The organism is Leisingera sp. NJS201, from assembly GCF_004535885.1.
Taxonomy (GTDB): Bacteria; Pseudomonadota; Alphaproteobacteria; order Rhodobacterales; family Rhodobacteraceae; genus Leisingera.
Window position 1 is genome coordinate 2850477 of record NZ_CP038234.1, and the last position, 57671, is coordinate 2908147.

The window sequence follows — 57671 nt, forward strand, 5'->3', positions numbered from 1 at the left end:
GGGGGCTGATCCTGGCCACGATCCTGCTGGGCTGGTTCGGCCGCGACCTGGCCAAGGCGCTGGATGCGCGCTGGCTGGTCAAATGGCCCTCAGGATGGGTGATCCCGTTCAAAACCCATATCTCCGCAGGCATGACCTGGCTGGTCGAAGACGCGGCCATCGGCCCGGTGTCCTTCACCGATGCCACCCGCGCCCTCGCCTGGCTGATCGAACAACCCTATGAGCTGATGCTGAACCTGCTTGCGCATGGCTTTCTATTGGGTTCCGGCCCGGATCAGCAGGTCCTGCTGCCTGCCATCAGCTGGATTGCCGTCACCGCCGCAGCGGTCGCGCTGGGGCATTACTGCCGCAACTGGGGCTGGCGGCGCTGGTCGGGGCCTGTTTTGCCTACCTTGCCGTATTCGGGCAGTGGGACAGTGCCATGGTGACGCTGGCCTCGGTGGTCATCGCGGTTCCGATCGGTGCGGCCGGCGGGCTGCTGGCAGGCATTTGGGCTTACCGCCATCCGCTGGGCGAACGCATCCTCTCCCCTGTGCTGGATCTGATGCAGACCATTCCGATCTTCGCCTATCTGGTGCCGATCCTGTTCATGTTCGGCTTTGGCCCGGTTTCGGCGCTGGTTGCCACCATCATCTATGCCACCCCGCCGATGATCCGCATCACCATTATGGCGCTGAAGGCGGTGGACCCGGAGATCCTCGACTTCGGCCGCATGGCGGGCACCACCCAGCGCCAACTGATGTGGCGGGTGCTGGTGCCCTCGGCCAGCCAAAGCCTGATGGTGGGCGTCAATCAGGTCATCATGCTGTCGCTGAACATGGTGATCATCGCCTCGATGATCGGCGCGGGCGGGCTTGGTTTTGACGTGCTGGCCGCGCTGCGCCGGCTCGACATCGGCGCCGGGTTCGAGGCAGGCATTGCCATCGTGGTGCTGGCTATCGCCGTGGACCGGCTGAGCCAGGCACTGGCAGAGCGCATGGGCCAGGTTCACCACACGCCGCCCGGATCCTTTGCCACCCGGCACAAACGCACGGTGCTGGTGCTGTCCCTGCTGGCCGTCACCTGGGTTCTTGGCCGCTTCTCGCCGTTGCTGCTGGACTATCCGGCCGGCCAGAGCATCACCACCGGCGACTTCTGGAACGATGCCGTCAAATACCTGAATGTGAATTACTTCGACGCGTTTGAGGCCGTGAAGGTTTTCTTCCTCCACTGGTTCATGCTGCCGATCAAGAAAACCCTGCTGGGCCTTCCCTGGCCCTGGGCCATCGCCATGCTGACGCTGCTCGGCTGGCGTGCGGGCGGCGTCGGGCTGGCACTGCTGTGCGGCGGGCTGTCGCTGCTGATCGTGGTCAGCGGCCTGTGGGCCAAGGCGATGGTCACAGTCTATCTCTGCGGTGCCTCGGTTATCCTGGCAACACTGATCGGTGTGCCGCTGGGAGTGCTGGCAGCGCTCAACCGGCGCGCAGGAATCGCCATCAACCTGCTGATCGACACGCTGCAGACACTGCCCAGCTTTGTCTACCTGATCCCGGTGGTGATGCTGTTCCGGGTCGGCGACTTTACCGCGCTGATTGCCATTGTGCTGTATGCGCTGGCACCGGCAGTCCGCTATGCGGCTCATGGCGTGCGCAGCGTCAGCGGCGAGCTGATCGAGGCAGGGCAGGTCTCGGGCTGCACCAAATGGCAGCTTCTGCGCCTGGTGCGCCTGCCTTTGGCGCTGCCGGAGATCCTGCTGGGCATCAACCAGACCATTATGCTGGCGCTGTCGATGCTGGTGATCACCGCGCTGGTGGGCACCCGCGACCTGGGCCAGGAGGTGTATATTGCGCTGACCAAGGCCGACACCGGCCGCGGCCTGGTGGCAGGTCTTGCCATCGCCTTTATCGCCATCATCGCCGACCGGCTGGTCAATGCCGGTGCCCGCGGCGCCCGCATCCGCTTTGGACTGGAGAGCTGAGCATGAGCCAATCCGATCTGCTGAACCGCATCCGTGCCCTGCCGATCTGGCAGGGCGGGATAGACATCAAGCCGCTCGACGGCGGTATCACCAATGTGAATTGCCTGGTCCAGGACAGTGCTGGCAAATACGTGGTGCGCGCGGGTGATGACATTCCCCTGCACCAGGTGATGCGCTTTAATGAGCTGGCGGCCAGCCGTGCAGCCCATGCCGCCGGCCTGTCGCCTGCGGTTGTTCACACCCAAGACGGCCTGACAGTGCTGGAGTTCATCGAAAGCCGCACCCTGACCGAAGCGGACGTGCGCGACCCCGCGATGCTGCCGCGGGTGCTGGAGCTGGTGAAATCCTGCCACCGCGATGTGCCCCGGTACCTGCGAGGTCCGGCATTGGTGTTCTGGGTTTTCCATGTGATCCGCGACTATGCGGCGACCTTGCAGGAGCAGAACAGCCCGCATGCACCGCTGACCAATGAGCTGGCCGGCATCGGCAACAGTCTGGAACAGGCCGCCGGCCCCTTTGACATTGTCTTTGGCCATAACGACCTGCTGTGCGGCAATTTCCTGGATGACGGAGAGCGGCTCTGGCTGATCGACTACGACTATGCCGGCTTCAACTCGCCGTTGTTCGATCTGGGCGGGCTGGCCTCCAACAACGGATTGACGCAGCAGCAGGAGCAATGGCTGCTCGAAACCTATTTCGAAGCACCGGTGAAGGATGAGCTGCTGCACCGCTATGGCGCGATGAAATGCGCCTCGCTGTTGCGCGAAGCCATGTGGAGCATGGTCTCGGAAATCACTTCCGACATCGACTTTGACTATGCGGCCTACACCGCCGGGAACCTCACGCGCCTGCGCGCCGCACTTGACGACTTTCAAAACACCTGAGGACTGACATGACCGAACTCCCCTCAACTGCCAAGGCAGTCATCATCGGCGGCGGCATCATCGGCTGCTCGACAGCCTATCACCTGGCCAAACTGGGCTGGACGGATACCGTTCTGCTGGAGCGGAAAAAGCTGACCTCGGGCACCACCTTCCACGCCGCCGGGCTGGTCGGGCAGCTTCGATCAAACGCCAATATCACCCAGCTGCTGGGCTATTCGGTCGATTTGTATAACAAGATCGAGCAGGAAACCGGCCTGGGCACCGGCTGGAAGATGAACGGCGGGTTGCGGCTGGCCTGCAACGAAGAACGCTGGACCGAAGTCAAACGCCAGGCCACCACCGCGCATTCCTTTGGTCTGGAGATGGAGCTGCTGACCCCCAAGGAGGCGCTGGATCTGTGGCCTCTGATGGATATCTCCGACGTGATCGGTGCCGCCTTTATGCCTACCGACGGCCAGGCCAACCCGTCCGACATCACCCAGGCGCTGGCCAAGGGCGCGCGGATGGCCGGGGCGAAGATATTTGAGGACACCAAGGTCACCGATATCGAGATCAAGGACGGAAAGATCTGTGCCGTGATCACCGAACATGGCCGGATTGAGTGTGAAAAGGTGATCTGCTGCGCGGGCCAGTGGACCCGCAACTTTGCCAAACGGTTTGGTGTCAACGTGCCGCTGGTGCCGATGGAGCACCAGTACATGGTGACAGAGCCGTTCGAGGGCGTGCCGTCCAACCTGCCCACCCTGCGCGATCCCGACCGGCTGACCTATTACAAGGAAGAGGTCGGCGGGCTGGTGATGGGCGGCTATGAGCCGAACCCGATCCCCTGGGCCCAGGACGGCATCCCCCAGGGCTTCCACTACACGCTGCTGGACAGCAATTTCGACCATTTTGAACAGCTGATGGAACAGGCGCTTGGCCGGGTCCCGGCGCTGGAGCATGCCGGCATCAAGACGCTGACCAACGGGCCGGAAAGCTTCACCCCCGACGGCAACTTCATCATCGGCGAGGCGCCGGAGCTGCAGAACTTCTTCGTCGGTGCGGGCTTCAACGCCTTCGGCATTGCGGCCGGCGGCGGCGCCGGCATGGCGCTGGCGGAATGGGTTAAGAACGGCGAGCCGCCCTTCGACCTCTGGTCCGCCGACATCCGCCGCTTCGGACGGCCGCATTTCGACACCGACTGGGTCCGCACCCGCACGGTTGAGGCTTATGGCAAGCATTACACCATGGCCTGGCCGCATGAGGAGCACGACAGCGGCCGCCCCTGCCGCAAGTCGCCGCTTTACGATACCCTCAAGGATCAGGGCGCCTGTTTCGGCGAGAAACTCGGCTGGGAACGCCCGAACTGGTTCGCCGATGCCGCCAGGGGCGAGACGCCCAAGGACGTCTACAGCTTCGGCCGCCAGAACTGGTTCGACGCAGTGGGGCGCGAGCACAAGGCCGCGCGCGAGGCAGCCGTGCTGTACGACCAGACATCCTTTGCCAAATTCGCGCTGAAAGGTCCGGATGCGCTGGCCGCGATGAACTGGATCTGCGCCAATGACGTCAACAAGCCGGTGGGATCGCTGATCTACACCCAGATGCTGAATGACAAAGGCGGCATCGAATGCGATCTGACCGTGGGCCGCGTGGCGCCGGACGAGTTCTACATCGTCACCGGCACCGGCTTTGCCACCCATGATTTCGACTGGATCCGCCGTAACATCCCCGATGGCCTGAACTGCCAGCTGTTCGACATCACCTCCTCCAATGCGGTGCTGTCGCTGATGGGGCCGAAGGCGCGCGATATCCTGTCCACCGTCACCCGCGACGATGTTTCGAACGAGGGCTTCAAGTTCGGCACTATCCGAACCATCGGCATTGCGGGCTGCCCGGTTCAGGCGCTGCGCGTCACTTACGTGGGCGAACTGGGCTGGGAGCTGCACCTGCCAGTGGAATACGCCCAGACCGTCTATACCGCGCTGATGCGGGCCGGGCATCCGCACGGGCTTATCAACGCAGGCTACCGCGCCATTGAATCCTTGCGCCTGGAAAAAGGCTACCGCGCATGGGGGGCCGACATCGGGCCGGACCACACCCCGTTCGAAGCCGGGCTTGGCTGGGCGGTAAAGCTGAAGCAGGACATGCCATTCAAGGGCCGCGCCGCCGCCCAAGCGCAGAAAGCCAAGGGTGTGAAAAAGATGCTCGCCTGCTTCACCACCGCTCCCGGTGTGGTGCTCCTTGGCCGCGAAACCATCTACCGGAATGGCCAGCGCGTTGGCTGGCTCAGCTCGGGCGGCTATGGCTACACGGTGGGGCAATCCATTGGTTACGGCTACATCCGCAATCCCGAAGGAGTGGATGCAGGCTATGTGCTGAAGGGGAATTACGAGCTGGAAGCCGCCACCATCCGGGTCCCCTGCAAGGTGCAGCTCAGCCCGCTCTACGACCCGTCGATGAGCCGGGTGAAGGCCTGAGGCAGCACGCCTGGGCGGAGCGAAACCACTGGGTTACTGCCCCGCCCGCCCGCGCTGGTTTTGGCGGGACGCCCCAGGGCACTGGCACATCCCCGGCTGGCAAGATCAGACCGCGTGCCAGAGCTGGAACAACAGCCCCGCGGAAAAGGCTCCGCTGAGCGATAGGCCAAGGTACAGCGCAAAAACCTGCGGACGGGCCAGCGCCCATACCGCCATCGCTGCGGGGATCGAGGTCACGCCGCCAGCCACCAGAAAGGCAAGGCCTGCCCCCGGCGCCATGCCCTGCTCAATCAGCCCGCCGACCAGCGGCAGCGCCGCATAGCCGTTCAGATAAGCCGGGACACCAACCAGCGTTGCTGTAATGATCGGCAGCAGCCCTTCGCCGCCCAGGGCGGAGGTCACTGTTTCCGCCGGGATCCAGGCCAGCATCAGACTTTCCAGAATAAAGGCCAGCAGCAGCCATTTGGCCAGGAACAACGTCGTGGTCCATGCAGTTGCGGTAAATTTTGCCCGGCGCTCTGGCTCGGTCCAGAATGTCCAGACCACCGGCTTGGGCGCGCGCAGTTTTGCTCCGCCGCAGCCGCCGTTTCCGACACCGTCACGCAACGCATCCTTCAAGGCGCCGCTCTGGTTCAGCAAATGGACAACCAGGCCGCCAAAAAGGCCAAGCCCCACTGCGGCTGCGGTTTTGGCCATCGCGAATTCAACACCCAAAACTCCGGCGGTCAGAAAGAACATCGAGGGATCCATGATCGGCGACGCCAGCCAGAACGCCATGACGGCGGACAGCGGCACCCCCATCGACAACAGCGCGGCGATGAGCGGGATCACCCCGCAAGAGCAGAACGGTGACAACCCGCCCGCCAGTGCGCCGAGCGCAATCATCAGAAGCGGTTTGCCGGTAAAAGCCTTGGCCACCAGATTGTCTGCACCGGTGGCGCCTGCCCAGGCCGCGATGGCAATGGAAAACAACAGATAGGGTGCCGTATGCGCCAGCGCCGCCCCGGCAAAAACAGCACTGCCGGCGGATTGCGCCGGATCAAAAATGGCCAGCAGCAGCAGAATTGCGGCAGAGGCGAACCAGACCCGCTGCTCTAGGAAGAACCGCCAGAGGGATACACCTGGCCTTGGAGGAACGTTTGTTGCGTTTGTCATTTCTAAATCACCGGATTTATAGTTATTTAAAGCCGAAAAAGAAAGCATATCACTTCATGCGCTCTCCTTCCTGGAGGCCAGGGCCACACCTGTGCAGCATTCGGATGTCAGGAAATTCACCACGCCAAGCATGACGGGGTAATCTACCCGGTTGAAAACCTCACGCCCGCGCTTATCCTGCACGACCAGCCTGGCATCCACCAATGCCGACAGATGATGCGCCAGAGTGGAGGGCGCCAAACCCAGATGTTCGGCAATTTCGCCAACCCGCAGCCCACCCTCGCCTGCTTTGACCAGCAGGCGGAAGATGGCCAGACGGGCATCGTGGCCAAGGGCAGCAAGGGCGCGGGCGTTGTGGCTTGATATTGTCATGATGCCAAAATAACTACAAAACCGGTTATGTCAAGATGCGAGCCGATCGAAGCACCAAGTGTGAACAGCCCCCCTGCCCGCCGCTACCGGCCGCTATCCAACAGCATCAGGCCATGTGCAAAGCCACGGCCTGACGGCTGGTTTACGCGGCCTAGCTGTTGGGCCGCACCCGCGCGGCGGTTTTGTTGGCAAAGGCCTCCAGCCGTTCGCGCGCTGCGGGCTGCGTGTTCACAACGCCGGCCACGACAGCCTCGGCATAGGCCGCATCCATGCCCGACATGTTGTTCAGATGGCTGATCGCCGAACAGATGGCATAGTTGGTCAGCGGCAGGTTTTGCGCGACCTTATCGGCAAGCTCGACCGCCTTGTCGAAGCTGGACCCTTCGGTGATGTATTGCGCCAGTCCCAGATCGACCGCTTCCTGCCCCTGATACACCCGGCCCGTCAGGATCATGTCGATCATCCGGTATTTGCCGATCATGTCGGACACCCGGATGGTGGCGCCGCCGCCGGTAAAAATACCGCGCTGGCCTTCAGGAAGCGCAAAATAAGTGGTCTGATCCATCACCCGGACATGGGCCGCGCTGGCCAGTTCAAGCCCGCCGCCGACAACCGCCCCCTGAAGGGCGGCAATGATCGGCACCCCGCCGTATTCCATCTTGTTGAAGGCCTCGTGCCAGCGCAGGCAGACATGCATGAAGTCATCCGGGCTGCGGTCTTCCTTCCAGTGTTCCACCAGATCCAGACCGGCGCAAAAATGGTCGCCCGCGCCTGCCAGCACCACTGCCTTTACGCCGTTGCGATGCGCACCGCTGAAAAAGCAAATGAGTTCCTCAATTGTGGCAGCATCCAGCGCATTTCGCTTGGACGGCCGGTTGAGCGAGACAATAAAGACACCATTGTCCCGCTGCTCAATGGCGAGCTTTTCATAGGTTTGCGAACTGGCTGCTTGCGACATTGTTCTGACCTTTTCGTTACTGTCCGGCCCCTGTCCAGGCCGGGAATTTCCATTGTTCAGATTTCGAAACCGGCATCGAACAGGCTATTGCTGCCGTCGATGATCCGGGCGCTTTCGGTTCCGCATTCCACAAGAATATGCTGTGCATAAAACACTGCGGTGGCAATTTTCTGCGTCATGTAGGCTGTGTCTTCGCCCTGTTCCAGCTTGGATTCAGCAGCCAGGACCGACCTGCCCAGCTGCCAGCCCGAGGCAAGATTGCCTGCCAGCATCAGAAAAGGAACACCGCCGGCGTAAGCCGCATTGGGGTCGTTGGGCGCGGTCTCCAGAAGCCAGGCAAGGCTGGCCTCAAACGCGCCTCGCGCCTGCCCCAGCCGGTCTGCAACCAGCTGCGCCTTGGCGCTGCCCTTGCACAAGTCTGCCTCGACCGACTGGATCATGCCGGCAAAGCGGCGAGCGGTCTTGCCGCCGTCCCGCAGCACTTTGCGGCCCAGCAGATCATTGGCCTGGATCGCCGTCGTGCCCTCGTAGATCGGCAGAATCCTGGCATCCCGGTAAAATTGCGCAACCCCGGTTTCTTCGATGAACCCCATGCCGCCATGAACCTGCAGACCCATTGAGGTGACTTCCACGGACCGTTCCGTGCAGCACCCCTTGACCAGCGGCACCAGAAATTCGGCCATCTCCGACGCCTCGCCGGCCCGTTCGGCCTCGGCGTGCTGCGCCAGGTCCAGCCATCCTGCAGTGGCCATCGCCAAAGCCCGCCCGCCTTCGGTCAAGGCCCGCATCCGCAGCAGCAACCGCCGCACATCCGGGTGCTGAAGGATCGGCACAGCCTCCTTGGAGCTGCCGTCAACCGGGCGGCTCTGCACCCGCTCCTGCGCATAGCGCAAGGCGTGCTGATACGCGCGTTCGGATACGGCAACCCCCTGCACGCCCACAGAAAACCGGGCGGCCCGCATCATCACGAACATATATTCAAGGCCCCGGTTCTCCTCTCCCACCAGGAAACCGGTGGCGCCTTCAAATTGCAGAACCGCGGTCGGGCTCGCCCTGACGCCCAATTTATGCTCAATACTGACACATTGGACGGTATTGCGCCGGCCAAGCGATCCGTCTTCTTGGACCAGGAATTTCGGCACAATGAACAGGCTCAGCCCCTTCGGGCCGGCCGGGGCATCAGGGGTTCTCGCCAAAACAAGATGAACGATGTTTTCGGTCAGGCTGTGCGCGCCATAGGTGATGAAGATCTTTGTTCCGCTGATTGAATACGCACCATCCGCACCGGGTTCCGCCTTGCACCGCACGCGCCCCAGATCACTGCCCGCCTGGGGTTCTGTCAGGTTCATGGTGCCGGACCATCGGCCGGAAATCATCGGCTCGAGGTATCGCTTTTTCTGCGCGCCGGAGCCGGTAAGCAACAGCGCCTCAACCGCCCCGTCGGTCAAAAGCGGGCAAAGCCCGAAACTCATATCCGCTGCGTTCAATATCTCCGTCGCGGCGGCCCCTGCGGCCCGCGGCAGCCCCATCCCGCCAAACTCCTCCGGGTGCGGCAGGCTTTGCCAGCCCATTCCGGCGTATTGCGCATATGCCTGCGGGTATGGCTCGGGCATCACGACATTTTCACCGTCGAACCGCGCTCCGGTGTCGTCCCCGGTGCCCGAAAGCGGAGCAATTACGTCCGAGCAAAAACGCCCGAACCCTTCCAGCGCTGCCTGGATATCCCCGGTTTCGATCCCGGAATAAGCCGCCAGAGATGCAACCCCGGGCCAGTCAGACAAATGCTCGATATTGAACATGATATCGCGAACCGGCGCCTGATAGGTCATTTTGCTGCTCCGAATTTGGGTTCCTTCACGCCAACTACGTGTTGTTTGACAACGGCTCCACGTCCATATGGGACAAAATCCTATCCAAAAGTGACATCTGGCACTGGCAAACAATGAAATGACCGGTTCGGACGCCATCAGGGGGCCTTGTTGCAAAAATCGGGCGAGGGATTCACTGCGTGAAACCAGCATGCTAGCTGTGAGCCATGAGCAGTTGGGCCGCTAGGAAGTACAAGACCACGAACCGGCCGGCTTACAATGAGGCACTAAGGCGGCGCGGTTCGCTGACGGTGTGGTTTGATCCCGACATGGTGTGGAGGCCTGCGCCGACGGGACGGCAGCCGAGCTTCAGCGATGCCGCAATCCAGACCTGCCTGACGATGAAGGTGCTGTTCGCGATGCCGTTGCGACAGACGGCTGGGTTCGCCGAAAGCCTCCTGCGGCTGGTCGGGCTGGACTGGCCGGTCCCGGACTTCAGCCCCTTGTGCCGTCGCCGACGGAAGCTGAACGTGGCTATCCCCTACCGTGGAGGGAAAGGCCCGCTGAACCTGTTGATCCCCTCTCGTGACATCACTGCGTGATGCACTGCCGGGCAGCGGACAGCACCGGGATCAAGGCCGAGGGCGAAGGTGAGTGGAATGCCCGAAAGCCCCCTCTCGCACATGCCATGCATGTGCTGCCGGGCAGCGGGTGGCTCCAAGCGGCGCATCTGGCGCAAGATACACATCCCTTGCCGTCAGGGTCATGCACAGCATGATCCCGAGAGGGGAATTGATGAGGAAACGCTGGAAGTTCGGGCGGTTGATGTCACCAGTAGCAATATCGGCGACGCCCCCATACTACCGGAACTGCTGGACCAGACCGGAGCGGATCAGGACATCGCGCCGGTCACAGCCGGCGGGGCCTGCGGCACAAGAAATTGCCACGAGGCAATCGCTGCCCGAAATGCTGCCGCTGTCATACCGCCACGCAAGAACGCAAAGCCTTGGAAACCAACGGGTCCCGGCGCCGTCGCCCGCAACGAAGCGCTGCGAGCCTCGAAGTACTTGGGCCGTGCCGTCTGGCGACGGTGAAGCGGCTGCCACCGCCGGAGCCGTGTCGAGATATGAGGAGGATCAGAAAAGGATCCGGGGGATCCTTTTCCCGGCGATTGGATGAATTGCATCAAACTCCTTGGCCAATCCTTGATGGCACGAGACTTCGAACGCCAAGTCGCCGAGCTGCAGGTCCGTATCGCCGTGCTGAACGGCTGCACTGCGCTTGGCATACCTGTTACGCGGCCCGTGGGGTAAGTCCGTCCGGGGAAAGAGAAACTACGGTCAAACCCCGATTTGTGCAACAAGGCCCGTCGAGGTCCGCAACACCGGCAGGTCGTGTTCATCGTGGCATGGCAGGACGCGATCATTGAGCAGATCAGCGGCAGTGATCGGGTTTTCCTGGTGGAAGACCAGCGGGCCTCTGACGGGGATGTTTCCGCCAGAAGAAGGCGGCGCGGCGCTATTGCCGTTGGGTTCCTGCGTTCCTGTGTGCGCCCGGCTCCTTCTTGCTGTTGCGGCTGGCATCCGCTAGACCGCCGGGCAAGTGAAACCGCTACCCGTGAGGAGGCCGAACATGGCCAAAGTGAAGAAACAGCCCCGCCCCAAGGCACAAACGCCCAAGGGGTTCCGCGACTATTTCGGTGCGGAGGTGACCCAGCGCAGCGAGATGCTGCGGGCCATTGCGGGTGTGTATCATCATTACGGGTTCGAGGCGCTGGAGTCCGCGGCGGTGGAAACCGTTGTGGCGCTGGGCAAGTTCCTGCCCGATGTGGACCGCCCCAATGAGGGTGTGTTTGCCTGGCAGGAGACCGAGGACGATGGAAACGGTGACTGGATGGCGCTGCGCTATGACCTGACGGCGCCCTTGGCGCGGGTCTATGCCCAGCACCGCAATGATCTGCCGACGCCGTACCGCCGCTATGCGATGGGACCGGTCTGGCGCAATGAAAAGCCGGGACCGGGCCGCTTCCGCCAGTTTTATCAGTGTGACGCGGACACCGTTGGCACCGCCTCGATGGCCGCTGACGCCGAGATCTGCGCGATGCTGTCGGACACGCTGGAGACCGTCGGCATTCCGCGCGGCGACTATCTGGTGCGGGTGAACAACCGCAAGGTTCTGAACGGCGTGCTGGAAGTGATGGGGATCGGTGACGACCCTGCTGTACGTGACAACGTTCTTCGCACTATCGACAAGTTCGACAAGGTGGGTGAGGCCGGCGTGCGTGAGCTGCTGACCAAGGGGCGGCTGGATGCGTCGGGTGCTTTCATCGACGGGGTTGGCCTGTCTGATGATCAGGCCGCGCCGGTACTGGCGTTTCTGACCTCAAAGGCGGCGGAGGCGGCGGGCACCATTGCCAATCTGCGTGCTGCGGTGGGCGACAGTGCGGTGGGTCAGGAGGGCATTGCCGAACTGGAGCAGATCGGCGAGCTGCTGGCCGCGGGCGGCTATGGCAAGGACCGGATCGAGATCGACCCGTCGGTTGTACGCGGGCTTGGCTATTACACCGGGCCGGTGTTTGAGGCGGAGCTGACCTTTGATATCCTTGACGAGAAGGGCCGCAAGCGGCAGTTCGGATCGGTTGCGGGCGGCGGGCGCTATGACGGGCTGGTCAAGCGCTTTACGGGCCAGGAAGTGCCTGCAGTGGGTGTGTCAATTGGCGTTGACCGCCTGCTGGCGGCGCTGCATGCCAAGGGGCGGCTTTCGGCGGAGGCTGCCGGCCCCGTTGTGGTCACCGTAATGGACCGTGACCGGATGGCGGATTACCAGGCGATGGTGGCAGAGCTGCGCAATGCGGGCATCCGGGCGGAGGTTTACCTGGGCAATCCCAAGAATTTCGGCAACCAGTTGAAATATGCGGATAAGCGGAATTCGCCCGTGGCCGTGATCGAAGGCGGCGATGAAAAAGCCAATGGCGTGGTGCAGATCAAGGACCTGATCCTCGGTGCCAGGATCGCTGAGAGTGCGACCCTGGAAGAGTGGAAGGAACGTCCGAGCCAGTTTGAAGTGCCGCGCACGGAACTGGCCGCCAAGGTGCGGGAAATTCTGGACGGGCAGGTCTGATCATGGCGGCTCAATCGCAAATTCAGGCCCGCGCTGCGATGCTGCGGGTCCGCTTTGAGGCCGCAGGCGCGCAGGTGGTGGACACGCCGCTGCTGCAGCCGGCCGGCACGTTGCTGGATCTTTACGGCGAGGACATCCGGGCGCGCGCCTATGTGACCTCAGATGCGCTGCACGGCGAGCAGATGCTGCGCCCGGACTTCACTGTGCCGGTGGTGGAGGCGCATATGCGCCACGGGGCGGAGCCTGCGCGTTACACCTATTCAGGCGAGGTGTTCCGGCGGCAGGAGATCGACCCTGACCGGCCCAACGAATACCTGCAAGTCGGCTATGAGGTGTTTGAGCGCAACGATGCGGCGGCAGCGGATGCGGAGGTGTTTGCGCTGTTTGCGCTGCAGGTGCGCGGGCTGCCTTTGCGGGCGGCAACCGGCGATATCGGCATTCTGATGGCCGCCGTGCAAGGGCTGAAAACCAGTGAGAAGCGCAAGGCGGCGCTGATGCGCCATATCTGGCGGCCGCGCCGGTTCCGGGCGTTGCTGGACCGTTTCGCGGGCCGGGCATCGGTTCCGGAGAACCGCAAGAAGCTGCTGGAGACCGAGGGCGATCTGACCGGGTCGGCGGTGGAGCTTGGCAAACGCCGCGCGGCAGAGGTGCAGGCGCGGGTTGAAGCGCTGCGCGAAGATGCCAAGGCACCGCCGATTGCCGAGAATGAGCTGCTGGCGCTGGAAGCGCTGATGGCGGTGCGCGAAACGGTGCCCTACGCGGTAGAGCAGATGCGCGACATCGCCGTGGACCTGCCGCAGATCAATCTGGCGCTGGACCGCCTGGATGAACGTACCGCGGCGATGAAAGCGCGCGGAGTGGATGTGGAGACCCTCGATTTCGAGGCCTCTTACGGGCGCACCTCGATGGAGTATTACGACGGGTTTGTGTTCGGCTTTTACGCCGAGGCACGGCCTGATTTGCCGCCGATCGCCAGCGGCGGGCGCTATGATGCGCTGACCCGGCGGCTGGGCGGGGGCGAGGAAATCCCGGCGGTCGGCGGTGTGCTGCGCCCGGACCTGATGCTGCAGCTTGAGGAGGTGCGCGCATGAGTTTGAAGCTGGGGGTGCCGTCCAAGGGGCGGCTGATGGAGAAGACATTCGACTGGTTCGCCAAGCGCGGCGTGACGTTGGCGCGCACCGGGTCCGACCGGGAATATGCCGGCGCGGTCGAGGGTGTTGCGAACATGGAACTGGTGCTGCTGTCGGCGGGGGAAATCCCGCGCGAGCTGGCGGCGGGGCGGATCCACCTGGGCGTCACCGGCACCGATCTGGTGCAGGAGAAGCTGCCGCGGTTCGAGCAGCAGCTAGAGAGCCTGGCTGAACTGGGTTTTGGCCATGCCGACCTGATCCTGGCGGTGCCGCAGTTCTGGATTGATGTGGACACGCTGGATGACCTGGATGCGGTGGCGTCTGCCTTTCGCTCCGCGCATGGGCACCGGTTGCGGATTGCCACCAAATACCACCGGCTGGTGCGGGAATTCCTGACCGATGCCGGGGTGGCGGATTACCAGCTGGTGGACAGCCAGGGCGCGACTGAGGGCACGGTGAAGAACGAGACCGCCGAGATGGTGGCCGACATTACCTCGACCGGCGAAACGCTGCGGGCCAACCATCTGAAGCTGCTGGCGGACGGGCTGGTGCTGAAGTCCCAGGCGACGCTGTGGCGCAGCCGGGTGGCGAAATACGGGCTGGATGAGAAGGCGGCTCTGAATACGCTGCTGGACCTGCTGGAAGGCCGAAAGCAGGCGGGACCGCCCGCGCGCTAGCGCGGGCTGCGCCCGCCGCCATTCGGGCATCTTTGATGCCTGCAATGGCGGCGGGAGATCCTCTTTTTTGAACCCAAAGCGGTCCCTGAGCCAGTGTTCTCCCGCCCGGCGCAGCGGCATCCAGGATGCCGCCGTTCCGGTTGGGCCGGGCGCCGGGCTGACGCCCGGCGCTGGCGAGGCACGCCGCGGGGGGTGCGGAAAGCCTCAGATCACTCCGATTTCCGCCAGCGCCTGCGAGAGTTCCAGCGGCAGCGGTTCTTCTTGGCTTTTGCCGGCAGGCAGGTCGGCGGGTGAGTCTTCAGTCTTCAGATAGCGCCAGCCCTGGAACGGGCGTTTCGGTGCAGTGTGGGTGCGGTGCAATTCCGGTTCAAGAATGATGGCGCAGCGGCGGATGCCGTCTTCGCCGGTCACCTCATCCATGCGCAGCACGCGCTGGCGGCATTGGATCAGCCCCTTGATCACCCAATAGATCGAGCCGCCATTGAGGATCTCCGCCTCGCGCTTGGGCCACATGCGGGTGACGTGGCGTGGCAGGCCCTCCGGCAGTTCCCGGCGGCGCATCTCCTGCCAGGCCATCAGGCTTTCAACGCTTTCGGTGCCAACCGAAAGCTTCACAAGGTTCACGCGTTTATCCACAGGTTCCCCACAGAGTCGTCCAGAGCGGCACCTTTATATAGTAGTTCGGAGTTTGGCGCCAGCAAGGTCTTGTGGTACACTCGGTAATAAATTCTCAACGATGTACGTTTTCAGCGTTGAGAATTCCGCCTTGCCTGTAGTATCGAAGCCGCCATTCAAGCTGCATTCGTGCTGCCACACGACTCAAAGGATTCGCCATATGAGCCGCTTCGCCGCCCCATCGCCGAGCAAATCTGGGATATGAAATACCGTTTCAAGCAGGCCGATGGCACGCCGATCGACGTCACCGTCGAGGACAGCTGGCGGCGCATTGCGCGCGATTTGGCGCGGGCGGAACAGGCGCCGGATGCCTGGGAGGAGAAGTTCTTTGCCGCGCTGGAAGACTTCAAATACCTGCCCGCGGGCCGGATTACCGCAGGCGCCGGCACCGCGCGTCAGGTAACCCTGTTCAATTGCTTTGTGATGGGCACCGTGCCCGACAGCATGTCGGGGATTTTCGACATGCTGAAAGAAGCAGCACTGACCATGCAGCAGGGCGGCGGCATCGGTTATGACTTCTCGACCATCCGGCCGCGCGGTGCGGATGTGAAAGGCGTGGCGGCGGACGCCTCCGGCCCGTTGTCGTTCATGGATGTGTGGGATGCAATGTGCCGCACCATCATGTCGGCGGGCTCGCGCCGCGGTGCGATGATGGCCACCATGCGTTGCGACCACCCGGATGTTGAGGCTTTCATCACTGCCAAATCCGATTCTGCCCGCCTGCGCATGTTCAACATGTCGGTGCTGATCACCGATGCTTTCATGGACGCGGTCAAGGCCGACGGGTCCTGGGAACTGGTGTTTGACGGCAAGGTCTATCACACCGTGCAGGCGCGCGATCTGTGGAACAAGATCATGCAGGCGACCTATGATTATGCCGAACCCGGCGTGATCTTCATCGACCGGATCAACAAGGCCAACAACCTTTCCTATATCGAAAACATCTGCGCCACCAACCCCTGCGGCGAGCAGCCGCTGCCGCCCTATGGTGCGTGCCTTTTGGGTTCGGTCAACATGGCGCGGCTGGTGGCCAGCCCGTTTGAGAAAGACGCGCATCTGGACCAGGAGGCGATGCAGGAGCTGGTCGCCACCGCGGTGCGGATGATGGACAACGTGGTCGATGTCTCCAAATTCCCGCTGGAGGCACAGGCGCAGGAAGCCAAGAACAAGCGCCGGATCGGCCTGGGGGTCACGGGCCTGGCTGATGCGCTCTTGATGCTTGGTCTGGAGTACGGCTCCGACGAAGCGGCGCGTCAGACCGACGAATGGCTGCATAGCATAGCCCGCGCCGCCTATCTGGCGTCGGTGGATCTGGCCAAGGAAAAGGGCGCCTTCCCGCTGTTCGACGCCGAGGCCTATCTGAACTCCGGGAACATGCTGAACATGGATGACGATGTGCGCGACGCAATCCGCGAGCACGGCATCCGCAACGCGCTGCTGACCTCGATCGCGCCGACCGGCACCATTTCGCTTTATGCAGGCAACGTATCCTCAGGCATCGAGCCGGTGTTTGCCTATGCATACACCCGCAAGGTGCTGCAGAAGGACGGGTCGCGCACCGAAGAGGAAGTGGTCGATTACGCAGTGCAGATGTACCGCGAGAAATTCGGCGCCGATGCCAAGCTGCCCGGTTACTTCGTCAACGCCCAGACCCTGCCGCCCGCGGCCCATGTCAAGATGCAAGCAGCGGCGCAGAAATGGATCGACTCGTCGATCTCTAAGACCATCAATTGCCCGGAAGACATCTCCTTTGATGACTTCAAGGACGTTTACATGCAGGCCTGGGATCAGGGCTGCAAAGGCTGCACCACCTACCGTCCGAATGACGTGACCGGCTCGGTTCTGTCGGTCAGCGAAAGCGCCGACACCGCGCCGGGCGAGACCGCCCAGGCACCGCATGAGAGCGATAGTGCCGAAGTGGTCTACATGTCCGAGCCGCTGGATCGCCCGCAGTCGCTGGAGGGCCATACCTACAAGCTGAAGTGGCCGGACAGCGAGCACGCGATCTATCTGACCATCAACGACATCATCATCAACCACCACCGCCGCCCGTTCGAAGTGTTCATCAACTCCAAGAACATGGAGCATTATGCCTGGACGCTGGCGCTGACCCGGATGATTTCAGCCGTGTTCCGCCGCGGCGGAGATGTGTCCTTTGTGGTCGAGGAGTTGAAAGCGGTGTTCGACCCGCGCGGCGGCGCCTGGGTTCAGGGCAAGTATATCCCGTCGATCCTGGCTGCAATCGGCGGCGTGATCGAGACGCATATGGTCAAGACCGGCTTTCTGGAAGGTGAGGGCATGGGCCTGAAATCCGACCCGCAGGCGCAGGTGGTGAACCTAAACGCCCCGCGCGGCAAGGCCTGCCCGAGCTGCGGCCAGTTCGATATGCAGATGGTTGAAGGCTGCATGACCTGCCGCAGCTGCGGCCACTCGAAGTGCGGATGAAGGATGAAACGCCTGTTGGTGTGAAAGGCAGCATCAGTCTGCAATTTGACCAGTTCAGATTGCAATCCTGACCACCAAAAGTTTGCCACCGCTGAGACATCAGTGGTGGCTTTTTTGGAGGGGACACCGATAGTGTCGTTCCGTGAACTCGGCATGATTGCTCTGTATCTGACCGGTATTGCTGGCTTCCAGCGTGGAGTAGGTAGCTCGGGTGAATTCAAAGCTGCCTGGCGGCAACACAGCGTCAATACGTCTCGCCTTTAAGGCTATTTTTGGTTGTCGGGGTGCGGCCGATGTTGGGGCGGTCGTAGCGAACCAGAAATTTGCGACAAGCCAGCTGATGTAGAACATGAAGATCAGCTGCGCTCCAAAAACGTCGAAAAGTCAGATCAAGTTGCGTGTGTACTAAACGCAATGGACCGTATCCGCATTGCAATGACCGTCGGTTCTGGCCTCACAAATGCCTTTGGTTTGCGTCTTAGCTATAAGGATCAGGTCACAAGTGGTCGGACAGCCCGTTCCGGAAGGCCCCACACCGCGCGAGCGAGAGTTACGAGCGAATGCTGACGAAGATTAAGAGACGATTCATTCCACTCAGCAAATGGCTCGATCGACGCAACAGCTCTGTCAATGCGGGTGTTCGCACCTACTTTAGGCCGTTCGCTCAGAGCCCGCGTCAAAAGCAGCTTCGACTGTTGATACACTGGCCCCTTTTCGCTGTACGGACGGTTCCCGAGAGACGTGTTGATTGACTTTTCGACAAGAACAAGGTTGCCCAACCTCTGCACGATTTCTGGATCGCTAATGGGGCCAAATTCTGCGGCCGCCTCGGCCGTCGGTGTCTGCGGAAATATGTGCTCGATCTCAAACCCACCGCTTACATAGTTTCCAAGCCATCGTGTGCCCTCGGTCTCGCCGTAGGCAAGCAGGTCAACCTGCTGAGTGAGTTTCGCCAGCACATACTGGAACCGGTACAGCTGCAGGCTGCCGAGGGTGAGGCGTCCCATCGCGTCAGCGAACCGGTTTGAGAGCTCCGCTTTCGCTCTGTCGAAACGCGCCAAAATAAATGTCTCAAGTTCCGTTTCATTCTTGATAGACCGCAATTCAGTCGCCCATTTTGCGAAATTGCGCTCAAAATCACGCGTCGGCTCGCGCGTAATGACATAACAAAAAAAGAGATTTTCGACTTCAGCGGCCAGCCGATCAAACAGTTTGGGGTCCAGATGCCGCCCGGCAAGCAGTAATATCAAGTGCTGACGAGCTGCTTTGCCCCCAGCAACCGAATGTTGTCGAGGTATCGGTTACGCAGCCCAGTCTCGCTTTTCCCTTGGCGGAACTGTTCGTAGGCCTTGGCAGCCGAAACGAGTTCCTTAGCAAACCCAATTGGGTCGCGTCCAAATCCGACAAGTGAATCATTCTTTGTGAACCACCCATAGATCTCGTCTTCTCGCAGGGTCTCCACGTCGTACCGACTGAAGATAAAATAGCGTAGGAATCGCAAAGGTTTTTCACCCATGCGGAAAATTGTGTCTTGCAACTCTTTCCAGGTATTTTTGAGCTGGTCGAACTGTCCTTTCGGTGTCTTCATGAAGAGCAGGTTTTTCAATAGGTCCATGGAGTTCAAGCCGACGCCGCGATCATTGATTGTTTCGAAGATTTTCAAGGCTTTCGCCACGTCTTCGGTCTGGATGCGGATGAGTTTAACCTTGTTAGTAAGGTATCCATACAGTCTTCGTATGGCCGCCGGATCCTGACCGAACTCCGAACTCAGAAATCTTGTGACCACATGGTGCGCGTTCAGGATGTTCCGCATTGACTGAGTGGATGGCGTCTCGATGGGGTTCCCGTCGGCAAGGCAAGTTAGAGCGTCGCCGCTGTCTTCATATTGAAGTTCGAGCCGATATAGACGACGTTCCTCGCCTAAAGAATCCACTGTCGCATCCGCAATCTGGGCGTTCAGTACAGACGAGGGCTGTGAACCGAGCTCGCTGAGCCGATCCCGGATCGCGCAAAGTGTGATATAAAGGGTCGTCATGCGCTGTTGACCGTCGATCAGGTCAAGTACGTCCTCTTGGCCTGGGCATACGACAATGCTGCCAATAAAATATTCTGGCGCATCGTGTGCGGCGCCATCGCCCATTTCTTCTCGAACGTCCTTTAGAAGCTGTTCAACCTGATCCGTATCCCATACGTATTCGCGCTGATAGTCGGGAACGGCGTAGAAGGACTGGAAGAGGTTGGCAACTGAGCAATCTTCACTTTGGATTCTCTGAATGGCCATAAACACTCTCCTGCTCGTTGATACTGGTAAGTCGTCGCAAAATCGTCGGAACTCTTCCAGCCCCAATTTGCAAAGAGACCGTGTCCGAATCTTACCAAGGCTTCTGATTTTCACTTAAGGGCCAACAATATCGTCTGAGAACTACCTTGCCTGCGCATAGGTGTTACTGGAGGCTTTCGTATTCAGCCACCATGAAGATTTTCGCCACGAGAAAGCTGAAAGGTCGCTTCCGGGAAGCCGCACTGCTGGATGCAAAAGCGGGTGATCGTCAGCTAAGGGTCGATCGCGCTGCCCTGTTGGAAAGCGCGGAAGCGGACACGCGGCGGGGGGGGCGCTGCAGTCGCAGCATTTACCGATTGCTGACGTTCACCGGTGGCGTACGGTTACACCGACGCGAGCCGCAGGTCGGGGGCTTAACGAGCCTGAGCGGCATAGCTTGGCTTTCGCAGCAATCGTCAAAAAGCTAAGCGGCCAGCCTGCGGGGCCGTTACCTCCAGCCTGTACATATGCCCGTCAGTCGTGATCTAAGCAGGAAGAAAAACCGATGTTTCAAAGGAGTGTAGGAATTGAGCGAGGCACTTCAAAAGCTGTTCGAGCACGGGGCACAGTGGGTAAGGGCAGACTTTCACCTACACACGCGGGCCGATAAGGAATTTCGCTATGACGGTGAGGAAAATCGCTTCGTTGCCAGTTATGTCGATGCGCTCGAAGCCGCCGGAACGCGGCTCGCCGTCATCACCAATCACAACAAGTTCGACCTCGACGAATTCAAGGCCCTGCGCAAGCGGGCTCGGAAGTCTGGGATCGGCGTGCTGCCCGGAGTGGAGCTGTCGGTCAAGGATGGCGCGAACGGCGTACATACGCTGGTCGTATTTTCCGATGCCTGGTTGGCCGATGGTCAGGATTACATCAACCAATTTCTCGGTGTTGCCTTTGCTGGCAAGGTCCCCTCGCAATACGAGCAGGAAAACGGCCGCAGCAACGATGATCTTGTTGATACGCTAAAGAAGCTGGAGGGCTATAATCGCGATTTCTTCATCATTTTTGCCCATGTCGAGGCCAATAGTGGCCTGTGGAAGGAAATCGGCGGGGGGCGGATGGCAGAGCTCGCTGCAGAGCCTTTGGTTCAGAAATACGCTCTTGGTTTTCAGAAGGTACGAACGCACGATAAGCCCGATGCTGTTTGTCGTACCAAGGTCAAAGGCTGGTGGCACGAGCACTATCCGGCCGAGGTAGAGGGTTCTGACGCAAAAGCAATAGGGCAAATCGGTAAGGGCGAGAAGGTCTATCTCAAGCTTGGTGATCTTGGTTTTGATGCTGTCAAATTCGCCCTAACCGATCATAAATTCCGTGTCTCAGCAGAAATTCCATCGGTTGGACATTCTCATATAAATGCAATTCGTTTCGACGGCGGGTTGCTGGATGGTAAGCGCGTCACGTTCTCCCCGCACCTGAATTGCCTGATCGGCATCCAAGGTAGTGGTAAATCCTCCATCTTGGAGAGCGTGCGCTATGCACTCGATATCCCCTTCGGCGAAAAGGCGCAGGACAAGGAGTACAAGGATAAACTCTTGCCTTATGTCCTCAAGAGCGGCGGCAAGGTGATTGTCGAAGCGACAGACCGGCATGGCGGACGGTTCGAGGTGAGTCGTATTTGGGGGCAATCGCCAAATGTATACGTCGATGGTACGCTGCGTCCCGGCGTCTCTATAAGAGAAACCATCATCGCTAAGCCGTTGTATTTTGGACAGAAGGACCTTTCGGCTGCCGGAAAAGGCTTCGGGCACGACCTCGTTGAAAAGCTCATGGGAGATAGCCTGAAAGCTGTCCGGAAAAAAATCGAAGAGCGCTCAGGAGATCTGAAAACGGCGATAGATAGTTTCCTTTCGGTCCGCAGTGATGCCGAGGACCAGCAGACGCTGGCGGAGGAACTTAAGGATGTGGAGTTCAATCTTGAGCATTTCGACAAGCACGGAATCAAGGACAAGCTTGAAAAGCAATTGGCCTACTGCGAGGATCTGACCTATTGCGAGAGCATCGATGAGACGGCACAAGGCTGGTACAAGACAATTGATGATGCCGCGACCCAGGCCGAGGAAGAATTCAATCTGATCGAAGCCCATTCTTCAGATCACAACGCTGATTTCTTCACGCGCTATTCGGCCAAGGTGAAGGAACTAAAGGGAACCGTTGCATCGGCTAAGATGCTTGCTGCGACGATCGAATCCAAGTCTGGTGACCTGGAAACACTGCGCCAAGAGCTGGAAGGCGTTCGTGATGGATTAAAGGAAGAATTTGCCGAGATCGAACGGGATCTTGTCAAGGCGCTCGAAGAACAGGGCGTTACCTCGATCCAACCGGATGCCTACATCAAGCTCACGCACCGCAAGCAGGAGCTTGAGGCACAGATTGAAGATCTTGCCAAGCGCACAGGCAAGGAGAAATCCAAGTTCAATGCGGTTCTGGCCGCCCTGACTTCGCTAAATGATGCTTGGCGCGATGAGTTCAAACTTATCGCGGCGGCGTTGAAGGTCATCAATGATTCTCAGGGATCGCTGAGGGTGGAGGCGGATTTCAAAGGTGACCGTAGCGCTTTCAAGAACCACATTGATGGACTGCTTCGTGGCAACAATCTCCGCAAGGAATATTATGATGCCCTCACTACTACCTATCCTGACTTTGGCGAGATTTTCAAAGACCTTGACAATGCTTCGACACATGCGAAGGCAAAGTCCGAAGAGTTCAAGAGGCTCTTCATGGGAAACTTGTACGAACTTACGAGTTTTCAGGTGCCAAATAGCTATGCAGTGACCTACCATGGAAAGGCGTTGTCATCACATTCTCTCGGCCAACGAGCCTCTGCCATGATGCTTTTCCTACTGAGCCAAGAGGGGAATGATCTTTTGCTCATCGACCAGCCGGAAGATGATCTCGACAGCCAGACCGTATATGAAGAGGTGGTGAAGCTGCTTCGCAAACTCAAGCCAAACCAGCAATTCATCTTCGCAACCCATAATGCGAACTTTCCGGTTCTGGGCGATGCCGAGACCATCACTACGTGCAACGCCAGCGAACATGAAATGAACATATCGGTCGGCAATATCGACAACAAGGCTTGTCAGGCGAGCGTTATTTCCATCATGGAAGGCGGCCCGGAAGCCTTCGAACGCCGCAAGACAATCTATCAAATATGGAAGGCGCGTGCCGTTTGATGGTGACTGCCGGCTTATGTGGCGCAGACTTTTGGGCCGGGACTGTCTTGGCCGTTGAGTGCTGGAGGCATCGGCAGTTCGCTGGGGACTGCGCCAGCGGCGGCTGTCCGCAAAGCGCAGATCCAATGGGATATGAGCCATGCTCGAATTGGGCTGTAATTCAAAGGCAAAACTCAAAGAACATCAGCAAGCGTTTCATACTGTCGTTCATCATCTTACTTGCAGTTGCCTTACCTCCCCTGAGATTAGTAGGATCACATAGATCGACACAAAGGCTTTAGACAGTTCCTACAGCTTGTGAGATTCTCTGAAACGCAAGGCTGCAGTAACAGAAGATCGAAGTGAGAATTTACATGGGTAGCATTAATATTTCTCGAAAGTCCGCAGTCGAGCTTTTCACCGAGTTTGCGGGATTTAAGGCGGGTATTGTTGTAACCGAAAATGAGCTCGCAGAAATTCTGCAGGATTTTAATGCTGATCTGGCAGCTAAAATTACTTCAGAGGAAGTCGACGGTTTCCGCTTTCACTCGACCGAAGTGGAAGAAATTGCCGCTCATATCCTCTATAAGCTTGGAAACATAGACGAACCATCTACCATACCCAAGCACCTTCGCCTCTTTCATAAAGTAAAATCCGATCCCAAAAGACTCGCGTGTTATGAATATGTAATGGATTGCTACAACGATTTTATGAGATCCATTTTTTCCAATCCGCCTCCATACGGAACGGCATTGGACCCGGAACCGTTCATGAGAGCAGCTATGAAGGGGTACGGAAAGGATGGTTTGGACATGGCTATGGAGGTCATTAACGGGGTCAATCATCAACTTCATATCTCACCGAACGGAAACATCCGGTCTCACGATTGGAAGGATGTCACTGAGCTGGAAACTCTTTTCAAGTCAGAGTCGCTCGATACAATGTATGGAAGTTTTTTTGATCAGCGATTCATAGATTATTTGGAGAGGAACTTCGAGAAAATCAGTGAAATTCATTGGCGAAAATTTGAGGGGTTGGCAGGGGAATTTTTTGAACGTGAAGGGTTTTTCGTGGACGTTGGGCCTGGCCGAAACGATGATGGGATAGATCTCAGAGTATATCCGAAGAAGGAAACGTTGGATAATCCTCCTCTCATTATTGTTCAATGCAAGAGGCAAAAAGAAAAGATTGGGAAAACCTTACTGAAGTCTGTATATGCAGATGTTCTTCATGAAAAATCGGGATCGGGCCTCATTGTTACAAGTTCATACATGTCTCCCGGCGCGGAAACGATGCGTGTGGCGAGGCAATATCCCGTGGAAGCGGCTGATAGAGACACCCTTAGAACGTGGGTCACCAAAATGAAGAGTGAGCGGGTTTAGAGCCGCTCGTTCGTTGACAGGCCAGACGCAGCTTTGATGATATTCTCGCCTCCCAAAGGCATTCATGTGTTCAGATTATTCACGCCAAGCAGTTGTTTTGCGGCCTTAGAAACAATCGTCTGATAAATTTCCGGCTCCAAACCTCCGCTGCATGTGGAGCGAAGGTCGGCCGTGGGAGGAACCGACGCGGAACTATCGTGGCCAGAGATCCAAATCTTGGTGACACTGCACATGCGGCGAATTACCAGCTTGGGGAAGCGGCACTGCGGTATCATGCGCCAAATTGAATATCGGCTCAGGGCCGGATTCTTGAGTTGGATGTTAGACATTCGCGCGATATGACGTGCTCATGGCGGAGGCGGGCATCTTACTCGCCAAGGGCTTCAATTGGAAATTCGTAGCTGGACTAAGCCGCCTCGATCACAACCTCGCTCGACCCGTCACCCTGGGACACGATCCGAACTTGCATCGGAATCCGGTCCTTCATTCCCTCGACATGACTGATCACACCGACGGTCCGACCCTGCGCCTGAAGGGTCTCCAGCGTGTCGATCGCGACCTCCAGCGTCTCAGCATCGAGTGTGCCAAAACCCTCGTCGATGAAAAGGGTGCCGGAGATGACACCGGCGCCCCCGACCGAAGAAAGGGCAAGGGCCAGAGAAAGAGACACGAGGAAGCGCTCGCCGCCGGAGAGGCTTCGGGTGGAGCGGATCTCGCCCGCCATGTCATCGTCAATTACGTATAGCGACAGTCGGCTGTCGACCTGACCGGGAACGGACTGCGCCAGCCGGTATCTCGGTTTGATGTCCTGAAGGTGGTGGTTTGCCTGCTCGACGAGGATGGCCAGCGTCACTTCCTGCGCGATCTGCGAGAACTTGTCGCCACTCGATGACCCGACCACATCGTTGACTGCCGCCCAAGTCTCCTGCTCGGACCGCGCCTTGTCGAGGGCTTTAAGGATTTCCTCCTGTCTCTTTCGTGTTTCCGAGTCGACCTGCAGTGTGCTGTCGATCCGGGCCTTTTCGTTTCGGCGCTCCTCAATGGCCGCGTCGAGTTCGGTTTTGATGACCGTCAAAGCTTCCTCGGATTTCTCAGGGGCCTTGGCCTCCTTGATCGCAGCAAGATCTCCCTCGCGTGTCGTGACCGCCTCGCTCGCCCGCGCGCGCTCCGTCTTCAAGGCCTCGATGCGGGTTTCCAACTCGGTGGCTTTGGCCCCGCCTTGGGCGAGCAGCGCGCCGACCTCCATGGCGGACAATCCGGTCTTTTCCTCGGCGGATGACATGTTCTCTTCGGCACCCATTAGCCGGGTGCCTGCGGCTTCCAGCGTCTGCTCGGCAGACACCACGGCGGATTCCGCGGCGGCTCGCTCGGCGGCCGCACCGGTATGGGTGGTGGCCGCTCCGTCCCGCGTTACGATGGCCGCGCGCCGACGTGAATTGAAGGCCGTCCTGTGCGCACCGGTGGGCTGACCGTCCAGTAGTCTACCGCGGGTTTCGCAAAGAGACTTCAATGCCTCGACGCGCGCATCGAGGTTTTCCTTTGCATTGTCTACTGTGACTGCCAAGTCGGTTAGCTGGCTCCGGGCGATCCCGAGTTTGCGGTCAGCGTCAATCAGCTCAGTGTCGGCTTTGGCGATCTGCTTCAGGTCAGCGTCGAAGGATAGGCGTTGCGCATCAAGCTCTGCCAACTGGCTGGCGCCATCCTTGTCGAAGGTGCTCCACGCCATCGCAAGCTCTGAGAACCGCGACGTTAGCGCCATGTCGATCTCGCTTATGCCCTGACGAGCAGCTTCCGCTGCGTCGTCGGCTCGGTAACGCTCGCGGGTGCTGCTCGCATTAGCCTCTGTGATCGCCTGTGCTTCGTCTCGCAGAACCTGTGTGGTCCGGTCGATCTCCTGCAGCTGCGCCTGCTCCGAAGCGATTGTTTTCTCAAGCTCGGCGAGCCGGGACCTATCCTGCTCGAGTTGGCGTCGCCAGTCGGCCATTGTTTCGCGAAGCGAGGTGAGTGTGCCGACCGACCCTTCGATCTCCAAGGGCAGGTGCGCCTCGATCGGCCCGGTGCGCTCGCCTTCGATCAGGGTAGCGTAGTCCCGCCGGATCGTCTCCTGGCCTTCAATCATAGACTGACGTGTTTTGCGTAGTTCTGCGGCCTGTTGCGTCAGGCTCGACTGCCGGGACTTAGCATCGACGATCGCCGCCCCCGCACGATCGCGTTCTTTGCGCGCCGCTTCGAGGTTGACCCGCAGACGCTGTGCAATCTCAGCCGCTGGGCCCTCGGCGTGAACCGGGTGCTCGGTGGACTGACAGACGGGGCAAGGCTGGCCATCGATCAGGTGGCGTCGCAGCGCCTGGGCTTCTCTGGAGACAGCCGCTTCCGCAATCTCGGTCGGCTGCTCCAGTGCCTTGATCTGCACCGCCGCGGTGTCGCGCTGGCCGGTTTCCGTTTTCAGCTCATCACTGGCCCGGATCGCACCATCCTCGGCAGCCTTCAGGTGTGCGTCGTTTTGCGACAGGCTGGAAGCCGTGAGAGCGTAGCGCTGTGCCAGCTCGATCAGGCTGCCGACGGTCGAAGCTCCGCTTATGAGGCGGCCAAGGCGTGCCGACGGATCCTTAGCGGCAAGCTCCCCCGGGCCTTGCGGTGTCCCTCAAGGCTGTCTACCAGCTTTTTGCGATCAAAGGCCTTCCCGGCCAGGAGAAGGGTAATCTCGTCTCTACGATTTGTGCTCCACTTCTGCTCCTGGTCAATCCGGGCGATCGTCTCACCGGCCTCGTCAACCTTGCTGGCCGCCGCGATTCGTCGCTTCATCAGGTCTTCAAGCGAGGACCACTGCTCGACCATGAGCCGGGCTCCGGGCGTCGCATCAACCTTCTCCTGATTGCGGTCACGTTCCGACTGGGTCCGGTCCCGGGCCTTTGTGTCTTCTTCGATGACCCCGCGCTTTTCAGTAAGCTTATCCAGTTGATCCCGGTGAGCCGTTTCAGCCTTCCGGAGTTCTTCCTGTGCGGTGGTGATCTCGGCATCCAGTCGCTCTGCCTGGCTCCAGAGCGGTCCCAGCTCGCTGAACCGGGCTTCAAGGGCATCTACTGCCGTCTGTGCATTCTCATGGGCTTCGCGCGCTGACGTTTCCAGCGAGATCGATGTGCCCAAGGTGTCCTTGGCCTGGGTGAGGGCTTCATTGGCCAGGCGCTTCGCGTTTCGCGCGTCGCGGTCCTCCTGGAATTCCGCCCGGACGCCTATTGCCTTGCGAATGAGATCAAGATGAGCACGCTCATCGGCGGCGTCCGACCATGCTTTCTCGGCTAACTGCTTCTGCTGGCGGGCTTCCAAAAGTCGCGTTTCGGCAGATTTTAAGGCCTTGTAATGTTCGAGGTCAGCCATGACAGACACAAGCGACGTGGCGGTTTTCTCATGCAGGTCCGCCAGTTCCTTCAGCCGGTGGTGGAATTGGCCAAGGTCTTCGTCCGACAGGACGGTGTGCTCTCCGAGCCGGGTCTCCAGCTCACTAACGTCTTTCTGAGCTTCTTGGGTTCGCGCATAGACACGGCGGGAAATTTCGCGGTAAAGCCCCGTGCCTGTGACCTTCTCGAGGATACCGGCCCGCTGGGCGGTATTGGCCGCGAGAAAGTTGTCGAAATCCCCCTGTGCCAGAAGGACGGAGCGGCGGAACTCCTCGTAGGTGAGACCGGTCAGGTCTATGACGGCCTCGTTCACCTTGCGGATCTGGTTCTCGACAACATGCCCGTCGGACAGGCGCGTAAGGCTGCGGTCTACAGCTTGGAGTCGTCCGGTGGCCGAGCCGCGTGCCCGGCGCACACCCCAATTCGCCTCGTAAGCGATCCCATCCCGGCCGCGGAAACGTACGCTCGCGAAACCCTCGGCCGTACCACGGCGCAGGATCGTGCGGGGATCGTTCGATTGCAGCATATCGCCACTGGAATCAGGCACTTGGTCATTGACGCCCGTCGCACTGAGGCGCGGGCATTCATTGTAGAGGGCCAGGCACATAGCATCGAGCAGGCTCGATTTTCCGGCGCCCGTATTGCCGATAATGGCGAAAAGACCGCAGCCCGAAAGCTGACCGGTCTCAAGGTCGATCTTGAAGGGCTGCGCAAGGCTCGCGATGTTCTGGCCGCGGATGCAGAGAATATCCATGGGTGCCTACTCGGTCAGCTGGGATGCTTCGCGGAAGGCCGCCAAGTGGCGTTCCTCCGGGGCGATGCCGTTCTTGCGGATGTAGCTCTCGGCGAAAAGCGTTTCCGGGATCGTGTCGCGCAGGCTCTTCACGACAGTTGTCGCTACGGCCTTCTCGCCGGGCAGTGCTTCACGGCGCACCCGGATGCCGGCAAGGCGCAGGCCGTGGGCCTTCACGATGCCCGCAGCATTGGTCATGATGACCGATGCCGCATCCGTGGCTTTCATTTCGAGATAGACCAGCGGACGCAGACCCATGGGGGTGTCTTCATCCCAGGGCATCTCTTCCTTCAGCCAGATCAATTCGGGCTCCAGCTCCTCAAGCTCCAGTGCGGCTGGGGCTGACCCGCCGCGCGGCAGACGCAGGACCGGGGCAGGTCGGGGGATGCTAATATGTCGGTGTTTGACCTTCTCGTCCTGGATTTCGACAATCGTGACTCCGTGGTTATAGGAAATTTCGCTGCTGGAGAGCGGAAAGCAGGAACCGCAGTAGCGTACGCGGCCGCCGCCCAGCGTCTGGGGCTGATGCAGATGGCCGAGTGCCACGTATGAGATAGCACCCGGGAACACTTCTGGCGGCAGCGCGTGGGATCCGCCGATCATGATGCGCCGCTCGGCTCCCTCGCTCTCGGCCCCGCCAGCGCAATGAAGATGCGAGGTGGCGATGAGCGGCGTGCCGGGCGCGGTTTTCCCGATGCGAACGAGGGCCGCCTGGGTGATCTCTTCGAAGAAACGTGTGGCGGCCCGAACGACTGGGCTCTTGATCTCATGATTCTCGTCGTCGCCAAAGTTCAGGCCAGGCAGGTCAGAGGCCCGCAAAAAGGGGATCGACAGAACGTGGCAGGCGACCTGCCCATCCTTCATGATCGGGACTAAGTGCTTATCGATGTCGATGACAAGCTCACCGGTCTCCGAAACACGGATGCGGTGGACTGCGCCAACGACATGCATGTCGAGCGGAGCCATGAGGGTACGGGGAGCCTCGAGTCGCCGGGCCGGGTCGTGGTTACCGCCGGAAATAACGATCTTCAGTCCCGGCCGACGGCGCTTCATCTCCGTCAGGCCATGGTAGAAGAGTTGCTGGATTTCACCGGAGGGATTGGTGTTGTCATAGATGTCACCGGCGACCAGGACGAGGTCGATTTCCTCTTGCACGACGATCTCTGCCAGATTGTCAAACCAGGTGCAATGTTCGGCTTCGCGATCCCATCCGTTCAGGCTGTGTCCAAGGTGGAGATCGGCTGTGTGGAGGATACGCATGACCATTTTCATCATCCAAGTAAAAGTTATGTCAAAGTTATGGGTTGAAAAAACATGCTTTGAGTAGGCTGAGTAGGCGCGTCGGGAAATTTGAACCAGTCGGGCTCGGTCTTAACGCCTCAAAAAGTACAAGACCCTTGGTGATACGATACAAGGATAACCATTCGGCTTCCCCCACTCGTTGTCGAGTTAAACGTGTCAGATAGATGCGCGCATGGCAATCGGGGAGGTGAACGAGCGCTTTCGGGATATTCGGAAATCAAATGCAAAGAAGGCGCATTGCCGAGAAGGACCAATTTTGCAGAACCGGCCCGGAGCGAAGCTTTACTGTGTAATGCATCAACGCCAGTTTCGGACCGAAAGAGGCAACAACGAATACCGAACGGCTTTCGTTCGTTTCTGACCCAGTGCCTACCATGCCACCACTGCCTTCCAGCTGAATGTTTGGCCGATATACCAACGCTCCCGCACAAGACCCGGCAAAGCGGGGAAAAGGGGGGACGACTGACATCGGCCTACGAAATTGATCGTCGCGCACGAATACTGCCGCTCTGGCGAAGTACGGATCGGAATGTCGATTTGCTTTTGGAACATCAGTCCGTCATCAAGGCAGTTTCTCTTCGCCATTCGATACAGGTTTCAAGATAGCTTCGACTGTCAGCCGTTAAGCGATTGATGCCTGCCAAGCGTGATATGTCGCGAGCAGGATCATCGCTCTCATCAAGCGCCTCGGCATGTACGTCGTATAGCCAGGCGATTTCGGAGCGTGAAATATCGCGGATGCTGCGAGGCGGATCAGCTTGGAACGGCACACGGTTTGAGTGGCCGCCCTGGCTCCAGGCGAAATCGACACCATCCTCGTCGTGGATATCGATACGTGCCAAGGCCGCGCCCACCTGTTCAACGATACGTCGGCCAGTGCGTTGCCACCCGTGTTGTTGGGCAACACGCCGCGAAAGGAGCGTCACCGGAAGTGGCCCTTCCGTTCTGACGATGTCCTCAATCAAACGCTCAAGACGCGGGATGTAGGTAGCCTCGTAGAATTGCTCCGGGTCGGGGATAAGGCCGTCAGATTGTGTGATGGCGGCTACGTCGGATTCATCATGTTCCGGCGCTATCACTCCCTCAACAAGAGGCTCCTTGCGATATTCGGGCTCACGCATGCCTGGGGCGGGCAGCAGCTCCATTTCCGCCGTCGACGTTGCCTTGTCGGCTGCAAAACCCTGATCGTCGGGTTGGAAATCATTGGCTGCCAAAACCTCTTCTGACGATGAAATTCGAGCGGCGTCCTCTTCCGCCCGCCTTTCCCTATCTGCCTCCAGATGCTCAGTCAGCGCCTCGTGGATGCGCTCCACGACGGCTTTAGGGTTCTTGAACCAATCGGTCGACCAGATGCGCAAGATCTTCCAGCCGAGGTTTTCCAGAACGGCTTGCCGGACCTTGTCCCGGTCTCGAGCCGTGGCAGAACCGTGATAAGTCGCTCCGTCGCATTCGATCCCCGCAAGGTAGACGCCCGCATGATCCGGATGCACGACGCCCAAGTCGATGCGGAAACCGGAGACGCCGATTTGTGGTCGCAGCTCCCACCCCTTCGCCTCGATGGCCGCCTTGATCGCCGCCTCAAAGACATTCTCCACTGGGCCGAGCGATCCATCGTCTTGCGAGGGCAGTGCAACCGGCCCGCGCGCCGCGAAGTCGAGGAAGCCCTTGAGGTGTTTGACGCCAAGCGCCTTCGTTCGGGTCAAATCGATCTGATCCGCGCGGATCGAGGCGAAGATGTGCAACTCCTGCCGGGCGCGGGTGATCGCCACGTTCAGCCGCTTTTCGCCGCCATCGCCGTTGAGCGCACCAAATGCCATGGACAGCTTGCCCGCGTGATCCGGGCCGAAGGTGATCGAGAACAGCATGACATCGCGTTCATCTCCTTGGATGTTTTCCAGATTCTTAACGATGACGGGTTCTTCGCGATCATCTTCGAAGAACCATTCCAGATCGGGGTTCTTGCGGCGTTCTTCGTCCAGCAGGTCGAGGATCAGCCCTTGTTGTTCACCGTTAAAAGTGATGACGCCGAGCGTGAGGCGCTCTTCTTCGGGCAAGGCGAGCCATTCCGTCAGGCGCCGCACAACCATGCGGGTGATAGCGCGGGCTTCGTCCTCGTTAGTGCGCCCCAAACCACGGGCATAGGTGCCATTGACTTGGTGCAACTGCACCGCCTGAGATTCCGTAGTTGGAGACGGGAAAGTCACCAGTCTTCCGCCATAGTAATGCCAATTGGAGAATGCGATGAGGGATTCATCCCGGCTGCGGTAGTGCCAATCGAGTTGCTGGGTCGGGATGCCAGCGGCAGCCACCTCGTCAAGGATCGAGGCGAGGTCTTTCTCGCTTTCCGGCAGGTCTTCTTCGGTGTCCTCGGTGCGGCCAAAAAAGTTGGTCGGGGGCAGCTGCTTGGGATCGCCGACGATGATGGCTTGCCGTCCGCGTGCGATGGCCCCGATCGCGTCCCAGGTCGTGATCTGGGAAGCCTCGTCGAAGATCACCACGTCAAAGGCGGCTTGCCCGGCTGGCAGGTATTGCGCGACAGACAGAGGCGACATCAACACGCACGGTGCGAGTTTGGTGAAGGTAGCCGGCATCTCTGAGATCAGCGTTCGGATAGGCATGCTGGGACGTTGCAGGCCAAGCTGGTGGCGCAGGGTTCCCAACTCGGATTTGCGGGCAACTCCATCGCGGGCTGGCAGTCCGTGCCGGATGCGGTGAAGGACTTGCTCTGCCGCCATCTCGGTAGCGCGATCGTCGAGGGCGCAGAACTTGGTGATCGCGTCCTCGTGTGACCAATGGGAAAAGCCACGCAGCACGGGTTCTGCATCCATGGCTTGCGGCAGCCACCACTGAGCGTAGGCCGTGGTGAACGCTTCTTCCGCCGGGCCAGTCAGTGTTCGGGCTTCGACAGCTTCGACGAGGGAGGTCAAACCCGCCGCGCAGGCTTGATTGCGCACATTCATCCAGCGCGTCCAATCCTCCAACGCTTCGCGGTTTTCCAGCGTCTGATCAAGGAGCTGGGCGAGGTCATCGAGGGAATGCTGTGTCGGGTCGGTTCCTGCGGTGTCCTGGAACGCATCCGCCTGCGTTGCCCAGCTTTGATAAAGCACGCGGAAACGATCGAGTGCTGCTCGCAGGTCGCCAGTCTCGCGGCGGGCCAGTGCGGCTTTGGCCTTCGTCCATCGCGAGTGATCCGAAACCTGTTGTGCCAGCGGCTCGGTGACCGCTCGGAATTGCCGCGCTTCGGCGATGAACTGCGTCAATCGGGCAGCGTCCGTCGCAGCCTTGTCGAAAGCGGGACAACCGGACAATGCGATGGTGTCGATGTCGTCGTTGATCCGCTGCAAGGCATCGAGACCGGCAATGTCCGTTGCCGGATCGGCCTTGCCGTCCGTGGCATAGGTCTGGAGCAGCTTCCGCACGGCGGATTTGGCGAAGATCGAGAATGGCCAGAACTTTGTCTGGGCCCGCCGCCAGTCGGCGTCCATCTGGTCGAGCGGCATCGCGCCCAGCCGATCCAGAGGATAGCTTGCCGAAAGCGCCCCGGCAGTGTCCCGATACGCGTTCAGCAGTGGGCCAAGTCGTTCGCTCTCCTGCTCCGCTTTCGATAGGTCCGCATCCAGGCCCCAGCTGACATCGGACCCATTGGCCGGCCATCCGGCGAGCGCCACCAGTTTTTCGAGCCGGTCCCGGGTCAGCACATCATCGGTCAACCCGCACAGCGCAGACAGGGCGGCAGCGCCCTTAGCCAGGTCACGGGAGACTGTGCGCAAATTCTCGGCCCGCTTTAACAGCTCCGCCTGCCAGCTAAAGGACCACTCTCCAGCTCCGACAAGCGGCAGGCCGGGACGGCCTTGGACAATCTGATGGCACCGCCCGACCGCCTCGGCCAAGTTGCTCAAATGCGCATAGCTCTCGGCATCGTGGGCATCCTTGTTGTCGAAGGACAGGCTAAAGGGCACCTCGGCGCGAGCAGCGCAGCCCACGGCTTCGTAGACGCTGAAGCCCTGCGTTCCCTTGAGATGTAAGGCAGCCACGTATTCGTTCAGCTGAGTGCGCGTGACCGAGAGGTCATCGGTCACTCGTATCCATTCGGCCTCGGACACCTCGCCCTGCCGGTCCCAGCTGCGCCGGAGTTGGTCAAGCACGGACTTTCGGTCCGCCTTGTTGGAATGTAGCTCCAGCACAGCATCGCCCAGCCCGTGCGCCGATAGACGGCGATGAACCACGTCCAGCGCAGCGGACTTCTCGGCAACGAAAAGCACTGTCTTGCCCACTGCAAGGCACTGCGAAATGATGTTGGCGATAGTCTGGCTCTTGCCTGTACCAGGAGGGCCGATCAGGACAAAGTCGTGCCCCTCCTGTGCAGCAAGCACTGCCGACAACTGCGACGAATCCGCAGGCAATGGCGTGAAGAGATCCCGGGGCGCCACCCGTCGATCCACATCTACGGCAGATGGTAGGGTGGCTGCGCCTTCGGCAAGGAACGGTTCGGTGGGATTGTCGACGAGGTGTTGTACCAAGGTATTGTTTCGCAGGCTGTCCGTCCGGTCGACCAAGTCTTTCCACATCAGGAACTTGGCAAAGGAGAAGGTGGACATGGCCAGTTCTTCCACCACCTCGAACCCGGCCACGTCGCGCACTTTGCGTCGCATGATTTCGAAGATCAGCGGCAGGTCGTAGCCGCTGTCATCACGCGGCAACTCGCCCTCAAGTTCTGGGATGTGCAGGTCAAAGTCGCGCTTAAGGAATTCGAGCAAGGTTGCGTTCAGGCGGACATCATCCTCGTGATGCTCGATAATGAAGTCGGATTGGGCCGAGCGGCGCGAAATCTTGACGGGGATCAACAGCAAAGGCGCGCGGTAGCTGCGCGTATCGGTTTCGGCCTTTTTCCAGCGCAGAAAACCTGCCGCAAGGAACAACGTATTGGTGCCGCCTTCCTGCATGTCACTCTTGGCCTTGCGAAACAATGCGAGGAGGCGGTTGTTCGTATCCTTTCCCCTTAGCGGAACAGCCAGTTGTCGCTTGGAAAAGGCGTCGCGCGCGACCTCTTCGAGCAGCTTAGGCTCGTCCTTGGTGAGCAGGTCACGCTGTCCGACCGGATCTTCGTCTTTGAGGGCAAGCGCTTTGAATTTCTTACCGTCGGCCAGTTGATCTTCAAGGCTCGACACGTCCGGGCAGATGAACGGGATTGTCTGCTTGGTATCGCGGAAGTTCAGCAGGCGGTTGCGCAGAGAGAGGTCGAGCAGCTTGCGCTGCCAACGGGAGATACGATCCTGCGGTGTTTTGGGCTCTTCATCCACCAGATCGCCCGGCAGAAAATCGAAGGCCAACGGTTTTGGCAGGGCTGGCGGCGCGGCCTCGATCTGCTCAGAAACCTGAGTTGTTTCAGTGCTGTGAGAGGCGAGAGGCCGAATACGCGCCACGCGGGCCCGGCGAATGTCGACAGCCATCTGGAACGTGTGTTCATTTCGCTCCGCCGTCAAATCGCGACCTGCGCTGACCGCCTGTTCAAAGCCGATGGTCGGCCTTTTTGTCAGAAGCGTGGTTTCCATGGTGACAAACTCGCGGGCGTCGATGGCCTTGCGCACAGTCATCACGTCGGGTTCCGTCACTTGACCGAAATCGCGCTCCGTAAGCCATACACCCGTCCAGGCATGGCCCTCGGAAAACAACACCACCGGGTTCAGGCCAGCAGCTTCGAAACACGCTGCCAGCAGCAAGGCGCTGTCCAAGCAGGTAGCCAGTCCTTCGGACTTGATGCGCGCAGGACTGCGCACCTTCTGTCCGCGGGTCTCAAAAGAGGCTGGCGGATAGGCATAGGTCAGCCCGAGCGCGGCGGTCGCGGACCATATCGCTCCCGCCAGCATCCACGCCCGCCCAGGGTCTTTAGATTGATAGCCGTCGATCGCGCCGCTTTGCCCGCCACGCTCCAGCAGCCGACCCGCTTCCTTCAGGATCGCGGCAATCACGGCATCGTTGGGCGAGACATAAGCGGCGACCAGATGCGCCATGTCACCGATCCCGCCCCACTCATCGCGGGCCAGCATTTCGATCCGACGCTCTTCGCGAAACAGTTCGGTATCATTGGCGGACACCTTCAAGGTCAATTGGCCAAATTCCGCCTCGTTCAGCCCGGATAGAAGCGTGTCGTTCAAAGGCGTTTCGAGGTCTGACAGGTTCCGCTCTTCACCCGGGCCGAGCCGATCCAGCGTCCAGGTTTTCAGTTTGATGACGGAAGGGCTGCTCTCGATGGAAATAGCGAGGTTTTCCAGCAGCGCATTTGTCCCATTGTGCAAGGTAATCCTGCGGAGGATCGAAACGCCGTTCTGGGCAGAGGAGAAATTGACCTTATCTGCCGTAGAGAAAACTACCCCAAGGTTCTGCCTTTCCTCGACTGTAGCTCCCAGATCAATGGCTTCTGACATAATGCAACCCTTGGTGAATGTGGCTCGATGCTGCACACGCGTCGCTGTGTGTCAATCCGTAGAGAACGAGAGCATCATGAAGAATGGATTTGGACCGCCGAAATCAGTCTGCAAACTGGGTAAATTTATTTCGCACTTTGGCGGACCATAGTTGACTGGGAAAAGAGTAAAACCGGCAGGTAGTGCGTCGACGAGTAGGCAGGCGAAAGTCTTGGAAGGCACAGAGTGCGTTGCATCAGGCAGTGTGCTGCTTGATCGCTACCAACGCTATGACATGACCCACTGCGCTCCGGGCGAGCGGCGACTTTTGAGTTCCGTGATGCGGTCTCCGTCCGTACCTGAATGGCAGCTCTGGGCCATGAGTGCTTAGCCTGACAGGGCCAAACCAGACCATGCGCCCGTCCCGATAGCCCAAGTTGTATTCATGGCCGAAGCCAGTATCAGCTTTGGTTTTTCGGTTTTTTGGACTGTTTCTTTGCTCATGTGGTTCTCCTTTCCATTCGGTTTTGACAGTTCGACAGCGTACGCCAATCCCCAGAGGGTAATGAAGGTTAGAAGGCCACCGAAACAGAGAACATGAAAGGGAATCGAACCCCAACCTTGCAGACCTGCCAGGCAAAGCACTCCGCTGACTTGTACCGTCAATTTCAAGGCGATGTAATATCCCAAACTCAACTCGCTGTAAGCTGCGTCGTAGCGCTCGAATATCCCAGGAAAATCAGTGTCGGGTCATTCGCGGATGTAGCCATGTCAGCTGCCCCTGTCGCATTGATCTCTTAAGCCCGAGGCACGGCTTTCTGAAAGTCCTTTATTGCCGATGACATTTGACCGGACCCGACTTACCCTGGCCGCATGAGTTCAGGTGATTGGTCAGATATTGAAAATGACGCTGTAGTTGCGTCCTACTTTACGATGCTTGGCACGGAGGTGTCAGGGCGCCACTATAACAAGGCGGCGCGGAACAGGATTTTACAGGAGCAGATTGCGCGTAGCCATGGTTCGATCGAGTTCAAGCTGTGCAACGTGTCTGCGGTATGCATCGGGCTCGGTTTGCCGATCATCAAGGGTTATAAGCCTCGGTTCAATTTTCAAATGTCACTTGCCGAGGCTGCTTCCAGGTGGCTGGCGCGGCACCCGGACTGGGAAATCGGACTGCATCGTCAGGAATCTCGGCAGATGGCGGAGCTGGATGCGCTTTTTGTTGGGATCGCGCCAACGCTGCGCAATGCTCCGCCTCCGGATGAGGTGGAGCAGGTACAGCGCGTTGCTCGACGCTTTGACGTGGCGGGCAGGGATGAGCGTAACCGAGTCCTGGGGTTCGCGGGCGAAGAACGCGTATTCCACTACGAACGTCAAATCCTTCGCCAAAGCGGCCGTGAAGATCTGGCGCGGCGTGTTCGCTGGGTCTCCAAAGAGGATGGGGATGGTGTCGGCTACGATATCTCCAGTTTCACAACCGAAGGGCGTGAACGCCTGATCGAAGTGAAGACTACCAATGGGTGGGAGAGGACACCCTTCCACATTTCCCGCAATGAGCTTGAAGTTGCCGAGGAACGGCGCGATGACTGGTATTTGTTCCGGCTGTACAATTTCGCGCGCGTGCCAAAAGCGTTCGAGTTGCGCCCGCCTCTCGATGCGCATGTCTCACTCACAGCAACAAGTTTTCAGGCAAACTTCCAATGACCAATCCGTCGCGCATGTTCAAACGGACTATTGGGATTGACTATTCCGGAGCAGAGACCGCAGAGGCGAGCCTCAAGGGGCTACGTGTCTACCAGACCATTGACGATGAGAGGGCGCAGGAAGTTCTTCCTCCCCCTGGTCCTAAAAAATACTGGACCAGGCGTGGGCTCGCTGATTGGCTGGCGAACCAGCTGGACGGTAGTGTACCGACAATCGTTGGTATTGATCACGCGTTTTCGTTTCCAATCCGCTACTTCGAGCGTCATTCGCTGGAGCCGGACTGGTACAGCTTCCTCGAAGATTTTTGCGCGCACTGGCCGACAGACCAAGCTCACACCTACGTCGATTTCGTGCGGCACGGCAATGTCGGAAATGGTGCGGCCAGAGAGGGAGATAGTCGCTGGCGTCGCCTCACCGAGGAGGCCACGAGATCAGCGAAGTCGGTATTCCACTTTGACGTCCAAGGCTCCGTGGCTAAGTCCACCCACGCCGGGATTCCTTGGCTACGGCATCTCCGCAGGGCACTACCCAGCCTGCATTTCTGGCCTTTCGATGGATGGTGTCCTGATGCTGGTGCTTCGGTCATCGCTGAAACGTACCCGCGCCTTTGGAGCGCAAAGTACCCGAGGGATGAGCGCACTGGTGATCAGCATGATGCGTATTCCATCGCCCGCTGGCTGCAGGAAGCCGATCAAGACGGAGATCTGGCGGCAGCCTTTGCGGCCCCTGAGCCAGCGCCTGTTGCCGCGACAGCATTGGTGGAGGGGTGGATACTCGGTTCTGCCTGGCCACCGGCAGATAAGGCGAAGCCGGTGGAGCGTAAGAGAAGCACCACGTCAGCCAAGACGACCCGGCCGGGCTTTATCAATCGCAACAACCAGGAAGTCTTGCGAAAAACTGACCTGCCTGGCAACGACCACAACCAGGTCGTTTACATCATCCAGTGCCGGCGCTGCGGCGAACGCTACGGCGTGAACGGCTCTGACATATTTCAGCGACGCTGTCCCACTTGCGCTGGTGGCCGTCCGGGGCTTTCGATCGATGACGAATTATAGGCAAGGGCCGCCTACAAGCTGAGCAAGGTTGCACATCGGCTGCAGCTTCTTCCAGATGCGGCAATGTGGTACGGACTGTTCATGAGCGAAAAGTCCTTAAGGTTTTCAGATCGAGCCGTAGCGAAGGCCCTTAGTCGTGCCAAGGATGAAGAACGCTTGGATGCTGGAGAAATCAGCCCATCTGAGCTGCGCGTGCAGAATTCGTTCATTAAGGGCCCTGGGCTGGCGAAGAAGAAAGTTGGGTTCTCACCCAAGTGCCGCCCCCAAAACGGCGACAAATACTTCGTGGTAGACCATAACGGATCCAAAGGGTCTAACAAAGCAGCATCCCGAAAGGATGATGCAACCGATTGATTTTGCAAGAACTTGAAGGGACAGGAAGTATGATCGATGGTTGGGTAGGCACATAGGGAACTTTCCATATGCACCCTGCGAGTTATAGACTCGGGCAATGGATAAATCTGAACTCGATAATCTCCAAACGAACCTGGAGGAACCCGGTTCGAATGAACTGGCGTTCTTCGACCGGCTGCGGGCGGTTGGCGGAAGTGTCGGCCTTGATGAAAATGGTGAGCTTGTAAAGCTTCCTGGACCTGTTTTCATTGACTTCGAAGCTTCGAGCCTTTCCTCAAATTCATGGCCGATCGAAGTGGGTATCTCCTGGTTAGATGGCCGAAAGGTCATTACTCAAAGCAAGTTGATTAAACCACGATCAGACTGGTCTATGGCTGATTGGAACTCGAAGAGCGCAGAAATCCATGGGATTGCTCGGCAGGAAATCGAGGCTGCTGACGATGCAGACACCGTAACGCACTGGTTGCTTGAAGCAGTCGGTCGACGTGTTCTCGTGTCAGATGCTCCAGAATTTGATCAAATTTGGCTGGACCGGCTGCTTGGTAGGCAAGGTCCAAAAATTGAAGATTTCGACCAACTGGTGTGGTCTGCGTTCTCAGATGATGGCTTGGTCAATCCAGGACGACTGCACCGCATATACAAGGCTCTGTCACAAAGCGAGACCGTTCACCGGGCGGGGATGATGCAGCTAAACTGTGCCGCGCTTGGCGAGTTGGGCTGAAGGGGGCAGATGATGGTCTGATAGTGGCCCATGTATTGGCCTCAAGGCGTCAATTTGCTTCGATCGGCTGCAAGATTTTGGGATTTTTTAACAGAGACAAATGCCGTCGACCTTGATCACGCCGACGAAACAGAACCGTGTCACTGTATGGTGCTCAGCGACGTGGGGATTTGCGACAGGCTGTGCGATGTATGGACCTGCACCGTTTTCGTTCCGGTGTGTAGCTCATGTTAGGCGGCGATCTTTTCGAAAGCCACGGGTGATTTCCAGCCGATGGCCGAATGCCGTCGGCGTGGGTTGTAGAAGCCGTTGATGTATTCGAAGACGGCCAGTTCGACCTCTCTGCGGGTCTGCCAGGTCCGGCGCCAGATTAATTCGGCCTTCAGCGACTTGAAGAAGCTCTCGACGGCCGAATTATCATAGCAATTTCCCTTTCCGCTCATCGACGGCACCAAGTCGTGCTTGCGCAGACGCTTTTGATACTCGTGGGCACAGTATTGGGCGCCGCGATCAGTGTGGTGGATGCAGCCCGGGGGCGGCTTTCGTAGGGCAATCGCCATGTCCAAAGCGCGCAAGGCCAGATCCTGTTTCATGCGGTTGCTCAGGGCCCAGCCGATCACCCGTCGCGAATAGAGGTCGATGATCACAGCAAGATAGGCCCATCCCTCGCGGGTCCAAATATAAGTGATGTCTCCCGCCCACTTCTGGTTCGGGGCGCTTGCGGTGAAATCCTGACGCAACAGGTTGGGCGCGATATTGAAGGTGTGATTGCTGTCGGTCGTGCGCTTGAACTTGCGGCTGCGCAGCACCTGGATGCCGTTATCACGCATGATCCGCGCCACACGGCGTTGCCCGACATGGATGCCCAGTTCATTGAGTTCCTGCGTCATGCGCGGACGACCGTAGCTGCCCAGGCTCAAGCGATGCTGCTCTCGAATATGCGCCAAGAGCACCATATCCCGACGTTGGCGGCGTGACGGCGGCCTGTGCCGCCAGGCCCGAAGACCACGATCCGTCACCTGCATCAGGCGACACAAATGGCTGCGTGGCAAATCCCCGCGGTAATCCGCAATGAACTGAAATCTCATTGCTTTTGACCCGCGAAGAAGATTGCCGCCTTTTTTAACACCTCCCTCTCCTCCCGAAGAATGCGGTTTTCTTTGCGTAGGCGTTCGTTCTCGCGCCGAAGCTCAGAATCCTGGGTCGCGGTAGAAGGATCGTCCGAGAACTGACGTATCCATTTGCCCAAGGTCGAAAGGCCGACCCCCAGATCCGACGCGACTTGGCGACGCGTCAGCCCGCTGCTTGTCGCGATCCGAACCGCTTCGCGTTTGAAATCGTCACTGTGTTTGGGTGCCATTTCCGGTCTCCTCTATGGCGAGCATTGCTCGCAGAAAACCGGAACAAAAGTGAAGCAGGTCCAACGAGGCGCGAGCAGCCTCGCGAGTTGGTAGGTGGCCATGGCTGCTGAGCTCTATGAGGACGTGTGAGCGGCATGGTTTGTCACTCAGTCAACACCGCAAGCAGAAATGGGATGACGTTCTCAGAAATCTCTCAGATATCGCACCCCATGGGCATGAACTGGAAATATTGGCTGCGAATGCTCAATCGCGAAAGGTATCGCCTCTTCAAGTATACGTCGTGGATAGGTTCAAGGGGAATAGCGGCCCAGCGTGGCTTGACGCGCAAACTATCGAACAGGCCGCTCGCACTTCCGAAATGGTTGGTGTTTTAGCGGGGTGGGGAGCAACGCCTAACCTGAACCAATTTACGTCTGACAACTGGGATGCTGCCGGGCGACTGGGCTTTGAGATTACCAAAGGTGGAGAGGCAAGCATCCAGGAGTTCTTTCGCGACCTCCAAAAGAGACACCCCGACCCAAGTGGTAACGCTGGGCCACAGGCCGTATTCGGACGGCTGTATCAATGGTTGCAGTTTGGTCGCTCTGGCAAAGACTGGGGACCGATCAAAGAGGTTCTTCGAGATCACATACTGGAGACAATGGCGATTGAGCCAGGCACAGTTCTTCTTGGGCATACGGTTGAAAAACGGCGTTTTCATTCGGTGCCATCATTGGCAAAAAAATACGGCTTGCATCCAGCGACGCTTCGGCGAGTTGCCGTATTGCGCGGGTTAATTGGGGGGGCGAGGTCAGATCTCCACAAAAATATCTTTGATGCCCAAAGGGGGAGGCTGTGGCCGCATCTCTTTTGCGGGCAATAACTGTCAAGGAGGCTCAAACCCGTCTGAATGCGACACGCTTGCAGGCTCAAATGCTCATACGCGAGGGGTTCATAAAAAGTGTCATTGGCAAAGCAGCATTGAAGGGTGGAGCTGCGACCTGCATTGATCCGTATTCTGTCGAGGAGTTCCTCGGGCAACTTAGTCGCAAAGCACGGTCTGTTCCTCGGCTTTCGAAGGGAGTGCGCTCCATAACCAAGTCTGCTGAGATTTCCGGGCGGCCGACGCGTGAGATTGTCAAATTACTCCTTTCAGGGAGGCTTGAAAGAGTCGAGGTTGAGATAGGATCGTCGGGGTATTCTGCGGTTCATGTTGATCCGGGAGAGGTCATCGAGAAGCTTCCGGATCCGGACACTCGGATGGGACGAGGTGAACTGGCGCAACTATTGAGGATCAGCCCTGTCGCAATGAAGCGGCTGAGCGAAGGAGCTGAGGGAGAGCCGTTTTTGAATCCCAAACCTCGAACAAGCACACTTGGCGCGCCGATGCGCTATTCTCACGAAGAGGTCGACTGGTTCCAAAGAACATATGCGACGTTGGGAGAATTGGTCAGAATTTCAGGGCTTCATCATGCTCAAGTTCTGAAACAACTTCGCGAAAATAACATTGGTCCAGTCCGGGATCCAGAGCAGATCAAGATACACCTTTTCAAACGGGGGGTTGCCTTCGCCGTACTCCAAGACTGAAAAAGCACCGAACCGAGGCCGCGCTTTGCGCGGCTTTTTTTGTGGCCGAAGGCTGGGTAGTTGCAAACTTTTGCTGGTCAAAATGGCAAAGTAGTTCGAATATTGTGGCCCATTGGTGCCGTAAGTGGTTGATTTTATTTGGACTGGTTTTCTCGAGTTGCAAACTGATGCTGGTTTTCACAGTTGGTTGTTGACGTCCGACACCAGAACTACGTCTTGGCTGCGTTGTGGGTTGTTTAATTTCAATAACTTAGATCCCCAAGCGACAAACGTAAATCCGCCTTCCGACACGCCCAGACCGTTCTCCGGCAAGTCCAGACCGTCTTGACCAAGAAAATTCAAATGCTGTTCTGAAGTCTGGGCACAAAAAAACCGCCCCTAGGGGCGGTTCGGTTTGGAAAACATGGCGAAGGTCAGCTGCTTTTGGGCCGCCGCCGCTTCCTGCGCTCTTCCCCGTATCTCTGCAAGGCGGTGCCAGTATCAATGGCACTCCAGTTTTCCGCAACAAAGGGGTTCAACTCCTCATCGCAATCCATCCTCTCCGAATAGGCGTCCGCAAAGAAGCCCATGTCGATTTCACGGCTTTTCTCATCAAGGCATTCCCCGATTGCCTCGATGGCCATCTCCATAGCAACACCGAACCGGCCGACAGCAGCGTGAATCAGAATTTTGATGAACTCATCTTGAGCCAAGAGGCCCGTATCCAAAATTCCCGCGGTTTTGAAGAGTTCGGCCAATGCTTTACGCAGCACGATACTGTCATTCTTGAAGCTCATCGGCTTCATCTCGACTGGGCGCAAGCGGCGGGTCAGCGTCGGATCATGGTTGATCAACGTTTTTCCTTCTGGCGTTGCCGTCATGATCAGGCAAACCGGCCACTCCCTATCTTGCATGAGGTTGCGAAACCGCTTGCTGAATACTTCAATGCTATCGCTGGTTTTGTAGCGCCCGCTGTCCTGCACCACGTCAAGATGCAGAGCAGCCACGCCCATTTTCTTCATGAAAAACATCACCCTCTGCGTGAGATAGTCTTCATCACGGTTAGATTTTACTGGATAGCCAAGGACTCGGAGGATCTCTTTCAGCGTATCTTTCACGGATGCACGCCCAGGAACGATCACGCTGACGATCTGCGCACCGAACTCTTGACTGCCACAAACTTCAGTCAAAGCGTGATACTCTTGGATGATTTCCTTGACGATCCGGGATTTACCGGCACCTGCGGGATCGATAAGAGCTGCGCCTTTCAACTCGTGCTTGCCCGCCTTGAGACGCGCCTGACGCGCAGCAAGCACTTTGAAAACCCGGTCCCGAAAATCCCAATACGTCTGAGTTTTCACGAAATAGTCCTCAAGGCTGACCATTTGCTCAGCAGTATCACTGTATTGGTTGAAGTCCGCCAGATCGCCTTCAGTAATGGTCATTATTCCAACTCCGGTTTCTTTTTGCGTTTGCGGTTTCGCGCTGCAGACCGAAATCGGTCCATGCTGGTCGGGGTGTCAGTTTCCGCCTCCTCACGAAGGGGGCTTCTTCCACAAATTCGCCGCCCCCGATCTCGAAACCTCCGTGGACAGGGTCCACGTATTCATCGCGCCCGATATACGGTTTTTCATGCTGTCCTTTGCCAAAACCGAGTTCCAGAGCAGCGCGGTCGATTTCAGCCTGAGAATAGCCAGACAGACCCACATCCGCGTTCTGCGCGATTGACGAAGCCATCTTTTCCCAAAGATTGCAGGCTTCGTCCCTGGCGCCTTTCCGGGAAAGATTTTCAGCCTCGGCACGCTGCTTGCGAATGAGCTTCTCGGTTTGCCACTGGCGCAGCGTTTTGCCATGCATTTGCGGATCGCGAGCGCTGACTGAAATCATTTCGCCCTTCGCAAGGACCGTGATTGCACCCAGATCGAAAGGATCAACCTTAATCTCGACTTTTTCCCCAGGCTTAGCGATGCGGTCAACCAAACGGGCTTTGCGCTGATTGCGGGTGTACTCATTGGAATAAACTGCACCCGCGTACCTGATCCCGGCTTCGCAGACGCTGGCATCCGTGTAAAAGCCGCAGGCTTCACGAAGTTGCGACGCGGATGGCATCTGGCCGTAGTCGTAGGTCTGCCCTTCAGTCAACTCGTCCCAGACCGCTGCAGGAGTACGGAAATTCAAACCACGATGCGGCGTGTTGTGGTACTCGGCAATGAACGCCACGAACATAGCGTGCAACTCATCATCGGTGATGCAGGCCTCCTCACCAGGCTTTCGGTCATTTCGATTTTGAGGGTTATTGGCCGTGTACCCGGGCAAATAGCGGGCCCACTTCAGATCACAAGTCCAGAAGAAGCGCTCCATGTGCCCGCGCAGGGATGACACCCCCGCCACTGTATTCATATGCGACACTGCCAAATGCCGCACGGCCTGCGAGAACGCTGCACCTCCGAACGGATCTCTGCCATATTCCGTTCCGTTGTCATTGGACACCTGCTGGATAGGGCAACAGTAATCCCACTCCGCACCTGTGATGCCAATGTCCCGAAACAGATAGGTCTTATTCATAAAGGCCATTCGCAGGGCCTCCAAGGATGCTTGTTCATTGGGAGTCCTGCTAATCGAGAAGCCAAGAATGCACCGTGTTGCAACATCAATCAGGGTAGTTACCCAACGGCGCACTCTTTTGACGGCCTTACGCTCTTCTTCCGTCATCTGGTTGTACTGCTCGCGCGTCGTATCGAGGGTCACCAGGTGAAACTGAGCTACTCCCCAATTGTTGGACAGGTTCTGGCGTAATTTAAGCTACTCTCTGCTCCTGCTGATCGGGTTGGGTTTTGTGTTTTCTCAGCCAATAGACCACGGCCGGGGTTTGCCGCCAAGGGCGGAATGTGGGCGTTTTCGGTTGTAGAACTCGATCCACTTTCCGACGCCGACCTTCGCCTCTGATCCGGTCTCCCAAGCATGCAAGTAGACGCATTCGTATTTCAGGCTCCGCCAAAGCCGCTCGACGAAGATGTTATCGAGGAACCGGCCTTTGCCATCCATCGAGATGCGCACACCGGATCGCCACAGCCTGTCCGTCCAGGCGAAGGACGTGAACTGGCTGCCCTGATCTGTATTCATGATCTCGGGCGGGCCGAACTTGTGGATGGCCTCGTTCAGCGCCTCGACACAGAAGTCCGCTTCCAGCGTGTTCGAGATGCGCCAGGCCAGCACCTTGCGCGTGTGCCAGTCAATGATCGCCACCAGATACAGGAACCCCTTGCGCATTGGCAGATAGGTGATGTCCGCCGCCCAGACCTGGTTCGGGCGCCCCACCCGCAGACCACGCAGCAGATAGGGGTAGGTCTTGTGCCCCTTCGCAGCCCTGCCCCCTCTCGCACATGCTTTGCATGTGCTGCCGGGCAGCGGGTGTTGGGCTTCTGGTAGATCGGCATGAGCCCCATCACCCTCATCAGCCGCCTGATCCGCTTTTCGTTCACCAAATGACCTTCATTGCGCAGATGCCAAGTCATCTGCCGCACACCGAAGAACGGCGTTTCCAGGAACTGTTCGTCGATCCGGCGCATCAGCATCAGGTTCAGAGCCGTCTCGCCTTTGGGCTGATAATAGAACGACGACCGCGAGATCGACAGCAGCTTGCACTGCTTGCTAATGGGCAGATTGGCATTGGCAGGCTCGATCATTTTCCTCCTCACTTGCCGATCCACGGTTTGAGCTTTCGTGACAAAAAATCGTTGGCAACGGCCAGCTCCCCAATCTTGGCGTGCAGCTCTTTGACCTGTTCTTCGTCAATCTCCTGGGGCTTCCTGCCGCCGCGCTTGAACACGCCGGACGCGCCCTCCAGAAGAGCCCGCTTCCAGCTGTGGATCATCGTTGGGTGAACGCCAAACTGGCTCGCCAGCTCAGCAACAGTCCGCTCGCCCTTCAGAGCCTCAAGCGCGACTTTCGCTTTGAAATCGGGCGAATGGTTCTTCCGTTTCGACATCTCTGATCTCCTCTTCGTCGAAGATCAGCAGACAGCAAATCGCAGCTTACGTCAGTGTCCGAAATTCAGGGGTAGCTCAGGGTTACCATCTTTGTTGTGCCTCAAAAGCTTCTAGAGATGCTGGCTCTGGCAACGAGCCGCGCCGCTAAGTGAAGCTACATTCCAAATTATGGAAGCTAAAGCTGGGCTACTGCGTCGTTAAAGTTTAGGTGTACTATCAAACCGGGAATTAGACGTTGTATGTGCGAGAACAAACCCACTTTGAATGGCCGCTTTCTGTTCAAGCCAGATGCTGCTTCGCGATTGCAGAGAATGTGCGGAAACCCGTCCGACCTTCTGATGCCTTCGCGAAGGCAACAAGGATTGCGCACCTGCGGTGAAAGGCAGGTTGGTCCGCTATCTGTCGCTTGATCCCAGCTGTATGAAGTTCAGCTTTTGCCATGCAGGTAATCCAGCTTGATGGTAGTTCGGGTCGACAGTGACCGCCATGAGTGCGGCCAAATGAGCACAGGACCTTATTCAATTGATCAAAAAACGGGGCCAGCTCTGCCGTCCACGCCGCAAAGAAAATCGTGAGTACTCCAAAGTATCCTACCCCGGGGCCTTGTTGCAAAAATCGGGCGAGGGATTCACTGCGTGAAACCAGCATGCTAGCTGTGAGCCATGAGCAGTTGGGCCGCTAGGAAGTACAAGACCACGAACCGGCCGGCTTACAATGAGGCACTAAGGCGGCGCGGTTCGCTGACGGTGTGGTTTGATCCCGACATGGTGTGGAGGCCTGCGCCGACGGGACGGCAGCCGAGCTTCAGCGATGCCGCAATCCAGACCTGCCTGACGATGAAGGTGCTGTTCGCGATGCCGTTGCGACAGACGGCTGGGTTCGCCGAAAGCCTCCTGCGGCTGGTCGGGCTGGACTGGCCGGTCCCGGACTTCAGCCCCTTGTGCCGTCGCCGACGGAAGCTGAACGTGGCTATCCCCTACCGTGGAGGGAAAGGCCCGCTGAACCTGTTGATCCCCTCTCGTGACATCACTGCGTGATGCACTGCCGGGCAGCGGACAGCACCGGGATCAAGGCCGAGGGCGAAGGTGAGTGGAATGCCCGAAAGCCCCCCTCTCGCACATGCCATGCATGTGCTGCCGGGCAGCGGGTGGCTCCAAGCGGCGCATCTGGCGCAAGATACACATCCCTTGCCGTCAGGGTCATGCACAGCATGATCCCGAGAGGGGAATTGATGAGGAAACGCTGGAAGTTCGGGCGGTTGATGTCACCAGTAGCAATATCGGCGACGCCCCCATACTACCGGAACTGCTGGACCAGACCGGAGCGGATCAGGACATCGCGCCGGTCACAGCCGGCGGGGCCTGCGGCACAAGAAATTGCCACGAGGCAATCGCTGCCCGAAATGCTGCCGCTGTCATACCGCCACGCAAGAACGCAAAGCCTTGGAAACCAACGGGTCCCGGCGCCGTCGCCCGCAACGAAGCGCTGCGAGCCTCGAAGTACTTGGGCCGTGCCGTCTGGCGACGGTGAAGCGGCTGCCACCGCCGGAGCCGTGTCGAGATATGAGGAGGATCAGAAAAGGATCCGGGGATCCTTTTCCCGGCGATTGGATGAATTGCATCAAGCTCCTTGGCCAATCCTTGATGGCACGAGACTTCGAACGCCAAGTCGCCGAGCTGCAGGTCCGTATCGCCGTGCTGAACGGCTGCACTGCGCTTGGCATACCTGTTACGCGGCCCGTGGGGTAAGTCCGTCCGGGGAAAGGGAAACTACGGTCAAACCCCGATTTGTGCAACAAGGCCCCTTCGGAGGGGAAACGAATTGATGCCGGCCAGCCTTGGGCGTGAAGCTCAGGACCGCATGGACCGCCCGGTGGGCAAACTGGTTGAGCGGTGGGCTGCGGCCGCAGACCTCTTCCACCTCAAGCTCGACGACCGGAGAGCCTTGGAGGTTCTACGCAACGGTGTGAAGCTGATCCGGATCCAGACAGAACATCAGGCGGATGAAATCGCTGCCTGGGTCCATGCCGGCATGGACCCAGGCAGGTAATGCCCCTATGACAGGCCAACCGCGCACAGGAGAGCCCCATGCAGCATCTGGAAGAGAAAATCGCCTATCTGACCCGCAGCGTGGAGGAGATGAGCGACGTGATCGCCCGCCAGCAGCAGGAAATCGACACCCTGACCCGCCGCGTCGCCATGCTGATGCAGCGCGAAGCCACCCGCGAGCAGGACGGAACCGGCGGCGCGGTCTTTGGCGACGAACGCCCGCCGCACTACTGAGAAAATCCCGTCATGACGGACCTGCGGCAGCCCGTGGGCTGGCGCCTCGACAGGTGTTCGGGGCAGTTTATCCCGGCCAAACCCGTACGACTTCTCCGGCGGAGCACCCGGCCTTGCCATTGCGCCAGCCCGCCCGAACGGGCTGCCGCAGGCCCGGGCGCTCCGCGCCGTTACTCCAGGACTTTTCTTGCGAGACCCGCTGATCCCCGATAGCGCTTCAATCTCAAGGTTAGTTCGCATAGGCTGCCAGCACAGCTCACATAGCATTGCAAAACCCATGAATGTTCATAGCCTTAACCACTTTAAGTCTGTTACAGCCCACCGCTTCTTTGTAGTTCCCGCCGACAACGATTACCTTATCGCCCGCTGGATGCGCTTAGGCCACTTTCCAGAGTTCTTTTGGCACGCATGCCAAGCTATTGAGAAATATCTAAAAGCTTCCCTGATCCTAAATGGGCTTCAGCTCAAGAAGGGTACTCACAACCTGAGCTCTCTGTTCCAGGACTATTGTGATGTTTATGGCGGGCTTGCTCTAACGACATTTGAAAAGCCTCAGGATTTAGACACTCGCTTTTGGCAACAAGAAAAGGTCAGCTCATTCATCAGCAAGCTGGATCATTTGGGCCCTCCTGATAGTCGCTATGGCTTAGTAAGTTGGCACTTCTCGGGTGATTACTTATTCAAACTTGATCAAATCTGCTGGTCCCTTCGCCGGATGACAATCGGCTTAGATTGGACTATTGGGGCTGATTTCCCAGCCACAGGCGAAATGGCAAGTTATCAAGGAAAGCCTTTCCGAGACGCGCTTACCCAAGACGTAAGTGCCTCCGTGAGAGGCAGTATCGACAATCTGAAGAAATCAATCCCCGACATGGGAGCTACAAGAGCAGACCTCTTGCACACTTGGAACTTTGAATTCCAGCGTTGCCCAGCGGATATCTTCAAGGCCGCTCCAGGATTGACAATTTCCCAGTTTGGCCCTGCGGTAAACAGCTACCTGTATCTTTATTGGGAGGCACTTACAGCAAAAGACAAGGATGGAAATCTACGACCTCTAGAACCCAACTTTCGGCAAGGGATGGAGTGGCTTATCAAAACTATCAAACTGCCAAAAGACGTCACCCTAGAAATCCAATCAATGTTGCAAACTAAGAGATAACCTCCCCCTCAAATCTCCTCCACATCCAGCACCCCGTCCAGCGACTTCAGCGCCCCTTTGATCTGCGGGTTGATCGGAAACGCCTGGCCCAGATCCATCTCCACATCGCCGGGCAGGCCCGGGTCCTGCAGGTACATATAGACCTCACCGCGCGCAGCATTGCGGGCCGCCGCCTTGGCGTCCTCCAGCACTTGCGCCACGGTGCCAACCGCCGCGGCATCGCTCAGGTAAACCCGCAAGCTGCTGCGCCCGGCATCGGCAATCGCCGAATCCACCGGACCAACCGAGCGCACCAGCAGTTTCAGCTGATCGCTCTCCATCGTCGCCTCGGCGGTGATCACAACCTTGGCGCCGGTCTCCAGGAACTCGCGGGATTTCTCCAGCACTTCGGAAAACAGCGTCACCTCAAAGGCACCGGAAGGATCCGACAGCTGGGCAAAGGCAAAGCGGTTGCCGCGGGCGGACTTCCTCTCCTGCCGCCCGGCCACCACGCCCGCCATCTTGGCCATGAACGGGCCGCGCTCGGCCTTCGCCGTCACTTCGTCCAGCGTCATGACATCCTTGCGCTTCAGCGCCGGCATGTAGTCGTCCAGCGGATGGCCCGACAGGTAGAACCCGATCGCCTTGAATTCCTCGCTCAGCCGCTCGGCCGGCAGCCAGTCCGGTACGCTCGGCAGGCGTGGTTCGGGCAGATCCTCGCCCGCCTCGCCGAACAGCGACACCTGGCTGGAATTGCGCTGGTCATGCACCGCGGCAGAGTAATCCACCAACGGGCCGAGGCTTTCGAACACCCGGCGGCGGTTGGGGTCGAGCTGGTCAAACGCCCCTGCCCGCGCCAGCATCTCCAAGGGCCGCTTGCCGACGCGCTTCAAATTCACCCGGCGGGCAAAATCGAACAGGTTCACAAAAACCCGATCATACCCGCTCTCATTGCGCGCCTCGGTGACCAGCCGCATCACGTCAACACCAACGTTCTTCAGCGCGCCCAGCGCATAGACCAACTCGCCCTTGACCACATTAAACGTCGCCATCGACCGGTTCACACAGGGCGGCACGTATTTCAGCCCCAGCCCTTTCTTCACCTCTTCAAAGTAGATCGCCAGCTTGTCGGTCAGATGGATATCGCAGTTCATGACGCCGCCCATGAACTCCACCGGGTGGTTCGCCTTCAGCCAGCCGGTCTGATAGCTGACCACCGCATAGGCCGCCGCGTGCGACTTGTTGAAGCCGTAGTTGGCGAATTTCTCCAGCAGGTCGAAGACTTCCGAGGCCTTCTTGGCAGGCACGCCATTCTCCGCGGCACCCTTTTCAAATTTCGGGCGCTCGGCGTCCATCGCCTCCTTGATCTTCTTACCCATAGCGCGGCGCAGCAGGTCGGCGCCGCCCAGGCTGTAGCCGGCCATCACCTGGGCAATCTGCATCACCTGTTCCTGATAGACGATGATGCCTTGGGTTTCCTCCAGGATATGATCGATCAGCGGATGCACCGACTGGATCTTCTTCAGCCCGTTCTTCACCTCGCAATAGGTCGGGATGTTCTCCATAGGGCCGGGCCGGTACAGCGCCACCAGCGCCACGATATCCTCGATGCAGGTCGGCTTCATGCGCTTCAGCGCATCCATCATGCCGGTGGATTCCACCTGGAACACCGCCACCGTCTTGGCCCGCGAATAAAGTTCGTATGTAACCTTGTCGTCCAGCGGAATGGCGTTGATTTCATTCACCGCGCCTTCGGGCGGATCGTACAATTGCGTGCCGTCCTCGCCGGTATGCAGATCGCGGCCAGACTGTTTGATCAGATCCACCGCGTTCTGAATGACGGTCAGGGTTTTCAGGCCAAGGAAGTCGAACTTCACCAGCCCGGCCTGCTCCACCCATTTCATGTTGAACTGGGTGGCCGGCATGTCGGACCGCGGGTCCTGATAGAGCGGCACCAGCGCATCCAGCGGCCGGTCCCCGATCACCACCCCCGCCGCGTGGGTCGAGGCATTGCGCAGCAGCCCCTCGACCTGCTGGCCATAGGTCAGCAACCGGTCCACCACCGGCTCATTGCGCGCCTCTTCCTTCAGCCGCGGTTCATCCACCAGCGCCTTTTCAATCGAGACAGGTTTGACCCCTTCCACCGGGATCATCTTGGACAGCCGGTCCACCTGACCGTAGGGCATCTGCAGGACCCGGCCGATGTCACGCACCGCCGCCTTGGACAAAAGCGCACCGAATGTGATGATCTGCCCGACTTTGTCGCGGCCGTATTTCTGCTGCACATAGCGGATCACCTCTTCGCGGCGGTCCATGCAAAAGTCGATGTCGAAGTCGGGCATCGACACCCGTTCCGGGTTCAAGAACCGCTCAAACAGCAGCGAATAGCGCAGCGGGTCAAGGTCGGTAATCGTCAGCGCATAAGCCACCAACGATCCCGCGCCCGAGCCCCGCCCCGGCCCCACCGGAATGCCCTGATCCTTGCCCCATTGAATAAAATCCGCAACGATCAGGAAATAGCCGGGGAATCCCATGCCCTCAATGATGCCCAGTTCAAAATCCAGCCGTGCCTGGTACTCCTCCAAACTCACCGCGTGCGGGATCACCGCCAGGCGTTTCTGCAGGCCCTCATTGGCGATGCGGCGCAGTTCTGAAACCTCATCATCGGCGAATTTGGGCAGGATCGGATCCCGCAAATAGGCCTTGAACGCGCAGCGCTTGGCGATCTCCACCGTGTTTTCAACCGCCTCGGGCAGGTCGGCAAACAGCGCCACCATTTCTTCCTGGCTTTTGAAGTAATGCTGCGCGGTCAGCCGGCGGCGCGGCTCGGACTGGTCGACATAAGCACCCTCAGCGATGCAGATCATCGCATCATGGGCCTCGTACATTTCGGTGTTCGGGAAATAGACGTCATTGGTCGCGACCAGCGGCAGTTCCATCGCATAGGCCATCTCCACATGGCCGCGTTCGGTCTGCTTTTCCGCTTCCGGCTGGCCGTGCTCGCCGGGGTGGCGCTGCAGTTCCACATACAGCCGATCCGGAAAAATCCGCTTCAGCTGCTGCATCAGCACCTCTGCCGCCGGCCGCTGTCCCTGCTGCAGCAACAGCCCCACCGGTCCGTCCGGCCCGCCGCTCAGGCAGATCAGCCCGGCGCTGTTGGCCTCCAGATCCTCCAATGTGACCTGCGGCAGCTGTCCGCCATTGTCCACATACAGACAGGACGACAGCCGCATCAGGCCCTCATACCCTTCTTCGCTCTGCGCCAGCAGCACCAGAGGCGCGGGCAGCTTGGGCTTGCCGCCCGGCTCCGCCTGCTGAAAGGTCAGATCGACCTGGCAGCCCAGGATCGGCTGGATGCCTGCACCGGACAGCGTCACCGAAAATTCCAGCGCCGAGAACATGGCATTGGTATCGGTCACAGCAATCGCCGGCATGCCGTGTTTCTTGCACAGGTCCGGCAGCTTTTTCAGCCGCAGCGCGCCTTCCAGCAGGGAATACTCGGTATGGCTGCGCAGGTGAATGAATCGGGGAGAGCTTGTCATGCCGCCACGCTATCTTATTGCCGCAGCACGGTGAAAGAGCGAACTGCAAAGCCTGCTTCCCGGATTAGCGAAAGGATTACCCGCCATTTTCAGGATTAATTTGAAGCTGTTTCGCCCCGCGAAGAGAGACCCGCCCTAAACATACAGCTAAAAGGCATAAAAATTAACAGCATAGCCGCCGCATTTGAAATTTAATTGCGCCGCGAAATACTGCAGCGCAGCAGCGGTTTTCCTTGCTTTGCCAAGGGGCTGCTCCCTAGGCTGGTATCAGCAAGCAACACACAGCCCGCCTTTCCTTCTACGCCGCATCGAAGGGAGGCATACCGGGTCAACAGGGTAACGCGGCGGGTCTCGGGAAGATGGCACTCGCCTTTCGTCTGAATGGTGAAGACGTTCTGATCGAACACGCAGACCCATCGTCCACGCTGCTGGACTGGCTGCGCGGCGCTAAGGGTCTCACCGGAACCAAAGAAGGCTGCAACGAAGGCGATTGCGGCGCCTGCACCGTCATGGTCACCGACGGGCGCGGATCGAAAGCGCTGAATGCCTGCATTCTGTTCCTGCCCCAGCTCAACGGCAAATCTGTCCGAACTGTCGAAGGTGCCGCAGGCCCGGACGGCAGCCTGCATCCGGTGCAGCAGGCCATGGTCGATCATCACGGCAGCCAATGCGGTTTCTGCACGCCCGGCTTCATCATGTCGATGGTGACCGCCCACACCAACGGTGCGGCGGATTTTGACGACCAGCTGGCCGGCAACCTTTGCCGCTGCACCGGCTACGCCCCGATCATCCGCGCCGCCGAAGCCGCCAGCGGCGCCCCGGTCCCGGAATGGATCGCGGATGAAACCTCTTTCACTTTTTCCGAAATACTCCGGGGGAGGCCGCAGGCCGGGGGCAGCGCCCCCTCCGGCACCCCTGCGCCAACGCCCCCGCTGCTGCCCGCCTCCGCAGACGAACTAGCCGAACTCTACAGCGCCAACCCGGATGCAACCCTCGTGGCCGGCGCCACCGACGTCGGCCTCTGGGTCACCAAGCATCTGCGCCACCTGCCGCAGATGATCTTCCTGGACGGCTGTACAGACCTGAAGGACATTGAGGTCACAGACACCGCCGTCCGCATTGGCGCCATGGCAGACATGAACGCCCTGCGCACCGCAATGGAACCGCTGCACCCGTCCTTCGCCGAAATGCTCCGCCGCTTCGCCTCCCAGCAGGTGCGCGCCGCCGCGACAGTCGGCGGCAATATCGCCAACGGCTCCCCCATTGGCGACACCCCGCCCGCATTGATCGCGCTCGGCGCCACCCTGCATTTGCGCAACGGGGATGATCGCCGGGATTTGCCGCTGGAGGATTTCTTCCTCAGCTACGGCAAACAGGACCGCCAGCCCGGCGAATTTGTCGAGACCGTCAGCTTTCCCCGCCAGCCCGGCACGCTGAAGGTTTACAAGCTGTCGAAACGCTTTGATCAAGACATTTCCGCCGTGCTCGGTGCCTTTAACGTGACAGTCGAGAACGGCCGGATCACCACGGCCCGCATCGCTTTCGGCGGCATGGCAGGTATCCCGAAACGCGCTGCCTATACAGAGGCCGCCCTGACCGGCCAGCCCTGGACTGAGGCCGCAATACAGGCCGCCACCGCTGCGATTGATCAGGACTTCACCCCGATGAGCGACATGCGTGCCTCAGCCGAATACCGGCTGGAAACCGCGCGCAATATGCTGATCCGCTGTTTCGCAGAGATGAACGGCGCGGCAGTTTCGGTGCTGGAGGTGAAACCATGAGCGTTTCAAAACCCCTCCCCCATGACGCCGCCGAACTGCATGTGACCGGCGCCGCGCGATATGTCGATGACATCCCCTCGCCCGCCGGCACGCTGCATCTGGCCTTCGGCCTTTCCCCCATCGCCCGCGGCCACATCACCGGAATGCATCTGAGCGAGGTCCAGCACAGCACCGGCGTGGCGGCAGTGCTGACCGCCAAGGGGCTGCCGTTTTCCAACGACGTCTCCCCTTCGATCCATGACGAGCCGCTGCTGGCGGCGGGCACGGTCAACTATGTCGGCCAGCCGGTGTTCCTGGTGGTTGCCGACAGCCACCGCAATGCCCGCATCGCTGCCCGTAAGGGCCAGGTGGACTATGCCGAAGAACCCGCCCTGCTGACCCTGGACGCGGCCCTTGCCGCTGACAGCCGGTTCGAGGAAGGCCCGCGCATCTATGCCAAGGGCGACGCCGCTGCCGCCATCGCTGCCGCTCCGCGCAGGATTGAGGGCACATTCGAGCTCGGCGGACAGGAGCATTTCTATCTCGAAGGCCAGGCAGCAATGGCCTGGCCGCAGGAGGATGGCGGCATGCATGTCTTCTCCTCGACCCAGCACCCAGCCGAGATCCAGCACAAAGTGGCGGACGCCATCGGTCTGCCAATGCATAGTGTCAGGGTCGAAACCCGCCGCATGGGCGGCGGCTTTGGCGGCAAGGAAAGCCAGGGCAATGCTTTGGCCGTCGCTTGTGCCGTTGCGGCGCGGCTGACCGGGTGCCCTTGCAAGATGCGCTATGACCGCGACGACGACATGATGATCACCGGCAAGCGCCACGCCTTCCGTATCTCCTACCGCGCCGGGTTTGACGGCGACGGTCAGCTGCAAGGGGTCGAGTTCCTGCATCTGGTGGATTGCGGCTGGGCGCAAGATCTGTCGCTGCCGGTGGCTGATCGCGCCATGCTGCACGCCGATAATGCCTATCTGATCCCCGATATCAGGATTGAGAGCCACCGCCTGCGCACCAACCGGCAAAGCGCCACCGCCTTCCGCGGTTTTGGCGGACCGCAGGGCATGATCGGGATCGAGCGGGTGATGGACCATATCGCCCATGACCTCGGGATGGACCCAGCGGAGCTGCGGCAGCGGAATTACTATGCCGCACCGGCGGAGGGGGGCTCTGCCCCCCGCCCCCCGGGATATTTCGGGCAAGAGGAAAGACAACACCACGCCTTATGGCATGGAAGTCACGGATTTTGAGCTGCAAGGGATGACGGCGGATCTGTTGCGCTCCTCGGATTATGCCGCGCGCAAGGCAGCAATTGCGGAGTGGAACAAGGGCCAGACCCACCTGAAGCGCGGTATCGCCTTTTCGCCGGTGAAGTTCGGGATTTCCTTTACGCTGACGCATCTCAATCAAGCCGGCGCGCTGGTGCATGTCTATCAGGACGGCTCGGTGCATCTGAACCACGGCGGCACCGAGATGGGCCAGGGGCTGTTCCAGAAGGTGGCGCAGGTTGCCGCCAGCCGCTTTGGCATCCCGCTGGAGAAGGTCAGGATCACCGCAACCGACACCGCCAAAGTGCCCAATACCTCCGCCACCGCGGCCTCGTCGGGGTCCGACCTTAATGGCATGGCGGTGAAGGCGGCCTGCGACACCATCCGCGACCGCATGGCCGGGTATCTGGCGCAGCAGCATCAGGCACGCCCCGGCGATGTGGTGCTTGAAGGTGGTATGGTGCGCATTGGCCAGGACGAAATGAGTTTCGATCAGGCCGCCATGGCCTGCTACCAGGGCCGGGTTAGCCTGTCTGCCACCGGTTTTTACAAGACACCCAA

Annotated in this window: 35 protein-coding genes and 4 pseudogenes (2 of these 39 cut by a window edge); 23 read left to right on the plus strand and 16 right to left on the minus strand. The window is 59.0% G+C overall.

Annotation, left to right across the window (positions count from 1 at the left end; all coding sequences use genetic code 11):
- The 4 genes in view from ETW23_RS25980 to ETW23_RS14080 are tightly spaced (at most 8 nt apart) and all read left to right on the plus strand, a layout consistent with a single transcriptional unit that may run on beyond the window.
- Positions 1 to 428 carry the 3' portion of a hypothetical protein gene (locus tag ETW23_RS25980; protein ID WP_254695023.1) on the plus strand. It extends 34 nt beyond the left edge of the window, so 428 of the gene's 462 nt are visible here — the last part of the coding sequence; the start codon falls outside the window, past its left edge; its stop codon occupies positions 426 to 428.
- Complete coding sequence (locus ETW23_RS14070; RefSeq protein WP_254695024.1) at positions 422 to 1957, plus strand: proline/glycine betaine ABC transporter permease; 1536 nt, start codon at positions 422 to 424, stop codon at positions 1955 to 1957. Before ETW23_RS25980 ends, ETW23_RS14070 begins: the two co-directional genes overlap by 7 nt.
- 2 nt (positions 1958 to 1959) lie before the next feature.
- Positions 1960 to 2841 carry a phosphotransferase gene (locus tag ETW23_RS14075; protein WP_134830350.1) on the plus strand — a complete coding sequence of 294 codons (882 nt, stop codon included), beginning with the start codon at positions 1960 to 1962 and terminating at the stop codon, positions 2839 to 2841.
- A gap of 8 nt (positions 2842 to 2849) precedes the next feature.
- Positions 2850 to 5297, plus strand: a complete 2448-nt coding sequence (locus tag ETW23_RS14080; protein ID WP_134830351.1) for an FAD-dependent oxidoreductase — start codon at positions 2850 to 2852, stop codon at positions 5295 to 5297.
- A 105-nt stretch (positions 5298 to 5402) separates the two neighbouring features.
- Here the strand turns inward: ETW23_RS14080 and ETW23_RS14085 are convergent, their stop codons facing one another.
- The 4 genes from ETW23_RS14085 to ETW23_RS14100 all read right to left on the minus strand — a co-directional run bounded on the left by ETW23_RS14085 (position 5403) and on the right by ETW23_RS14100 (position 9611).
- A complete protein-coding gene (locus ETW23_RS14085) occupies positions 5403 to 6452 on the minus strand; it encodes a permease (protein WP_129370122.1) in 1050 nt (349 codons plus the stop codon).
- Positions 6453 to 6506: 54 nt separating this feature from the next.
- Positions 6507 to 6824: a helix-turn-helix transcriptional regulator gene (locus ETW23_RS14090; RefSeq protein ID WP_134830352.1), complete on the minus strand. Its 318-nt coding sequence runs from the start codon at positions 6822 to 6824 to the stop codon at positions 6507 to 6509.
- Positions 6825 to 6975: 151 nt separating this feature from the next.
- A complete protein-coding gene (gene dmdD, locus ETW23_RS14095; RefSeq protein ID WP_129370120.1) occupies positions 6976 to 7782 on the minus strand; it encodes a methylthioacryloyl-CoA hydratase in 807 nt (268 codons plus the stop codon).
- Positions 7783 to 7838: 56 nt separating this feature from the next.
- Positions 7839 to 9611, minus strand: a complete 1773-nt coding sequence (locus tag ETW23_RS14100; RefSeq protein WP_134830353.1) for an acyl-CoA dehydrogenase — start codon at positions 9609 to 9611, stop codon at positions 7839 to 7841.
- A gap of 206 nt (positions 9612 to 9817) precedes the next feature.
- Between ETW23_RS14100 and ETW23_RS14105 the strand changes: the two are divergent.
- From ETW23_RS14105 to hisG, 4 genes and pseudogenes are all read left to right on the plus strand, one after another.
- Positions 9818 to 10903: pseudogene (locus tag ETW23_RS14105) on the plus strand (IS5 family transposase).
- 319 nt (positions 10904 to 11222) lie between these two features.
- Positions 11223 to 12710: a histidine--tRNA ligase gene (gene hisS / locus ETW23_RS14115; protein ID WP_134830355.1), complete on the plus strand. Its 1488-nt coding sequence runs from the start codon at positions 11223 to 11225 to the stop codon at positions 12708 to 12710.
- Between the two features lie 2 nt (positions 12711 to 12712).
- Positions 12713 to 13801, plus strand: a complete 1089-nt coding sequence (locus ETW23_RS14120; RefSeq protein ID WP_134830356.1) for an ATP phosphoribosyltransferase regulatory subunit — start codon at positions 12713 to 12715, stop codon at positions 13799 to 13801.
- On the plus strand, positions 13798 to 14517 hold the full coding sequence (gene hisG / locus ETW23_RS14125) for an ATP phosphoribosyltransferase (RefSeq protein ID WP_134830357.1): 720 nt from the start codon (positions 13798 to 13800) through the stop codon (positions 14515 to 14517). The genes ETW23_RS14120 and hisG overlap by 4 nt, the downstream gene beginning before the upstream one ends.
- 204 nt (positions 14518 to 14721) lie before the next feature.
- Here hisG and ETW23_RS14130 read toward each other — a convergent pair whose 3' ends face one another.
- Entirely contained in the window at positions 14722 to 15153 is a 432-nt protein-coding gene (locus tag ETW23_RS14130; RefSeq protein ID WP_129370083.1) for a DUF1489 family protein, read from the minus strand.
- 240 nt (positions 15154 to 15393) lie between these two features.
- Between ETW23_RS14130 and ETW23_RS14135 the strand changes: the two genes are divergently transcribed.
- The gene (locus ETW23_RS14135) at positions 15394 to 17637 is read left to right on the plus strand and encodes an adenosylcobalamin-dependent ribonucleoside-diphosphate reductase (RefSeq protein ID WP_134830358.1); all 2244 of its coding nucleotides are present in this window, start codon (positions 15394 to 15396) and stop codon (positions 17635 to 17637) included.
- 491 nt (positions 17638 to 18128) lie between these two features.
- Here the strand turns inward: ETW23_RS14135 and ETW23_RS25415 are convergent, their stop codons facing one another.
- Both ETW23_RS25415 and ETW23_RS25420 read right to left on the minus strand, forming a co-directional pair.
- The gene (locus tag ETW23_RS25415) at positions 18129 to 18887 is read right to left on the minus strand and encodes an HNH endonuclease family protein (protein WP_205879905.1); all 759 of its coding nucleotides are present in this window, start codon (positions 18885 to 18887) and stop codon (positions 18129 to 18131) included.
- The gene (locus ETW23_RS25420; protein ID WP_205879906.1) at positions 18884 to 19918 is read right to left on the minus strand and encodes a DUF262 domain-containing protein; all 1035 of its coding nucleotides are present in this window, start codon (positions 19916 to 19918) and stop codon (positions 18884 to 18886) included. Before ETW23_RS25420 ends, ETW23_RS25415 begins: the two co-directional genes overlap by 4 nt.
- A gap of 566 nt (positions 19919 to 20484) precedes the next feature.
- Here ETW23_RS25420 and ETW23_RS14145 point away from each other — a divergent pair.
- Together ETW23_RS14145 and ETW23_RS14150 are read left to right on the plus strand one after the other, a co-directional pair.
- Complete coding sequence (locus tag ETW23_RS14145; RefSeq protein WP_167738117.1) at positions 20485 to 23130, plus strand: TrlF family AAA-like ATPase; 2646 nt, start codon at positions 20485 to 20487, stop codon at positions 23128 to 23130.
- 353 nt (positions 23131 to 23483) lie between these two features.
- Positions 23484 to 24491, plus strand: a complete 1008-nt coding sequence (locus ETW23_RS14150; RefSeq protein ID WP_134830359.1) for a restriction endonuclease — start codon at positions 23484 to 23486, stop codon at positions 24489 to 24491.
- A gap of 406 nt (positions 24492 to 24897) precedes the next feature.
- On the opposite strand, the gene ETW23_RS14155 is transcribed toward ETW23_RS14150, so the two are convergent.
- From ETW23_RS14155 to ETW23_RS14170, 4 genes are all read right to left on the minus strand, one after another.
- A complete protein-coding gene (locus ETW23_RS14155; protein WP_134830360.1) occupies positions 24898 to 26904 on the minus strand; it encodes an SbcC/MukB-like Walker B domain-containing protein in 2007 nt (668 codons plus the stop codon).
- Between the two features lie 164 nt (positions 26905 to 27068).
- Positions 27069 to 28643 (minus strand): AAA family ATPase, encoded by a 1575-nt coding sequence (locus ETW23_RS14160; RefSeq protein WP_134830361.1) that lies wholly within the window; start codon positions 28641 to 28643, stop codon positions 27069 to 27071.
- Positions 28644 to 28649: 6 nt separating this feature from the next.
- Positions 28650 to 29948 (minus strand): exonuclease subunit SbcD, encoded by a 1299-nt coding sequence (gene sbcD, locus ETW23_RS14165; RefSeq protein WP_167738118.1) that lies wholly within the window; start codon positions 29946 to 29948, stop codon positions 28650 to 28652.
- Positions 29949 to 30535: 587 nt separating this feature from the next.
- Entirely contained in the window at positions 30536 to 36409 is a 5874-nt protein-coding gene (locus ETW23_RS14170; RefSeq protein ID WP_134830363.1) for a DUF3320 domain-containing protein, read from the minus strand.
- 852 nt (positions 36410 to 37261) lie between these two features.
- Between ETW23_RS14170 and ETW23_RS14175 the strand changes: the two genes are divergently transcribed.
- The 4 genes from ETW23_RS14175 to ETW23_RS14195 all read left to right on the plus strand — a co-directional run bounded on the left by ETW23_RS14175 (position 37262) and on the right by ETW23_RS14195 (position 40222).
- On the plus strand, positions 37262 to 38092 hold the full coding sequence (locus ETW23_RS14175; protein WP_134830364.1) for a DUF3883 domain-containing protein: 831 nt from the start codon (positions 37262 to 37264) through the stop codon (positions 38090 to 38092).
- Positions 38089 to 39147: a hypothetical protein gene (locus ETW23_RS14180; RefSeq protein ID WP_205879907.1), complete on the plus strand. Its 1059-nt coding sequence runs from the start codon at positions 38089 to 38091 to the stop codon at positions 39145 to 39147. The genes ETW23_RS14175 and ETW23_RS14180 overlap by 4 nt, the downstream gene beginning before the upstream one ends.
- A gap of 81 nt (positions 39148 to 39228) precedes the next feature.
- Positions 39229 to 39501: a hypothetical protein gene (locus tag ETW23_RS14190; RefSeq protein WP_134830365.1), complete on the plus strand. Its 273-nt coding sequence runs from the start codon at positions 39229 to 39231 to the stop codon at positions 39499 to 39501.
- Between the two features lie 97 nt (positions 39502 to 39598).
- On the plus strand, positions 39599 to 40222 hold the full coding sequence (locus ETW23_RS14195) for a hypothetical protein (protein WP_134830366.1): 624 nt from the start codon (positions 39599 to 39601) through the stop codon (positions 40220 to 40222).
- 230 nt (positions 40223 to 40452) lie between these two features.
- Here ETW23_RS14195 and ETW23_RS14200 read toward each other — a convergent pair.
- A protein-coding gene (locus tag ETW23_RS14200) for an IS3 family transposase (protein WP_134828802.1) occupies positions 40453 to 41582 on the minus strand; the annotation gives its coding sequence in 2 pieces (ribosomal slippage) (positions 40453 to 41348 and positions 41348 to 41582; 1131 coding nt in all).
- 140 nt (positions 41583 to 41722) lie between these two features.
- On the opposite strand from ETW23_RS14200, the gene ETW23_RS14205 reads away from it, so the two are divergent.
- Positions 41723 to 42445 (plus strand): hypothetical protein, encoded by a 723-nt coding sequence (locus ETW23_RS14205; RefSeq protein ID WP_134830367.1) that lies wholly within the window; start codon positions 41723 to 41725, stop codon positions 42443 to 42445.
- Positions 42418 to 43149 (plus strand): hypothetical protein, encoded by a 732-nt coding sequence (locus tag ETW23_RS14210; protein ID WP_134830368.1) that lies wholly within the window; start codon positions 42418 to 42420, stop codon positions 43147 to 43149. The genes ETW23_RS14205 and ETW23_RS14210 overlap by 28 nt, the downstream gene beginning before the upstream one ends.
- 413 nt (positions 43150 to 43562) lie before the next feature.
- Here the strand turns inward: ETW23_RS14210 and ETW23_RS14215 are convergent, their stop codons facing one another.
- The 3 genes and pseudogenes from ETW23_RS14215 to ETW23_RS14225 all read right to left on the minus strand — a co-directional run bounded on the left by ETW23_RS14215 (position 43563) and on the right by ETW23_RS14225 (position 47116).
- A complete protein-coding gene (locus tag ETW23_RS14215) occupies positions 43563 to 44573 on the minus strand; it encodes a TniB family NTP-binding protein (protein WP_134830369.1) in 1011 nt (336 codons plus the stop codon).
- Positions 44560 to 45876 (minus strand): DDE-type integrase/transposase/recombinase, encoded by a 1317-nt coding sequence (locus ETW23_RS14220; protein ID WP_134830370.1) that lies wholly within the window; start codon positions 45874 to 45876, stop codon positions 44560 to 44562. Before ETW23_RS14220 ends, ETW23_RS14215 begins: the two co-directional genes overlap by 14 nt.
- A gap of 96 nt (positions 45877 to 45972) precedes the next feature.
- Positions 45973 to 47116: pseudogene (locus ETW23_RS14225) on the minus strand (IS3 family transposase).
- Between the two features lie 663 nt (positions 47117 to 47779).
- Here ETW23_RS14225 and ETW23_RS14230 point away from each other — a divergent pair.
- The 4 genes and pseudogenes from ETW23_RS14230 (at position 47780) to ETW23_RS14245 (ending at position 50558) form a co-directional block, all read left to right on the plus strand.
- A pseudogene (locus ETW23_RS14230) lies at positions 47780 to 48865 on the plus strand (IS5 family transposase).
- A gap of 76 nt (positions 48866 to 48941) precedes the next feature.
- Positions 48942 to 49166 carry a hypothetical protein gene (locus ETW23_RS14235; RefSeq protein WP_134830371.1) on the plus strand — a complete coding sequence of 75 codons (225 nt, stop codon included), beginning with the start codon at positions 48942 to 48944 and terminating at the stop codon, positions 49164 to 49166.
- Positions 49167 to 49204: 38 nt separating this feature from the next.
- Positions 49205 to 49399: a SlyX family protein gene (locus ETW23_RS14240; RefSeq protein WP_134830372.1), complete on the plus strand. Its 195-nt coding sequence runs from the start codon at positions 49205 to 49207 to the stop codon at positions 49397 to 49399.
- A 277-nt stretch (positions 49400 to 49676) separates the two neighbouring features.
- Positions 49677 to 50558 carry a HEPN domain-containing protein gene (locus ETW23_RS14245; RefSeq protein WP_134830373.1) on the plus strand — a complete coding sequence of 294 codons (882 nt, stop codon included), beginning with the start codon at positions 49677 to 49679 and terminating at the stop codon, positions 50556 to 50558.
- An 8-nt stretch (positions 50559 to 50566) separates the two neighbouring features.
- On the opposite strand, the gene dnaE is transcribed toward ETW23_RS14245, so the two are convergent.
- Entirely contained in the window at positions 50567 to 54079 is a 3513-nt protein-coding gene (gene dnaE / locus ETW23_RS14250; RefSeq protein WP_129370078.1) for a DNA polymerase III subunit alpha, read from the minus strand.
- A 359-nt stretch (positions 54080 to 54438) separates the two neighbouring features.
- Here dnaE and xdhA point away from each other — a divergent pair, with 359 nt between their 5' ends.
- Both xdhA and xdhB read left to right on the plus strand, forming a co-directional pair.
- Positions 54439 to 55860 (plus strand): xanthine dehydrogenase small subunit, encoded by a 1422-nt coding sequence (gene xdhA / locus ETW23_RS14255; protein ID WP_134830374.1) that lies wholly within the window; start codon positions 54439 to 54441, stop codon positions 55858 to 55860.
- A pseudogene (xdhB, locus tag ETW23_RS14260) lies at positions 55857 to 57671 on the plus strand (xanthine dehydrogenase molybdopterin binding subunit) (it continues 516 nt past the right edge of the window). Before xdhA ends, xdhB begins: the two are co-directional and overlap by 4 nt.

Bases quoted from the DNA above. Each gene is read 5' to 3' on its own strand.
- ETW23_RS14180 (WP_205879907.1), top strand. From the start codon at position 38,089: ATGACCAATCCGTCGCGCATGTTCAAACGGACTATTGGGATTGACTAT.
- ETW23_RS25420 (WP_205879906.1), bottom strand. From the start codon at position 19,918: ATGGCCATTCAGAGAATCCAAAGTGAAGATTGCTCAGTTGCCAACCTC.
- hisS (WP_134830355.1), top strand. From the start codon at position 11,223: ATGGCCAAAGTGAAGAAACAGCCCCGCCCCAAGGCACAAACGCCCAAG.
- dnaE (WP_129370078.1), bottom strand. From the start codon at position 54,079: ATGACAAGCTCTCCCCGATTCATTCACCTGCGCAGCCATACCGAGTAT.
- ETW23_RS14245 (WP_134830373.1), top strand. From the start codon at position 49,677: ATGAATGTTCATAGCCTTAACCACTTTAAGTCTGTTACAGCCCACCGC.
- ETW23_RS14070 (WP_254695024.1), top strand. From the start codon at position 422: ATGGTGACGCTGGCCTCGGTGGTCATCGCGGTTCCGATCGGTGCGGCC.
- ETW23_RS14240 (WP_134830372.1), top strand. From the start codon at position 49,205: ATGCAGCATCTGGAAGAGAAAATCGCCTATCTGACCCGCAGCGTGGAG.
- ETW23_RS14235 (WP_134830371.1), top strand. From the start codon at position 48,942: ATGCCGGCCAGCCTTGGGCGTGAAGCTCAGGACCGCATGGACCGCCCG.
- ETW23_RS14170 (WP_134830363.1), bottom strand. From the start codon at position 36,409: ATGTCAGAAGCCATTGATCTGGGAGCTACAGTCGAGGAAAGGCAGAAC.
- sbcD (WP_167738118.1), bottom strand. From the start codon at position 29,948: ATGGTCATGCGTATCCTCCACACAGCCGATCTCCACCTTGGACACAGC.
- ETW23_RS14100 (WP_134830353.1), bottom strand. From the start codon at position 9,611: ATGACCTATCAGGCGCCGGTTCGCGATATCATGTTCAATATCGAGCAT.
- ETW23_RS14075 (WP_134830350.1), top strand. From the start codon at position 1,960: ATGAGCCAATCCGATCTGCTGAACCGCATCCGTGCCCTGCCGATCTGG.
- ETW23_RS14085 (WP_129370122.1), bottom strand. From the start codon at position 6,452: ATGACAAACGCAACAAACGTTCCTCCAAGGCCAGGTGTATCCCTCTGG.
- ETW23_RS14150 (WP_134830359.1), top strand. From the start codon at position 23,484: ATGGGTAGCATTAATATTTCTCGAAAGTCCGCAGTCGAGCTTTTCACC.
- ETW23_RS14215 (WP_134830369.1), bottom strand. From the start codon at position 44,573: ATGACCATTACTGAAGGCGATCTGGCGGACTTCAACCAATACAGTGAT.
- ETW23_RS14160 (WP_134830361.1), bottom strand. From the start codon at position 28,643: ATGGATATTCTCTGCATCCGCGGCCAGAACATCGCGAGCCTTGCGCAG.
- ETW23_RS14195 (WP_134830366.1), top strand. From the start codon at position 39,599: ATGGATAAATCTGAACTCGATAATCTCCAAACGAACCTGGAGGAACCC.
- ETW23_RS14175 (WP_134830364.1), top strand. From the start codon at position 37,262: ATGAGTTCAGGTGATTGGTCAGATATTGAAAATGACGCTGTAGTTGCG.
- ETW23_RS14080 (WP_134830351.1), top strand. From the start codon at position 2,850: ATGACCGAACTCCCCTCAACTGCCAAGGCAGTCATCATCGGCGGCGGC.
- ETW23_RS14190 (WP_134830365.1), top strand. From the start codon at position 39,229: ATGAGCGAAAAGTCCTTAAGGTTTTCAGATCGAGCCGTAGCGAAGGCC.
- ETW23_RS14120 (WP_134830356.1), top strand. From the start codon at position 12,713: ATGGCGGCTCAATCGCAAATTCAGGCCCGCGCTGCGATGCTGCGGGTC.
- ETW23_RS14135 (WP_134830358.1), top strand. From the start codon at position 15,394: ATGAAATACCGTTTCAAGCAGGCCGATGGCACGCCGATCGACGTCACC.
- xdhA (WP_134830374.1), top strand. From the start codon at position 54,439: ATGGCACTCGCCTTTCGTCTGAATGGTGAAGACGTTCTGATCGAACAC.
- ETW23_RS14090 (WP_134830352.1), bottom strand. From the start codon at position 6,824: ATGACAATATCAAGCCACAACGCCCGCGCCCTTGCTGCCCTTGGCCAC.
- dmdD (WP_129370120.1), bottom strand. From the start codon at position 7,782: ATGTCGCAAGCAGCCAGTTCGCAAACCTATGAAAAGCTCGCCATTGAG.
- hisG (WP_134830357.1), top strand. From the start codon at position 13,798: ATGAGTTTGAAGCTGGGGGTGCCGTCCAAGGGGCGGCTGATGGAGAAG.